Source organism: Nocardia sp. bgisy134, from assembly GCF_057708325.1.
In genome coordinates, this window is sequence record NZ_JBYIRW010000003.1 from 56,263 (window position 1) to 111,828 (window position 55,566).

General features: G+C 68.7%; 58 protein-coding genes and 1 pseudogene (2 of these 59 cut by a window edge). 31 read left to right on the top strand and 28 right to left on the bottom strand.

All coding sequences use genetic code 11. The features are described 5' to 3' along the window. A protein-coding gene (locus AC3ERS_RS06885) for a class II fumarate hydratase (protein ID WP_431964648.1) crosses the window boundary here: on the top strand, positions 1 to 287 show its 3' end. Its footprint begins 1,117 nt before the window's first position; 287 of the gene's 1,404 nt are visible here — the last part of the coding sequence; its start codon lies off the left edge, out of view; the stop codon is at positions 285 to 287. A 63-nt stretch (positions 288 to 350) separates the two neighbouring features. On the opposite strand, the gene AC3ERS_RS06890 is transcribed toward AC3ERS_RS06885, so the two are convergent. From AC3ERS_RS06890 to phoH2, 3 genes are all read right to left on the bottom strand, one after another. Then, positions 351 to 1,220, bottom strand: coding sequence for an acyl-ACP desaturase (locus AC3ERS_RS06890; RefSeq protein ID WP_431964650.1), 870 nt, complete (start codon positions 1,218 to 1,220; stop codon positions 351 to 353). A gap of 105 nt (positions 1,221 to 1,325) precedes the next feature. Then, complete coding sequence (locus AC3ERS_RS06895) at positions 1,326 to 1,904, bottom strand: LGFP repeat-containing protein (protein ID WP_431964652.1); 579 nt, start codon at positions 1,902 to 1,904, stop codon at positions 1,326 to 1,328. A gap of 204 nt (positions 1,905 to 2,108) precedes the next feature. Further along, positions 2,109 to 3,383 (bottom strand): RNA 5'-3' helicase PhoH2, encoded by a 1,275-nt coding sequence (gene phoH2, locus AC3ERS_RS06900; RefSeq protein WP_431965371.1) that lies wholly within the window; start codon positions 3,381 to 3,383, stop codon positions 2,109 to 2,111. Positions 3,384 to 4,026: 643 nt separating this feature from the next. On the opposite strand from phoH2, the gene AC3ERS_RS06905 reads away from it, so the two are divergent. Further along, positions 4,027 to 4,299, top strand: coding sequence for a hypothetical protein (locus AC3ERS_RS06905; RefSeq protein ID WP_357452528.1), 273 nt, complete (start codon positions 4,027 to 4,029; stop codon positions 4,297 to 4,299). Between the two features lie 93 nt (positions 4,300 to 4,392). Here AC3ERS_RS06905 and AC3ERS_RS06910 read toward each other — a convergent pair whose 3' ends face one another. Both AC3ERS_RS06910 and AC3ERS_RS06915 read right to left on the bottom strand, forming a co-directional pair. Then, entirely contained in the window at positions 4,393 to 4,818 is a 426-nt protein-coding gene (locus tag AC3ERS_RS06910) for a limonene-1,2-epoxide hydrolase family protein (protein ID WP_431964654.1), read from the bottom strand. A gap of 78 nt (positions 4,819 to 4,896) precedes the next feature. Further along, a complete protein-coding gene (locus AC3ERS_RS06915; protein WP_431964656.1) occupies positions 4,897 to 5,652 on the bottom strand; it encodes a TetR/AcrR family transcriptional regulator in 756 nt (251 codons plus the stop codon). 112 nt (positions 5,653 to 5,764) lie between these two features. Here AC3ERS_RS06915 and AC3ERS_RS06920 point away from each other — a divergent pair, with 112 nt between their 5' ends. The 3 genes from AC3ERS_RS06920 to AC3ERS_RS06930 all read left to right on the top strand — a co-directional run bounded on the left by AC3ERS_RS06920 (position 5,765) and on the right by AC3ERS_RS06930 (position 9,326). Further along, on the top strand, positions 5,765 to 6,946 hold the full coding sequence (locus AC3ERS_RS06920; protein ID WP_431964659.1) for an FAD-dependent monooxygenase: 1,182 nt from the start codon (positions 5,765 to 5,767) through the stop codon (positions 6,944 to 6,946). Between the two features lie 86 nt (positions 6,947 to 7,032). Then, the gene (locus tag AC3ERS_RS06925) at positions 7,033 to 8,589 is read left to right on the top strand and encodes a hypothetical protein (RefSeq protein WP_431964661.1); all 1,557 of its coding nucleotides are present in this window, start codon (positions 7,033 to 7,035) and stop codon (positions 8,587 to 8,589) included. Continuing rightward, entirely contained in the window at positions 8,589 to 9,326 is a 738-nt protein-coding gene (locus AC3ERS_RS06930; protein WP_431964663.1) for an ESX secretion-associated protein EspG, read from the top strand. The genes AC3ERS_RS06925 and AC3ERS_RS06930 overlap by 1 nt, the downstream gene beginning before the upstream one ends. Positions 9,327 to 9,391: 65 nt before the next feature. Here AC3ERS_RS06930 and AC3ERS_RS06935 read toward each other — a convergent pair whose 3' ends face one another. After that, positions 9,392 to 10,261, bottom strand: a complete 870-nt coding sequence (locus tag AC3ERS_RS06935) for a helix-turn-helix domain-containing protein (RefSeq protein WP_431964665.1) — start codon at positions 10,259 to 10,261, stop codon at positions 9,392 to 9,394. Between the two features lie 102 nt (positions 10,262 to 10,363). Between AC3ERS_RS06935 and AC3ERS_RS06940 the strand changes: the two genes are divergently transcribed. Beyond that, a complete protein-coding gene (locus AC3ERS_RS06940) occupies positions 10,364 to 11,401 on the top strand; it encodes an SDR family oxidoreductase (RefSeq protein WP_431964667.1) in 1,038 nt (345 codons plus the stop codon). 79 nt (positions 11,402 to 11,480) lie between these two features. Then, positions 11,481 to 12,413 carry an alpha/beta hydrolase gene (locus tag AC3ERS_RS06945; RefSeq protein WP_431964669.1) on the top strand — a complete coding sequence of 311 codons (933 nt, stop codon included), beginning with the start codon at positions 11,481 to 11,483 and terminating at the stop codon, positions 12,411 to 12,413. A gap of 89 nt (positions 12,414 to 12,502) precedes the next feature. Here AC3ERS_RS06945 and glyA read toward each other — a convergent pair whose 3' ends face one another. Both glyA and AC3ERS_RS06955 read right to left on the bottom strand, forming a co-directional pair. Continuing rightward, positions 12,503 to 13,798, bottom strand: coding sequence for a serine hydroxymethyltransferase (gene glyA / locus AC3ERS_RS06950; protein WP_431964671.1), 1,296 nt, complete (start codon positions 13,796 to 13,798; stop codon positions 12,503 to 12,505). Positions 13,799 to 13,853: 55 nt separating this feature from the next. Further along, the gene (locus tag AC3ERS_RS06955) at positions 13,854 to 14,411 is read right to left on the bottom strand and encodes a TetR/AcrR family transcriptional regulator (RefSeq protein ID WP_431964673.1); all 558 of its coding nucleotides are present in this window, start codon (positions 14,409 to 14,411) and stop codon (positions 13,854 to 13,856) included. A gap of 94 nt (positions 14,412 to 14,505) precedes the next feature. On the opposite strand from AC3ERS_RS06955, the gene AC3ERS_RS06960 reads away from it, so the two are divergent. Both AC3ERS_RS06960 and AC3ERS_RS06965 read left to right on the top strand, forming a co-directional pair. Further along, positions 14,506 to 14,958: a PaaI family thioesterase gene (locus AC3ERS_RS06960; RefSeq protein ID WP_431964675.1), complete on the top strand. Its 453-nt coding sequence runs from the start codon at positions 14,506 to 14,508 to the stop codon at positions 14,956 to 14,958. Between the two features lie 11 nt (positions 14,959 to 14,969). Next, positions 14,970 to 15,410 carry a nitroreductase family deazaflavin-dependent oxidoreductase gene (locus AC3ERS_RS06965; RefSeq protein ID WP_431964677.1) on the top strand — a complete coding sequence of 147 codons (441 nt, stop codon included), beginning with the start codon at positions 14,970 to 14,972 and terminating at the stop codon, positions 15,408 to 15,410. 248 nt (positions 15,411 to 15,658) lie between these two features. Here AC3ERS_RS06965 and AC3ERS_RS06970 read toward each other — a convergent pair whose 3' ends face one another. Next, the gene (locus AC3ERS_RS06970; RefSeq protein WP_431964679.1) at positions 15,659 to 16,855 is read right to left on the bottom strand and encodes a DUF885 domain-containing protein; all 1,197 of its coding nucleotides are present in this window, start codon (positions 16,853 to 16,855) and stop codon (positions 15,659 to 15,661) included. A 181-nt stretch (positions 16,856 to 17,036) separates the two neighbouring features. Here AC3ERS_RS06970 and coaA point away from each other — a divergent pair, with 181 nt between their 5' ends. Both coaA and AC3ERS_RS06980 read left to right on the top strand, forming a co-directional pair. Then, the gene (gene coaA / locus AC3ERS_RS06975; protein WP_431964681.1) at positions 17,037 to 17,969 is read left to right on the top strand and encodes a type I pantothenate kinase; all 933 of its coding nucleotides are present in this window, start codon (positions 17,037 to 17,039) and stop codon (positions 17,967 to 17,969) included. Positions 17,970 to 18,175: 206 nt separating this feature from the next. Continuing rightward, complete coding sequence (locus AC3ERS_RS06980; protein ID WP_431964683.1) at positions 18,176 to 18,415, top strand: hypothetical protein; 240 nt, start codon at positions 18,176 to 18,178, stop codon at positions 18,413 to 18,415. Positions 18,416 to 18,419: 4 nt separating this feature from the next. Here the strand turns inward: AC3ERS_RS06980 and AC3ERS_RS06985 are convergent, their stop codons facing one another. Continuing rightward, positions 18,420 to 19,031, bottom strand: coding sequence for a hypothetical protein (locus AC3ERS_RS06985; RefSeq protein ID WP_431964685.1), 612 nt, complete (start codon positions 19,029 to 19,031; stop codon positions 18,420 to 18,422). Between the two features lie 29 nt (positions 19,032 to 19,060). Then, positions 19,061 to 19,849, bottom strand: coding sequence for an isoprenyl transferase (locus AC3ERS_RS06990; protein ID WP_431964687.1), 789 nt, complete (start codon positions 19,847 to 19,849; stop codon positions 19,061 to 19,063). A gap of 148 nt (positions 19,850 to 19,997) precedes the next feature. On the opposite strand from AC3ERS_RS06990, the gene trhA reads away from it, so the two are divergent. Both trhA and AC3ERS_RS07000 read left to right on the top strand, forming a co-directional pair. Next, a complete protein-coding gene (gene trhA, locus AC3ERS_RS06995) occupies positions 19,998 to 20,672 on the top strand; it encodes a PAQR family membrane homeostasis protein TrhA (protein WP_431965373.1) in 675 nt (224 codons plus the stop codon). A 227-nt stretch (positions 20,673 to 20,899) separates the two neighbouring features. After that, the gene (locus AC3ERS_RS07000; protein WP_431964689.1) at positions 20,900 to 22,900 is read left to right on the top strand and encodes an adenylate/guanylate cyclase domain-containing protein; all 2,001 of its coding nucleotides are present in this window, start codon (positions 20,900 to 20,902) and stop codon (positions 22,898 to 22,900) included. Positions 22,901 to 22,936: 36 nt separating this feature from the next. Here the strand turns inward: AC3ERS_RS07000 and AC3ERS_RS07005 are convergent, their stop codons facing one another. Further along, on the bottom strand, positions 22,937 to 23,818 hold the full coding sequence (locus AC3ERS_RS07005; RefSeq protein ID WP_431964691.1) for an NAD(P)-dependent oxidoreductase: 882 nt from the start codon (positions 23,816 to 23,818) through the stop codon (positions 22,937 to 22,939). Positions 23,819 to 23,867: 49 nt separating this feature from the next. On the opposite strand from AC3ERS_RS07005, the gene AC3ERS_RS07010 reads away from it, so the two are divergent. Then, entirely contained in the window at positions 23,868 to 24,275 is a 408-nt protein-coding gene (locus AC3ERS_RS07010; protein WP_431964694.1) for a MerR family transcriptional regulator, read from the top strand. A gap of 157 nt (positions 24,276 to 24,432) precedes the next feature. Here AC3ERS_RS07010 and AC3ERS_RS07015 read toward each other — a convergent pair whose 3' ends face one another. After that, positions 24,433 to 26,487 carry a thioredoxin domain-containing protein gene (locus AC3ERS_RS07015; RefSeq protein WP_431964696.1) on the bottom strand — a complete coding sequence of 685 codons (2,055 nt, stop codon included), beginning with the start codon at positions 26,485 to 26,487 and terminating at the stop codon, positions 24,433 to 24,435. A gap of 298 nt (positions 26,488 to 26,785) precedes the next feature. Continuing rightward, positions 26,786 to 27,184 carry a DUF255 domain-containing protein gene (locus tag AC3ERS_RS07020; RefSeq protein WP_431964698.1) on the bottom strand — a complete coding sequence of 133 codons (399 nt, stop codon included), beginning with the start codon at positions 27,182 to 27,184 and terminating at the stop codon, positions 26,786 to 26,788. Here AC3ERS_RS07020 and AC3ERS_RS07025 point away from each other — a divergent pair. Then, on the top strand, positions 27,091 to 29,268 hold the full coding sequence (locus AC3ERS_RS07025) for a HEAT repeat domain-containing protein (protein ID WP_431964700.1): 2,178 nt from the start codon (positions 27,091 to 27,093) through the stop codon (positions 29,266 to 29,268). The two genes, AC3ERS_RS07020 and AC3ERS_RS07025, sit on opposite strands and share 94 nt — an antisense overlap. A gap of 366 nt (positions 29,269 to 29,634) precedes the next feature. Here the strand turns inward: AC3ERS_RS07025 and AC3ERS_RS07030 are convergent, their stop codons facing one another. Continuing rightward, positions 29,635 to 30,057 carry a hypothetical protein gene (locus tag AC3ERS_RS07030; protein ID WP_431964702.1) on the bottom strand — a complete coding sequence of 141 codons (423 nt, stop codon included), beginning with the start codon at positions 30,055 to 30,057 and terminating at the stop codon, positions 29,635 to 29,637. A 198-nt stretch (positions 30,058 to 30,255) separates the two neighbouring features. Then, positions 30,256 to 30,351: pseudogene (locus AC3ERS_RS07035) on the bottom strand (recombinase family protein); the annotation flags it as partial. Positions 30,352 to 30,556: 205 nt separating this feature from the next. On the opposite strand from AC3ERS_RS07035, the gene AC3ERS_RS07040 reads away from it, so the two are divergent. After that, complete coding sequence (locus AC3ERS_RS07040; protein WP_431964704.1) at positions 30,557 to 31,246, top strand: esterase/lipase family protein; 690 nt, start codon at positions 30,557 to 30,559, stop codon at positions 31,244 to 31,246. Between the two features lie 276 nt (positions 31,247 to 31,522). Continuing rightward, positions 31,523 to 32,086 (top strand): GyrI-like domain-containing protein, encoded by a 564-nt coding sequence (locus AC3ERS_RS07045; protein ID WP_431964706.1) that lies wholly within the window; start codon positions 31,523 to 31,525, stop codon positions 32,084 to 32,086. 54 nt (positions 32,087 to 32,140) lie between these two features. Here the strand turns inward: AC3ERS_RS07045 and AC3ERS_RS07050 are convergent, their stop codons facing one another. From AC3ERS_RS07050 to mca, 3 genes are all read right to left on the bottom strand, one after another. Beyond that, positions 32,141 to 32,704, bottom strand: coding sequence for a TIGR03086 family metal-binding protein (locus AC3ERS_RS07050; protein ID WP_431964708.1), 564 nt, complete (start codon positions 32,702 to 32,704; stop codon positions 32,141 to 32,143). A gap of 363 nt (positions 32,705 to 33,067) precedes the next feature. Further along, positions 33,068 to 33,343, bottom strand: a complete 276-nt coding sequence (locus AC3ERS_RS07055) for a hypothetical protein (protein WP_431965375.1) — start codon at positions 33,341 to 33,343, stop codon at positions 33,068 to 33,070. After that, positions 33,343 to 34,209 carry a mycothiol conjugate amidase Mca gene (mca, locus tag AC3ERS_RS07060; RefSeq protein ID WP_431965377.1) on the bottom strand — a complete coding sequence of 289 codons (867 nt, stop codon included), beginning with the start codon at positions 34,207 to 34,209 and terminating at the stop codon, positions 33,343 to 33,345. The genes AC3ERS_RS07055 and mca overlap by 1 nt, the downstream gene beginning before the upstream one ends. Positions 34,210 to 34,327: 118 nt before the next feature. Between mca and AC3ERS_RS07065 the strand changes: the two genes are divergently transcribed. Together AC3ERS_RS07065 and greA are read left to right on the top strand one after the other, a co-directional pair. Continuing rightward, positions 34,328 to 34,792, top strand: coding sequence for a DUF4307 domain-containing protein (locus AC3ERS_RS07065; protein ID WP_431964710.1), 465 nt, complete (start codon positions 34,328 to 34,330; stop codon positions 34,790 to 34,792). Positions 34,793 to 35,184: 392 nt separating this feature from the next. Next, positions 35,185 to 35,682, top strand: coding sequence for a transcription elongation factor GreA (gene greA / locus AC3ERS_RS07070; RefSeq protein WP_355001973.1), 498 nt, complete (start codon positions 35,185 to 35,187; stop codon positions 35,680 to 35,682). A gap of 143 nt (positions 35,683 to 35,825) precedes the next feature. Here the strand turns inward: greA and AC3ERS_RS07075 are convergent, their stop codons facing one another. Next, the gene (locus tag AC3ERS_RS07075) at positions 35,826 to 36,971 is read right to left on the bottom strand and encodes a cystathionine gamma-synthase (RefSeq protein WP_431964713.1); all 1,146 of its coding nucleotides are present in this window, start codon (positions 36,969 to 36,971) and stop codon (positions 35,826 to 35,828) included. Positions 36,972 to 37,124: 153 nt separating this feature from the next. Between AC3ERS_RS07075 and AC3ERS_RS07080 the strand changes: the two genes are divergently transcribed. Both AC3ERS_RS07080 and AC3ERS_RS07085 read left to right on the top strand, forming a co-directional pair. Then, a complete protein-coding gene (locus AC3ERS_RS07080; protein WP_431964715.1) occupies positions 37,125 to 38,303 on the top strand; it encodes an acyl-CoA dehydrogenase family protein in 1,179 nt (392 codons plus the stop codon). 99 nt (positions 38,304 to 38,402) lie between these two features. Beyond that, positions 38,403 to 38,774, top strand: coding sequence for a DUF6401 family natural product biosynthesis protein (locus AC3ERS_RS07085; RefSeq protein WP_431964717.1), 372 nt, complete (start codon positions 38,403 to 38,405; stop codon positions 38,772 to 38,774). Positions 38,775 to 38,826: 52 nt separating this feature from the next. Here AC3ERS_RS07085 and AC3ERS_RS07090 read toward each other — a convergent pair whose 3' ends face one another. Beyond that, positions 38,827 to 39,939, bottom strand: coding sequence for a mechanosensitive ion channel family protein (locus AC3ERS_RS07090; protein ID WP_431964719.1), 1,113 nt, complete (start codon positions 39,937 to 39,939; stop codon positions 38,827 to 38,829). A 412-nt stretch (positions 39,940 to 40,351) separates the two neighbouring features. Continuing rightward, a complete protein-coding gene (locus AC3ERS_RS07095) occupies positions 40,352 to 41,740 on the bottom strand; it encodes a cystathionine beta-synthase (RefSeq protein WP_431964721.1) in 1,389 nt (462 codons plus the stop codon). Positions 41,741 to 41,927: 187 nt separating this feature from the next. Between AC3ERS_RS07095 and AC3ERS_RS07100 the strand changes: the two genes are divergently transcribed. From AC3ERS_RS07100 to AC3ERS_RS07110, 3 genes are all read left to right on the top strand, one after another. Continuing rightward, positions 41,928 to 42,386: a hypothetical protein gene (locus AC3ERS_RS07100; protein WP_431964723.1), complete on the top strand. Its 459-nt coding sequence runs from the start codon at positions 41,928 to 41,930 to the stop codon at positions 42,384 to 42,386. 63 nt (positions 42,387 to 42,449) lie between these two features. Continuing rightward, positions 42,450 to 43,442 (top strand): SGNH/GDSL hydrolase family protein, encoded by a 993-nt coding sequence (locus AC3ERS_RS07105; protein WP_431964725.1) that lies wholly within the window; start codon positions 42,450 to 42,452, stop codon positions 43,440 to 43,442. 43 nt (positions 43,443 to 43,485) lie between these two features. Continuing rightward, the gene (locus AC3ERS_RS07110; RefSeq protein WP_431964727.1) at positions 43,486 to 44,706 is read left to right on the top strand and encodes an acetyl-CoA C-acetyltransferase; all 1,221 of its coding nucleotides are present in this window, start codon (positions 43,486 to 43,488) and stop codon (positions 44,704 to 44,706) included. A gap of 157 nt (positions 44,707 to 44,863) precedes the next feature. On the opposite strand, the gene AC3ERS_RS07115 is transcribed toward AC3ERS_RS07110, so the two are convergent. Then, positions 44,864 to 45,718, bottom strand: coding sequence for a Bax inhibitor-1/YccA family protein (locus tag AC3ERS_RS07115; RefSeq protein ID WP_431964729.1), 855 nt, complete (start codon positions 45,716 to 45,718; stop codon positions 44,864 to 44,866). Positions 45,719 to 45,845: 127 nt separating this feature from the next. After that, complete coding sequence (locus AC3ERS_RS07120) at positions 45,846 to 46,997, bottom strand: class I SAM-dependent methyltransferase (protein ID WP_431964731.1); 1,152 nt, start codon at positions 46,995 to 46,997, stop codon at positions 45,846 to 45,848. 621 nt (positions 46,998 to 47,618) lie between these two features. Between AC3ERS_RS07120 and AC3ERS_RS07125 the strand changes: the two genes are divergently transcribed. The 4 genes from AC3ERS_RS07125 (at position 47,619) to AC3ERS_RS07140 (ending at position 50,451) form a co-directional block, all read left to right on the top strand. After that, positions 47,619 to 48,197, top strand: coding sequence for an AMIN-like domain-containing (lipo)protein (locus tag AC3ERS_RS07125; protein ID WP_431964733.1), 579 nt, complete (start codon positions 47,619 to 47,621; stop codon positions 48,195 to 48,197). Positions 48,198 to 48,363: 166 nt separating this feature from the next. Beyond that, positions 48,364 to 49,026 (top strand): hypothetical protein, encoded by a 663-nt coding sequence (locus AC3ERS_RS07130; protein ID WP_431964735.1) that lies wholly within the window; start codon positions 48,364 to 48,366, stop codon positions 49,024 to 49,026. Between the two features lie 88 nt (positions 49,027 to 49,114). Continuing rightward, a complete protein-coding gene (locus AC3ERS_RS07135) occupies positions 49,115 to 49,729 on the top strand; it encodes a DUF305 domain-containing protein (RefSeq protein WP_431964737.1) in 615 nt (204 codons plus the stop codon). Positions 49,730 to 49,917: 188 nt separating this feature from the next. After that, entirely contained in the window at positions 49,918 to 50,451 is a 534-nt protein-coding gene (locus tag AC3ERS_RS07140; RefSeq protein WP_431964739.1) for a hypothetical protein, read from the top strand. A gap of 40 nt (positions 50,452 to 50,491) precedes the next feature. On the opposite strand, the gene AC3ERS_RS07145 is transcribed toward AC3ERS_RS07140, so the two are convergent. Both AC3ERS_RS07145 and AC3ERS_RS07150 read right to left on the bottom strand, forming a co-directional pair. Further along, complete coding sequence (locus AC3ERS_RS07145) at positions 50,492 to 50,830, bottom strand: hypothetical protein (RefSeq protein ID WP_431964741.1); 339 nt, start codon at positions 50,828 to 50,830, stop codon at positions 50,492 to 50,494. A gap of 157 nt (positions 50,831 to 50,987) precedes the next feature. After that, the gene (locus tag AC3ERS_RS07150; RefSeq protein ID WP_488186838.1) at positions 50,988 to 51,464 is read right to left on the bottom strand and encodes a hypothetical protein; all 477 of its coding nucleotides are present in this window, start codon (positions 51,462 to 51,464) and stop codon (positions 50,988 to 50,990) included. 338 nt (positions 51,465 to 51,802) lie between these two features. Here AC3ERS_RS07150 and AC3ERS_RS07155 point away from each other — a divergent pair, with 338 nt between their 5' ends. From AC3ERS_RS07155 to AC3ERS_RS07165, 3 genes are read left to right on the top strand one after another with little or no spacing between them, the layout of a single operon-like run. Next, the gene (locus AC3ERS_RS07155; RefSeq protein WP_431964744.1) at positions 51,803 to 52,033 is read left to right on the top strand and encodes a DUF6480 family protein; all 231 of its coding nucleotides are present in this window, start codon (positions 51,803 to 51,805) and stop codon (positions 52,031 to 52,033) included. A 55-nt stretch (positions 52,034 to 52,088) separates the two neighbouring features. Then, positions 52,089 to 52,730 carry a GntR family transcriptional regulator gene (locus tag AC3ERS_RS07160; RefSeq protein WP_431964746.1) on the top strand — a complete coding sequence of 214 codons (642 nt, stop codon included), beginning with the start codon at positions 52,089 to 52,091 and terminating at the stop codon, positions 52,728 to 52,730. Beyond that, positions 52,730 to 53,968 carry an MFS transporter gene (locus AC3ERS_RS07165; RefSeq protein ID WP_431964748.1) on the top strand — a complete coding sequence of 413 codons (1,239 nt, stop codon included), beginning with the start codon at positions 52,730 to 52,732 and terminating at the stop codon, positions 53,966 to 53,968. Before AC3ERS_RS07160 ends, AC3ERS_RS07165 begins: the two co-directional genes overlap by 1 nt. 46 nt (positions 53,969 to 54,014) lie before the next feature. Here AC3ERS_RS07165 and AC3ERS_RS07170 read toward each other — a convergent pair whose 3' ends face one another. Together AC3ERS_RS07170 and AC3ERS_RS07175 are read right to left on the bottom strand one after the other, a co-directional pair. After that, the gene (locus AC3ERS_RS07170; protein ID WP_431964750.1) at positions 54,015 to 54,719 is read right to left on the bottom strand and encodes a flavodoxin family protein; all 705 of its coding nucleotides are present in this window, start codon (positions 54,717 to 54,719) and stop codon (positions 54,015 to 54,017) included. Positions 54,720 to 54,863: 144 nt separating this feature from the next. After that, on the bottom strand, positions 54,864 to 55,566 hold the 3' portion of the coding sequence (locus AC3ERS_RS07175) for a DsbA family oxidoreductase (RefSeq protein WP_431964752.1). 11 nt of this gene lie beyond the right edge of the window; only the last 703 of its 714 coding nucleotides appear in the window; its start codon lies off the right edge, out of view — the gene reads right to left on this strand; the stop codon is at positions 54,864 to 54,866.

Consider the following 55,566-nt stretch of genomic DNA (forward strand, 5'->3'; position numbering starts at 1 on the left):
TGGCCAACGTGTCCCGGCTCTTCACCGACAAGTGCGTGCGCGGCTTGACCGCCGACGTGGAGCGGCTGCGGACGCTGGCCGAGTCCTCCCCCTCCATCGTCACACCGCTGAACTCGGCCATCGGCTACGAGGAGGCGGCCGCGGTGGCCAAGGAGGCGTTGAAGGAGAAGAAGACCATCCGGCAGACGGTGATCGATCGCGGTCTGCTCGGCGACCGGCTCACCGAAGCCGAGCTCGACCGCCGCCTGAACGTGCTGTCCATGGCCAAGGTGGAAGACGAGAAGTAGACGCACGGTGCGCCGGGCGGATCGAAACCGCCCGGCGCACTACGTGATTCAGGACCCGCGAAATCAGGCGGGCGAGACCACGCGCAGGTGCTCCAGTTCGGCGCGGGCCTGCTCGCCCTCGAGACCGAGGTCGGTCCGGTCGAAGACGTTCCACCGGCGCAGCAGCGGCGCGAAGACCAGTTCGCCCTCTTTGGCGCGATCGTAGATGCCCGCTTCGGCCAGCACCTCGTCGCTGCCGCGGCCGTCCGGCAGCGCGACGGCGGGCACCTCGAAACCGGCGACCCGGTCGGCGATCGCGCGCATCGTCTGATCGGGCGCGATGGCGAACGCCGCGGCGACCAGGTCGGCGAAGAACTCCGACTGCAGCTCGTCGTCGGCCGCGATGCGCGCGGCGATGGCGGTGACCATCGGGTTCTCGTTCAGCGCGGCGATATTGCGGTGCCGGATCCCGGAGGCGGCCTCCTCGAACGCACAGCTGGCGAGGATGTCGAGCAGATGCAGGGCCGGACGGCGGAATCCCGCCGTCATGTGTGCCATCCGCTGCCGTTCCAGGTCCACCGGGTCCACCGACCTGGTCACCATCAGGTAGTTGCGGATCAGGATCTCGTGCCGGTTCTCCTCGGCGGTCCAGCGACCGACCCAGCGCCACCACGAGCCGGTGCGCAAGTGCTTGCCGATCTCCCGGTGGTAGGAGGGCAGGTTGTCCGCGATGAGCACGCTGACGGTCAACGCCACCTTGGCGAGCTCGCTGAGCTCGGACTGCTCAGGGGTCCAGTCCTCGCCGCCGAGGAAGGCGAAGTTACGGCCGTCGTCCCACGGGACGTAATCGTGCGGCTGCCACCCGTCGGCGACGGCGATGTGGCGCCGCAGATTCAGTTCCACCTCATCCGCGAGCGCCTCGAGCAGCTCACGGTCGGTCAAGAGATTTTGCACGATGACAACCTAGCCGTTCGGCCCGCGCCGCGGGACTCTACCGATGGGAATGGGAACGGCGCCCGAGCCGCGCTGGTGCGCGATCTCGGGCGCCGTGTCGATTCACTATTTCATGGTGACGGTGATCTGCCCATTCACCCAGGTGATGGTCCCCCCGCTGAACTCGGTCTGCTTGCCGCCGGGGATGTCGGTCTCGTCGCTGACCGGGTAGCCGAGCTCACCCGCGGCGCCGCCGTTCTCCTCCCACGCCTTGCGGATCTCGCCCCACACGATGTGCGGCTCGCCGTCCTCGGGCTCGTAGATGGTGCCGCCGACGAAGTCCTGGTACTTGCCGTTGTTCGGGGCGTTCTCCACCGGCTCCAGTGGCGCACCGAGCGGGCCGGTCGGGCCGCCCGCCGCCATGTACTTGTCGTAGATGTCGCCGGAGACGGTCACTTCGGCGCCGCCCGCGGTGGGGATCTTGGTCTCGTCCGGGGTCTCGTCGCGCTCCGGGGTCCCGGTGCCCTGGGTGCCGTGCGCCTCGCTGTGCGTGGTGGCCATCGCACCGGTCGTCGTCATGCCGATGGTGGGGGTGGTCAGGACCGACTTGGAGTCGCTGTCGTTGTCGTCACCGCAACCCGCGACCAGCAGTGCCGCGGCCGCCAGTGCGATGGTGAATCCAGCCGTGCGTCGAGCGTGGTGCATCAATCGTCCCCTCTCGAGTGTGGCTCCGACGGCGCCCTGACACCGGCGCCGCGCGTAGCCTAGGCCGATGTTCGGCAACAGTCCGGCGAATCGCTTCGCGACGCGCCGGACTGCTGCTCAACTGGTAACTCGGCGGATATTACCCACTCGATGTGAGACGAAACACACCCCGAGTATTAGCTCAGGGTGTGTTTGCGCCCCTGCTCATGCGTTCGGGCCGTACTCCTCCAGCATCTCGGTGACCAGCGCCGCGATCGGCGAGCGCTCGCTACGGGTCAGCGTGATGTGCGCGAAAAGCGGGTGTCCCTTGAGCTTTTCGATCACCGCGGCCACGCCGTCGTGCCTGCCGACGCGCAGGTTGTCGCGCTGGGCCACGTCGTGGGTGAGCACGACGCGCGAACCGGTGCCCAGTCGGCTGAGCACCGTGAGCAGCACGTTGCGTTCCAGCGACTGCGCCTCGTCCACGATCACGAAGGAGTCGTGCAGCGAGCGACCGCGAATGTGGGTGAGCGGCAGCACCTCCAGCATGTCGCGGCTGAGCACCTCCTCCATCACCTCGGGCGAGGCGAGGCCGTCGAGGGTGTCGAAGACGGCCTGCGCCCACGGACCCATCTTCTCGCTCTCGCTGCCGGGCAGGTAGCCGAGGTCCTGGCCGCCGACCGCGTAGAGCGGACGGAACACCACGACCTTGCGCTGCGTGCGCCTTTCGAGCACCGCCTCCAGACCGGCGGTCAACGCCAGCGCCGATTTGCCGGTGCCCGCCTTGCCGCCGAGCGAGACGATGCCGACGCTCTCGTCCATCAGCAGATCCAGCGCGATGCGCTGTTCGGCCGAGCGCCCGTGCAGCCCGAAGGCCTCACGCTCGCGCACCAGTTGCACGCGCTTGTCCGGGGTGACCCGGCCCAGCGCGCTCGAGCTCGTGCCGAGCAGCCGGATTCCGGTGTGGCAGGGCAGTTCCCGCGCCTCGTCCAGGTCGATCACCGACTCGGCGTAGAGCTGATCGATCCGAGTGGAGGAGACGTCGATCTCGACCATCCCGGACCAACCGGAGGTCACCACGTCCTGCGCGTGATATCCGTCGGCGTGCAGACCCACCGCGCTCGCCTTGACGCGCAGCGGAATGTCCTTGGACACCATGACGACCTGGCGACCTTCGGCCGCGAGATTCAAGGCGCAGGCCAGGATCCGGGAATCGTTGGTTTCGGTGCGGAAGCCCACCGGCAGAACCGTGGGGTCGGTGTGATTGAGTTCCACCTGCAGCGTTCCGCCCTCGGTGCCGATCGGCACCTGCTCGTCCAGCCTGCCGTGCCGCAGGCGGAGGTCGTCCAGGTTGCGCAGGGCTTCCCTGGCGAACCAGCCCAGTTCGTGGTGGTGCCGTTTGGCCTCGAGTTCGCTGATGACGACCAGCGGGAGGACGACATCGTGCTCGCCGAACCTGGTGAACGCCCAGGGATCGGAGAGCAGGACCGAGGTGTCGATGACGAACGTCTTGGCACCGGGAGTGTGGGAGAGCGAGGGGCGGGCCCCCTTGGTGTCCGAAGAGACAGCGGCGCGCTTTCCTGTGCCAGCGGAACGGGAGGAGTGCGCCGAGGGGGCGGGAACGGAGCGTGCAGCAGTCACGGTGGGCTCCTTTTGTGTCCACACGGCACCCGCGTGGACGATCTCGCTGGACCGGTCCGTCCTTCTGGATCCGACTTGCGTCAGATGCCACGAGGGCCGGGTGCCGGCCCCCTCGTACTGAGTAGCTCAGTCACGGTCAGGACCTCCCGTACGAACCACACCGACGCGGTCCGCATCTCCGAAGTTACCGCCGACTGGCCGGTCTGCGCTCGGGGACCGTGAGGCGTGTCGGTGAAGATCCCGTTAACGCGCGCCTCAGCTCGGCCGCCGGATCTGTTGTCGCCGCAGCTCACCGGAGGCGAACCGTCATCTACGCCCCGGCCATTCGCGGGTTTTCGCCAGAATGCGTCCAGCCCTGCGGACCGCCTCCGTTCCGGCTATGCGCGGGGTCTTCGGCGGACTTCACCCGGCTGCGCCGACCAGGCGCACCTCCGGCTTCAGTTCCGGCAATGCGCGAGATTTTCGACGGACTTCGCCCGCCTGTGCCGACTAAAGTCGAAGCATGGCCGGTAACGAGGAATTCGAGAACCTGTCGTCCAAGGAGCTGCACGACCGGGCGGTGCGGCTGGCCGTGCGCCGCGGTGACATCAAGTACCTGTGGCAGCTGCTCACCCGCATTCCCGCCGCCGAGGCCGCCGCCGGGAACGTCGGCGACAGCGAGGCGGACATCAAGTACGTGCTGCCGCTGCTCGACAATTACATCCACGCGGGCGACGGCGCGGTGGCCGAGCAGCTGCGGCCGTTCTACCTGGACTACCTGATCGCGCATTCGTGACAGCACGGCCGCGGGCAACGCGGCCGCGACCGTCCGGCAATCGGCGCCGAAAGCCGCTGCGCCCCGGGCGAATCGATAACGGCGAGCGTGGATTCAGTGGCGGGCGAACACGGCGCGGAAGAGTCCGACGGCGGTACCGCGCAGGAAATTCTCCCAGCTGAAGTGGTCGTGCCACAGCGCGATTCGGCCGTCGCGCAGTGCGAAGGTGCCGGTCACCCAGAACCCGATCTCCACCCGGCCCAGGCGCAGGTAGTCGGTGCGGTCGGTGAGCACGATGTCACCGTCGCCCGCGATGTGGTGTATGTCGACCCGGAAGCCGAACACCGGCCGGTCGAGCCCGCGCAGCACGCCGCCGACGCGTTGGATGCCGCGCACGTCCGGTAGCGAGGTGTTCTTCCAGACGATGCCCGGGTCGAGCAGTTCCAGCGCCTCGCCGACCGCGCCGAGCTCCAGCGCGGCGAAGAATTCCCGCACGGTGGTGATGGCGTCCTGCTGCAGTTCGGGTTCGTCGTCGGACATGCTTCGACTCTAGGCCCTGTGTCGAGGTCCGGCCGGATGCCTTCGTGAATCGGATCGTCGCCTGGCAAGGCGGAGGACCTATGCCGCCGGGCCGCCCGCTGTGGTGTCGGCGGCCCGGCGCGCCACCAGGACCGCGAGGCCGTCGAGGACGCGCTCGATCCCGAAGGAGAGTGCGTCACCCGGGTCCTGTGTGTAGGGCGGGTGCGCCGCCTCCTCGGCGAAAGCCGCCTTGACCGCGGGATAGCGATCGGCGGCCGCGTCCATCGTCTCGGCGAACTGCCGGACCACCTGCTCGGCGAGATCCGTGTCGCCGACGGCGCCGACCTGCTGGGCGAGGCTGCGCACGTGGCCGTTGAGCAGGACCACGGTGTCCAGCCGCTCGGGCCCGGTGAGCCCCATGCCGTCCATCGCGGTCACGGCGGCCTCCAGCCAGCCCATCTCGTTGGGGCCGATCGGGCGCGCTCCGACCGCGACCTCGATCGTCCACGGGTGCGCGCGGTAGCGCTCGAAGATGGCCAGCGCCCAAGCGCGCAGGGCCGCCCGCCAGCGCTCGGGACCGGAGGCGTTCCCCGGCGGTTCGGGCGGCTCGCCCATCGCGGCGTCGAGCATCAGCGCGATGAGCTGCTCCTTGCCGGGCACGTACCGGTACAGCGACATCTTCGTGTAGCCGAGCCGCTCGGCGAGGCGCTGCATGGACAGGTTGGCCAAGCCCTCGGCATCGGCGAGCGCGATGGCTTCGCCGACGATCCCGCCCAGCGTGAGCGAGGGCTTGGGCCCGCGCCGCGGCGGCTGCCTGGTCCCCCACAGCAGTTCGACGGTGGTCGGTGACGGCATTGGCGAATCCTCCAGGACTGACGGGTTGACCCGGAACTGTGTCTACCATACGCTGATCTGCGTCCGCCGGAAACAGAATACGTCGGACGCAATTCCTATCTCAGGAGAGATCATGCGCAACCTGTCCGTTCTCATCTCCGGCGCCGGGATCGCGGGCCCCTCGCTCGCGTACTGGCTGCGCCGCTACGGCTTCGCCGTCACCGTGGTCGAGCGCGCCGCCGCGCCGCGCCCCGGCGGGCAGGCCATCGATTTCAAGGGCCGCACGCATCGCACCGTGCTGGAGCAGATGGGCGTCTGGGACGAGATCCAGGCGCACCGCACCGGCGCCTCGGACGTCGTGTTCGTCGACGAGCGCGGCACGCGGCTGGCCGTCATGTCCGGCGATTTCACCGGCGGCGACGTCGAGATCCTGCGCGGCGACCTGGCCGAAATCCTGTACCGCCGCAGCGCGAGCGACTGCGAATACGTCTTCGGGGATTCGATCACCGGACTCACCGAGACCGCCGACGGCGTGCAGGTGACCTTCGAGCGCGGACCGGCGCGCACCTTCGATCTCGTCTTCGGCGCCGATGGAATCCATTCCCGGGTCCGGAGTCTGGCGTTCGGGCCGGAGCGCGACTTCGTGCGGCACCTCGGGCACTACTACTGCGTCGCGGGCGCGAGCCCGTGGAGCGACTCGGCGACGCCGCGCGAGCGCGCCGTCGCCTTCGGCTACAACGCGCCCGGGCTGCTCGCGATCAGCGGCGGCTCCAAGGCACAGCAGCTCTATCTGTTCGCCGCACCGGAACTGGAATACGCGCGCGACGACGTCGACGCCCAGCGGCGCATCATCGCCGAGCACTACGCCGGATTGGGCTGGGAGGTGCCGCGGATGCTCGCCGAACTCGCCGAGTTCGACGACGTGTACCTCGATTCGATGGGCCAGGTGCGGATGGACAGCTACACCGCGGGGCGGGTCGCGCTCGTCGGCGACGCGGCGTACGGAAACACGCTGGGCGGCTTCGGAACCGGGCTCGCGGTGGTCGGCGCGTACGTGATCGCGGGCGAACTCGCGCTCGCCGATGGTGACCACGCCGCGGCCTTCGCGCGCTACGACGAGATCATGCGCCGATACGCCAAGATCGCGGGCAACTCCAGCGCAGGCCGGTTCCTCGCGCCGACCACCGCTTTGGGTATCCGGCTGCGCAACTGGTTCCTGGAATCGCGGCTCTTCTCGCTGATGACGAAGTACGGCGACAACGCCGCCAACGACATCGACCTGCGCGACTACCCCGCCCTGCTGGCCGCCCGCTGAACGGATTTCGCGAGTTTCGGTGGAACCGCGCCGGGCTCGGGCGCGTCTATTAGGTTCAAACAGCACTGACGGAAGGGGCCACCGCGATGGCAGTGCATGGCACCGACGGCCGCGCGATCACCAATCCCGAGAACGCGCAGAGCTTTTCCCACGCGGAGATCAAACAAGCCGCGGACCGAATGAATCCCGCCGGGCTGGCGAGCGCCCACGCCTCATGGTCCGCGCTCTCCGCCGCGGTCGGCACGGCGAGCGAACAGTTCGGCTCCGCGCTGCAACGCGCGGTCGAGCAGCGGTGGGAGGGCGCGGCGGCCGATGCGGCGGTGCGCGGCGTCCGCGACTTCGTCGCGCAGCTGGGGGAACTGGGGGCGGCGCTGGGCCGACAATCCGAGCCACTCACGGCGGCGGGGAGCGCCGCCGCCGAATTCAAGGCGGCTATACCGGATGCGGCGGCCGGGAATTCGACGGCGCCCGAGGAGCGCAACGGGCGCGAGGAGCAGGCGCGCGACGACATGCACAGGCTCTACATCCGGCCGTACGGCGCGACGGCGCCGCGCATTCCGACGCTGCCGTCGCCGGTGGGTCCGAGCGGCGGGGGAATGATGGACGGACTGCTCGGCGGAGGTGGGCGTCCGGGGTCCTCGTCCGGGGCGGCGCGGCCGGATGGAGCGCATCCGGTGACCGATTCGGAAGCGGCGGAGGGGGTTTCGGGGTCGCATCGCGACGAGGTGGTCGGCTCGTCGACGTCGTCGGGACAAGGGGCCGACGGGCAGGCATCCACCGGGGTTCAGCCCGGTGCGGGTGCACAGGGTGATCGAACCGGCAACGGAGCCCGACCGGAGGCGGGAGACCCGATCTGGAGCGGTGCGCAACCGGGGAACGGCGCACAGTCCGACCCTGGTGCGCAACCGGAGCCCGGCAAACCGCCCGAGTCCCATGCGCAGCCCGAGGGCGACGCGCCGCCGCCCGATACCGGAAACCGACCCGGTGGTGGAGGCGAGCCCGAGGGCGGACCGCCTTCGGATACCGGAGCGCACGGGTCGGCGGTGACCAAGCCGGAGACCGGCCAGGGAGACGAATCGGAACCGTCACCCGGCGCGAACGCTCAACCGCATGCCGATACGGATTCCGTCGCCGCGCAGTCTGTCTCGTCGCCGACAAGCACCCCATCGGCACCGCCGTCCCCCTCGCCCGCACCTTCCTCGTCACCCACGCCTTCCCCCGCACCTGTCTTCTCGACGCCGACCACTCCCCTCGCACCCACCGCCCCGCTCGGCGCATCCCCCGTCGCGAGTCCGCCGTCTCCCCTCGCTTCCGCCACGCTCCACGAAACCTCCGCCCGACCCGCCGCGCCCGTCCCACTCGGATCCACCAGCGCTCCGGCGACGCCGCCACCCGGGCCCGGCTCCTCGGTACCCGCCCAACCCGCGGCCGCCCCGAACTCCGCACCGCCGTCGGGCGTTCCGGCCCGTCCGGGCGCTCCCGGTGCCACCGGCTACGCGGGCGTGATGCCGTCCGCTCCCCGGACCCGCACCGAGGAGGACGGCGAACACCGGACGGCGCGGTACCTGCGTTCCGAGGAGCACGGCCAAGAACTGATCGGCGAGACGCCCAAGACCGTCCCGCCCGCTTTGGGAGCCGACTGATGGCGCAGTGGACACTCTCGGCCGAACAGTTCGCGGCGGTGTGGTTCGGCACCGGTCTGGATCGGATGCCCTTCCCCTTCCGCTTCACCAGCCGCTACCCCGGCCTCCGCGAGTACCAGGCCTTCCAGCGCGATTTCCGCACCGAGCTGGATCACGACGAGCACATGCCGCTGCGCCGCGCCATCGGTGTGCTGGCCCGACCCGATTGGCGCATCGAGCTTTTCGGCATCGACAACCGGCGGGGCGGCGCCGAGCTGCGCGCCATTGGCTGCGCGCACCGGGGCGGTTCCGGCGTCGTCGCGTTGCAGAACCCGGCGCCCGACGGCGGGAAGATCCGCCTGCGCCGCTGCCGAACCGACCAGCTCGCCACCGAACTCGTCCGGCTGCTTCCCGACCACGAACCGGGGACCGTCGCCGAAAGGACCTATCTCCTGGACGATCTCGCCGACGACCGCCCCGACCCCTTCGGCTCGGCACCGGCCGCCGGGACCCGGGACCGCTACCGCCGCTTCTGGCGGCAGTCGTGCACCACCCGAGGCACCGTCACCGTTCTGCTCGGCCCCCGCAACGCCGACCCACTGCGCACCGGCAAACTCCGCTGGATCGACACCGACGACGGGCGCTACTGCGAGATCCCCGCCAACCGCGCCCTCATGATCCGCCCCGGCTCCAGCGCCGACATCGGCCGCTACCTGGACGAATCGATCATCCGAGCGCGGGCCCGCATGGACGGGTAGCCATTCGTCACCGAGCCCGTCCGCAATCGTGACGACCAGTGCGATGGCCTCGGTCGACAGCCGGGTCAGGTAGCTGCGTCGGCGCTCTTGTCGGTGGCCACGTCACGAGCTGTTGCTGGGGGCAGGGTGGCGGAGGCGAGGATCGCGAGTTTGTCGGCGTCGTCGCTTCCGGTGTCGGCGTGGTACATGACGAGCATCATTCCGTTGGTACTGGTGATGAGGAGCTTCTCGCGGTTGAGAACCAGGCGGCCGACCTGGGGGTGGTCGAAGCGCATGAGCGTGCCCTGTCGCGGTTTGACGTCGTGCCGGGCCCAGAGCCGGAGGAAGCGGGGGCTGGCGAGGGAAAGTTCGCCGACGAGCTCGATGAAGCGGGGATCGTCGATGTCGGTGCCGACCGACTGTCGGAAGCCCGCGATCAGACCCTCGGTGGCGATCTCCCAGTCCGGGAACAGGGAGCGCTCGGCGGGGTCGAGGAACACGTCGCGCAGCCTGTTGGCTCCGACCGTGAGGCGCGGCGACAGCGCCGTGGCCAGGGGATTGGCGGCGAGGACGTCGAGGTAGCGCCCTTCCACGAACGCTGGCAGCGGAAGAGTTCCCAGAAGCTTCACGATGCTGGGCGGCACGGTCTCCTTGACCGGTCGCCGCCGGCGTCGGGGCTTGTCGGCGGCGAGCCCGAGCAGGTAAGCGCTGGTGTCCTCGTCGAGTTGCAGTACGCGGGAGATGGATTCGAGGACCTGGACCGAAGGCTTGCGGTCGCGGCCTTGCTCGAGGCGCAGGTAGTAGTCGGCGCTGATGCCGGCGAGCATGGCGACCTCCTCGCGGCGCAGGCCGGGGACCCGCCGCACACCCAGGACGGGGATCCCGACCTGCTCAGGGGTCACGAGCTCGCGGCGGGCGCGCAGGTAATCGCCCAGCAAGTTCTGTTCACCGGTCACGTCCCCACCGTAATCCGCGAGGCCGGAACGTGACTGGTCCTGACACCCCCAGGAACGCGAAGGCGCTGGCTGTCGGCCTGCCCGACACGGAACATGGCGGTTATGACCCAGCAACTCGTGCTTGTCACCGGCGGATCGGGCTTCATCGCCGGTCACTGCATTCTCCAACTCCTCGAACAGGGCTACCGCGTGCGCACCACGGTCAGGTCCCTGCGCCGCGAGCCCGCTGTGCGATCCGTGCTCACCGACGCGGGCATGGCGAGCGGCGACAACTTGAGCTTCGCCGCCGCCGACCTCACTGACGACGCCGGCTGGGCCGAAGCCGTCGCCGACGTCGACTTCGTACTGCACGTCGCCTCCCCCGTCCAACCCGGACACGTCCACATCGAGGACGACCTGGTCCTCCCCGCCCGCGAAGGCGCCCTGCGAGTCCTGCGCGCCTCCCGCGACGCCGGTGTCGAGCGCGTCGTCCTCACCTCCGCGTTCCACGCCGTCAGCTGGGGCCACCCGCACGACGGCCACGTCTTCACCGAGGCCGACTGGACCCTCCTCAACGGCCCCGGCGTCGACGCGTACGCCAAGAGCAAGACCCTCGCCGAGCGTGCCGCCTGGGACTTCATCGACGCCGAGGGGGGTTCGATGGAACTGTCCACGTTGCTCCCCGTCGCAACGATGGGGCCTGTCATGGGCGCGGACGTCTCGGGTTCGAACCACCTCATCCAGGCGCTACTGGGCGGCGAAATGCCTGGTCTCCCAAACCTTTTCATCCCGATCGTCGATGTACGCGACGTGGCCGCGGCACATATCCTGGCGATGACGACGCCGGAGGCCGCCAGCCAGCGCTTCCTGCTCTCGAACGGGCCGGCGATCCCGATGAAGGAGATCGCCGCCATCATCAGGGCACACCTCGGCGACGCAGCCGACAACGTCCCGACCCGCAACATCCCGAACATCATCGTGCGGATCGGCGCCGTGTTCTCCACACAACTGCGTTCTGTCGCGCCCGACCTCGGCTACGCCAAGAAGACCTCCAACGAGAAGGCCCGCCGCGTACTGGGCTGGCGGACGCGCAACCCCGAGGACGCCATCATCACCGCCGCGCAGAGCATGACAGCGAAAAACCTGGTGAAAAAGCAGTGAAGAGGACCGCCCCGGCGCCCTGGCTGCACACAAATTGCACCGCCGCCACCAGCGCCGGCAACCGACAGGAACGACCCGCATGAGCAAGCAACAACGCGCCCGGCTCGACGCGATGCTCCGACAGCCCCGACCGCAAGGCCCGCAATCGGTCGAGGCGTTCCGAGACCGATTCAAGGCGACGATGGACCAGATGATCATCCCGGGTGGCCTCCGCACCACGCGGACGACGCTCGGTGACCGACCCGCACTGCACGTCGAGCCGGACAACAACCCACGCCCCGCAACGATCCTGTACTTCCATGGCGGCGGCTGGGTGGCCGGTTCCCCCCAGACCGCGCTCTCGTTGACCGGGAACCTCGTGGCCAAGACCGGGTTCAGGTCGTACTCACTGGACTACCGGCTCGCCCCTGAGCACCCGCTCCCAGCCGCGATCGACGACGCACTCAGCGCCTACCGCGCCCTCCTCGACAGCGGGCACGATCCCTCGGCCATCGCGTTCGCCGGAGACTCCGCCGGCGGCGGCCTCACCGTCACCACCTGCCTCGCCGCCCGCGACGCAGGACTCCCGCTACCCGCCGCGATCGTCGCCTTCTCCCCATCCCTCGACGCCACCGGGTCGGGCGAGAGCATGGACACCAAAGCAGGTATCGACCCGATCTTCACCCGTGAGTACCTCGAGGAAACCATCGCCCCCCTCTACCTCGCCGGGCAGGACCCACACCAGCCGATGGCGAGCCCGGCCCTGTGCGCCGACCCGACAGGTCTCCCGCCGATGCTCCTCCAGGCCGGTACCAACGAGGTCCTCCTGGACGACTCGACCCGTATGGCCGCTCGCGCCCGCGACGCCGGCGTGAACGTGATCCTCGACATCACCGCCGACGTGCCCCACGTCTTCCAGTCCTACGCCGGCGTTCTCGACGAAGCCGACCAGGCACTCGAGCGCGCAGCCCTCTTCCTGACCCAACACATCCGCAGCAGCAACACAGCAGCCACGCCACCACGGTCAGCGTGACCCACGGCGATCCCGCGTCAGTTCCGACAGCGCAGCGAAAGGCGAACGCCCCCACGGTGTCCCGTGAGGGCGTTCGCCAAAGGCACGGCTCAGCCGAGCAGGCGCCAGTCCTCCAGGCCCTGGTAGAGCGGCACGCTCTGGGCCAGCTTGGTGACGCGGCCGCGCAGGGTCTCGACGTCGGAGCCGCCGACCAGTGCGGTGGCGATGGTGTCGGCGACCTCGGTGAACTCGGCGTCGCCGAAGCCGCGGGTGGCCAGTGCGGCGGTGCCGATGCGCAGGCCGGAGGTGACCATCGGCGGGCGCGGGTCGAACGGAACGGCGTTGCGGTTCACCGTGATACCGATCTCGTGCAGCAGATCCTCGCCCTGCTGGCCGTCGATCGCGGAGTTGCGCAGGTCGACGAGCACCAGGTGCACGTCGGTGCCGCCGGTGAGCACGCTGATGCCCTTGTCCTTGACGTCGGCGCCGTTGAGGCGCTCGGCCAGGATCTTGGCGCCCGAGAGGGTGCGCTCCTGGCGGTCACGGAACTCGTCGGTGGCGGCGATCTTGAACGCGGCGGCCTTGGCGGCGATGGCGTGCATGAGCGGGCCGCCCTGCTGGCCCGGGAACACCGAGCTGTTCAGCTTCTTGGCGAACTCCTGCTTGGCCAGGATCAGGCCGGAACGCGGACCACCGAGGGTCTTGTGCACGGTGGAGGAGACGACGTCGGCGTAGGGCACCGGGGAGGGGTGCAGACCGGCGGCGACCAGACCGGCGAAGTGTGCCATGTCCACCCACAGGTAGGCGCCCACCTCGTCGGCGATCTCGCGGAATGCGGCGAAGTCCTGGTGACGCGGGTAGGCCGACCAGCCCGCGACGATCACCTTCGGCTGTGCCTCCAGCGCGATCTTGCGGACCTCGTCCATGTCGACGCGGTGGTCTTCCTTGCTCACCCCGTACGAGTGCACCTCGTAGAGCTTGCCGGAGAAGTTCAGCCGCATGCCGTGAGTCAGGTGACCGCCGTGCGCGAGGTCGAGGCCGAGCAGCTTCTCACCCGGGTTCATCAGCGCCATCAGCACCGCGGCGTTGGCCTGCGCACCGGAATGCGGCTGCACGTTCGCGAATTCGGCGCCGAACAGTTCCTTGACGCGGTCGCGGGCGAGGGTCTCGACGACATCGACGTGCTCGCAGCCACCGTAGTAGCGACGGCCCGGGTAGCCCTCGGCGTACTTGTTGGTCAGCACGCTGCCCTGTGCCTGCAGCACGGCGCGCGGCACGAAGTTCTCCGAGGCGATCATTTCCAGGGTGTCGCGCTCGCGGGCGAGCTCGCCTGCCATCGCGGCAGCGAGCTCGGGATCGAGCTCACCGAGGGACTGGGTATTGACAGAGGCGGTCGTCTGCGTCACGGGCCTCAGTCTATTGGGGCCTGGTCGGGCTTCCGGCAGGGGGTTGGCGGTCCGTTCACCCGGCGCGGAGCAAGATCACGAGGTTGTCCCGTACATCGTCGAGCGGGCGGGTCGATTTCGTCGCGCGCGCCTGGACGATCGCACCCTCCACGGCGCTGATCACGAAGCTCGCCAGTGAGCTCGCTCGCGCGGCGTCGACGCCGCGGTTCGTCAGGGCGGCGGCCAGCACTTCGGTCCAGCCCGCGAAGGCGATGCCCGCGGCGGCCTGCACACCGGGCTCGGATTCGGCCAGCGCGGCGCCGACGACCGGACAACCGGCGACGAAGCCGCTGGACTCCAATGCCTGCTTCCACCAGCCGACCAGCGCGCCGACCCAGCCCTCCGGCTCGCCGGTCCGGGTCAGCGCTTCGATGACGGCCGACATCCTGCGGCCCGCCACCTCGGTCGCGGTCGCGACCAGCTCGCTCTTGCCCGAAGGAAAGTGCTGGTAGAGCGAGTTGCGCGAGGTATTGCTCCGGTCGAGCAGCGCGGCCAGCCCTGCGCCGTGCACACCCTGCTCACGCACCAGTTCGATGGCGCCCTCGATCAACCGCGCGCGCGGACCCTGCGTCATGACCTTCCTCTCCGGCAGCTTGCGTGAACCGATCGGTCCATGCTCCAATCATGACAGATGTGGACCGATCGGTTCATCGAAAGGACGGAAATCCATGAATGCGCCCGCGCAGATCGATCCGGCCCGCCTTTCGGGCCTCGAATTGCTGAAGATCGCGATGACGCTGAAGGACCGTCCGCCGTTCATCGGCGACCTGCTCGGCATGGAGGCCGAGACGCTCGAGCACGGCAAGGTGGTGTTCAGCCTGCAGACCCGCCAGGAGTTCGCCAATCCGCTCGGCAGCACGCACGGCGGCATCTGCGCGACGCTGCTCGACTCCGTGATGGGCTGCGCGGTGCACAGCACCCTGGAAGCCGGCGTCGGCTACAGCACGCTGGAGCTCAAGGTCAACTACATCCGCTCGGTGCCCACCGACGGCCGCAAGCTCACCGCCACCGGCACCACCATCCACGTCGGTCGCACCACCGCGACGGCCGAGGGTCGCGTCGTCGACGACCAGGGCCGCCTCGTCGCCCACGCCACCACCACCTGCGTCATCTTCCGCTGAGGAGCATCGCCGTGACCGAACGTGACACCCTGCGAAAGTTCAAGCGGGAGAGGCTGATCGGCCGCTACATCGCGAACCCCGCGGTGGCGGCGCTCGACCGGCTCGGCATCCGCACCGCGCTGGTCTCCGAGCTGGAGACCACCGGCGCGAAAACCGGCCTGCCCCGGCGAGTTCCGGTGACGGCGTCGTTCGACGACGCGGGCGCCTGGATCATCTGCCAGCACGGACCGCGTGCGGGCTGGGCGCGCAACATCACCGCCGACCCCCGGGTCCGGCTGCGCCGCGGCGACCGCTGGTACACGGGAACCGCGGCGTTCGTCCCCGACGACGACGTGGTGGCCAGGGCACGCAGCTTCGCCACCGGCAGGATCGCCCGGCCGGTCCTGGCGTGGACGATCAAGGCGCTGGAGACCGAGCCGATCTCGGTGCGCGTCACCTTCTCGGCGGCCTGAGCTCCCTGCCAACGCTTTTGGGGGCAGCTCGGAGCGTAACGAGGCGGATGGGGCGGACCGGTTTCACAGGTGACGTCGTCCCCGTCGAGTCACCGAGGAGATCACCGTGCTTCATCTCGCCTCCGTCCCCAGCAACCCGATCGAAGCGCTGCTGCGGACGCTGTCCCTGCTGATGTGTTCCCTTTCCTCCGGCGAGGGGTGCGCGGTCATTCAGTGACGAACCGCGCGCCCACGCCGTACCTTGCCGTTCACATTTCGCGCAGTGCGCCGGGGGTGAGCGGCTCGTCGAGCAGTCGCCGGAAACGGTCGGCGCGGTCGTCCGCGTCGACGGCGCGGTCCAGCCAGCCGCCGAGCAGGCGATATCCCTCGACATAGGTGCTGATGTAGGCGCGCCACAGCGGCGAGGAGAGGAACCGCAGCGACTGACGCGCCCGCTCCGGCGTCACCAGATTCCACCGCTGCAAGAACTCCGCGACCTCGGTCTCGTCGCGGCGCCGATCGTGCAGCAGCAGGGCCGCGTCCTGGCGCACGGAGAGCAGCTTGGCCGAGGCCGTCGACAGGCGCTCGGCGCGGTCGCCGTCGAAACGCAGACCGAGGTCGGCGTAGATCTCCTGCGCCCACTTGCCCCAGCCGGGCCCCACGATCGAGCGCAGCGCCTGATCCGCGAGGCCCTCGGCCATCAGACACTGGGGCGTGTTGACCACGAACAAGGTCTGCTCGGCCTGCCCGGCCGCCACCAGACCGGCCTCCTTGCGGCAGTGCTCGGTGTGGTGGCCGGGGTAGGACTCGTGCGCGATCAGGTGCGGCAGGTTCGCCATGTGCTGCTTCAGATCGGAGTTGATCGCGACCGTGGAGCGGTAGTTGCCCAGGTAGTAATTGAATCCGGACCACGGCTTGTCGCCGACCACCTCGTAGGTGACGTGCTCGTGGTCGGGCAGCGGATAGCGTTCGCGCACCAGCTCGCGCAGCGCGCCGGAGAATGCCTCGACACAGTCGCGCAGCCGCTCCGGCGGAATCTCGTCGGCCTTGCGGTGTGCGGCGACCCGCTCGGCCAGCAGTCCGTCGCCCGCGAGCACCTCGTCCATCTGACGGTGCGCGTCGCGATAGGCCTCAGTGTCGCCTGGCGCGATGTCGACGTCGAAGTAGGCGCGCACCTCGTCGACGAAGCCGATGTTCTCGCCGGCGAACTTGCGACCCGAGCACTCCAGCGCGCGCAGGTGCACGTCGAGGAACTCGGTGCGCTCCGGCGCGAGACCCGCGTCGGGCAGCGCCGCGCGCAGGTCGGCGGCGCGCCGGGCCAAGTCGCGGGGCTGGGGTGCGGGGGCGTTGTCCACCTCGCGACGCAGCCGCGGATCGCCGGTGTAGGCGTCGACGAAACCTTCCTCGAGCCGGTCGAAGGCCAGGCCGAGTCGCAGGTACTCGGTGACGAGCGGATGCGCTTCCATGCCAGCCGACACTAGCGGGTACCGCGCACGGTATCGAGGTGGTTACCAGCCGGTAGCGGCACCCCCCGTTTCACACAATGGTGAAGCGGAGGAGAATTCGACCATGCGGCGAGAGCTAGATCGAATCTCACAGGGCCGAACCGGCTTGTGTGCGTGTTTGCCGAAATGGAGCGTCGGGTAAGTGGCACGAATGAGCGAGCCGAGCCCCTATGTGGAATTCGACCGTAAGCAGTGGCGAACGCTGCGCAAATCGACTCCGCTGGTGCTCACCGAGGAAGAACTGATCGGCCTGCGCGGCCTCGGCGAACAGATCGACCTCGAGGAAGTCGCGGAGGTCTATCTGCCGCTCGCTCGTCTCATCCACCTCCAGGTGGCCGCCCGGCAGCGCCTGTTCGCCGCCACCGCCACCTTCCTCGGGGAGAAGCACCCGGATCAGCAGGTGCCGTTCGTGATCGGCGTCGCGGGCAGCGTCGCGGTCGGAAAGTCGACTACTGCGCGTGTGCTGCAGGCGTTGCTGGCCCGCTGGGATCACCATCCGCGTGTGGATTTGGTCACAACCGATGGGTTCCTCTACCCCACCGCCGAACTCACCCGGCGCGGCATCATGCACCGCAAGGGTTTTCCGGAGAGCTACGACCGGCGCAAACTGCTGCGCTTCGTCACCGAGGTGAAATCGGGTGCGCCCGAGGTGTGCGCCCCGGTGTATTCGCACAATTCCTACGACATCGTGCCCGGCAAATTGCACTGCGTGCGTCAGCCGGACATCCTCATCGTCGAGGGACTGAATGTGCTGCAAACCGGTCCGCGCCTGATGGTTTCGGATCTGTTCGATTTCTCCATCTACGTCGACGCGCGTATCGAGGACATCGAAAAGTGGTATGTGCAAAGGTTTCTCACCCTGCGCAAGACCGCCTTCGCCGACCCCAACGCCCACTTCCACCACTACGCGGGCTTCACCGACGACCAGGCGACCGCCACCGCCAAAGAGATCTGGAACTCCACCAACCGCCCCAACCTGGTCGAGAACATCCTCCCCACCCGCCCCCGCGCCACCCTCGTCCTCCGCAAGGACGCCGACCACAGCATCAACCGCCTCCGGCTTCGGAAGTTGTAAATCACCTCCCCACAACGGGTTACGCTGCGAACGGGAGTACCATCCAGCCAGTAGCAAACAGCTGCAATCCCCCAGCCCCTAGTTCCTATCGCCTATCTCCTTGCTGCCCAAGGGTTTCCAGCCTGCACGCGGCAAGCTAGTATCGGGGCGATCGATGCGGGGGCACAACGGGGGGTACTGTGCAATCTCTGACGTGGTGGCGATTCTTGACGATTCCGGCCGCCTTCGCTGCGGCATATCCGTTCATGGGCGTGTACATCGGCACCTTCCCTGACCACGAGCTGATTCCCTACCCGTGGAACTGGCGCACGGTGGCGCTTGCGGCACCGCTGATTTCGGCTGTTGTGTGGTGGAAGTTTCCACGCGCTCGCGACGAAGCCGTCGCATTCGTGGCGGGGGTCTGGGCGTGGACCGCGGTCTTCGCCAGCATCTTCTTGGGTCTGTAAACCCCTACAACCGCCAGGCCTGGTCCAACCGGCTCGCCACATCGATGTCGAGCACCGCCGCGATGTGGGGTTTGCGGATTTCGGTGGCGATGTAGCGGGCGACGAAGCGGCGGATCTCGTGGTCGACGCCGACGAGGACGCGCAGGAGTTGGGCGCGTTTGGTGCCCGCGGCCACGTTGACGTGCACGTCGCGCCGGCGAGGTTCGGCGATGTCGATGAGGACCCGGAGCGGCTCGGCGGTGCGGGCGGTGAGGTGCAGGTGAACCGTGCCGTCCACCTCGAAGCGGTGCCGATCGATGCCGAGGTCGACGAGAATGCCGACGCGCAGCGGGAGGACCAGTTCGAAGGTGATGACCTCGTCGAGGCGGCGGTGCACGCGCGGAATGCCAAGGCGCACATGGGCGACGACCTTGGCCAGCCGCGCCGGGCCGACCCGCAAGGGGCCGACATCGAATGCCGCGCCGGTCAGCTCGCCGAACGCGGCGGCGACGCGTTCCTCGGACACGGCGTACTCGAGGAAGCGGCGGCCGAACTCCTCGTAACCGATCTGCCGACCCGGTCCGTCACCGTTCGGCGCCGGGGCGGGCGCCGGCGGGGTCTGCGTCAGAACATGCACAGACCGGACGGTACTGGAAGGTGGCCGTTTCAGACCCCGAAACGGCGATGTCGAGCCGCGTAATCGCGCAAGGCGCGGAGAAAATCCACCCGGCGGAACTCGGGCCAGTAGACCTCGGTGAACCATATCTCCGAGTATGCGCTCTGCCACAGCAGGAAGCCCGAAAGCCGCTGCTCACCCGAGGTGCGGATGACCAGATCCGGATCCGGCTGACCCGAGGTGTACAGATGCTGACCGATGGCGTTGACGGTGATCGACTGCACCAGATCCTCGCCGGTCTCCCCCGCCGCCATCTCCTGGCGCACCAGCGACCGCACCGCGTCGGTGATCTCCTGACGCCCGCCGTATCCGACCGCCACATTGACGTGCACGCCCTTGCGCCCCTCGGTGCCTTCCGCCGCGGTCCGCAACCGCTTGGCGATCAGCTCGGGAAACCCGTCGAGCGAACCGACGATCCGCACGCTCCAATCCCGTTCGGGCGCCGAGAGCTCCTCGACCACATCGGTGATCACCTCGAACAGCGTTTCCAGCTCGTCGGGGTCACGCTGGAGATTCTCGGTCGAGAGCAGGTAGACGGTGACCATCTCGATGCCCTCGTCCGAACACCAGCCGACCAGCTCCGCGATCTTCAGCGCACCGACGCGGTGGCCGTGACTCACGTCGGTGAAACCGTTCTCCCTGGCCCACCGGCGATTGCCGTCGCACATGACCGCGACGTGGCGTGGGTGTTGTTTATCGGCCAGCTGCTTGGACAGCCGGGCCTCGTAGATGCGGTAGGGCAGACCACGCACCCGGCTCCGAAGCTCCACGGCGTCCAACAGTACGCCTCGAAGGCACGATCACGGCATCGGCCGCGATTCCCCGGTACAGTGACAGCCGGAGTCAACCTACGGTCGCGTAGGTTACTCACCAGTTAACTAGGAGGTCACTCACGTGTCCGAATCTGTCGGCGCCGCCGACGCGGAGCTGGTCGGAACCTCTCCGGCGGAGGCGCTCGTCGCGCTGGTGAAGCCGCGGATGCGCGGCTGGATCCACACCTGGGCGGTCGGCATCGCCGCGATCGCGGGGATCACACTGGTCGCCGAGGCGGCCACCGTGTCCGCGACGGCGGGCTGGTCCACCCTGGTGTATGGCCTCACGGTGTGCGGATTGTTCGGCATCAGCGCCGTCTACCACCGCATCACGTGGCAGACCCCGCGCACCCGCATCAGGATGAAGCGCGCGGACCACTCGATGATCTTCCTGTTCATCGCGGGCAGCTACACCCCGTTCGCGCTGCTCGGCCTGCCGGGAAGCACCGGGCAGACGCTGCTCGCGGTGGTCTGGGCCGGCGCGCTCGCGGGCGTCGCGCTGAAACTCCTGTGGCCGACCGCGCCACGCTGGGTCGGCGTACCGCTGTATCTGCTGCTCGGCTGGGCGATCGTGCCGGTGGCCGGGCAGCTCAACGACCAGATCGGCATCGCGCCGCTGATCCTGCTACTGATCGGCGGGCTGATCTACAGCGGCGGCGCCATCCTCTACGCCACCAAGTGGCCCAATCCGTGGCCGACGGTCTTCGGGCATCACGAGTTCTTCCACGCCGCGACGGTGCTCGCGGCGCTGAGCCACTACATCGCGATCTGGTTGGTGGTGCTGCGCTGAGTTGTCGAAGCTGCGCTTAGTCGTCGGGAGCCGCGCTGAGCGGTCGTCGGCGCTGCGCTGAGCCGTTGGAGCTCGCCGGGTCGTCGAGAGCGCCGCGCTGAGTTGTCGGAGCTGCGTGAGTTTCGCATTGCCGCCCCTCCGCCGAGATTCGGCCGGATAAGCTGCTCTTTCGTGTCACTTCTCGCCGCCTGTACCCGGTCGACGTTCTCGGCGGGTGGTCGCGCGTCGTGATCGCCAAGCTCGTCGTCTGGGCGCTGAAGGCCCGCTGGGGTCTGTCGGCGGTGGTCATCACCGCGAACCTCAGCGGTCTCGCCGTGATCGTCACCGGGCTGTGGCTGAGCGGGTTCTTCGGCAGGCTCGGTGCGGACTGGATGCGCACCATGGCCCTGGTCGCGATCTATCCGCTGATCGGACTCCTGGCCGGTGTCGGGTTGGCGATGCGCGACCGGGGCAAATACTTCGGCTGGCTAGACCAGACCCGCAAGCCGACGCCCGAGGAAGCGAGCAGACTGCTGCGGCTGCCGATCGCGATCACCGTCCGGGCGCTCGCCCTCTGGATACCGGGCGTGATCGTGGTGACGGCCACCTTCACCCACCTGACCGAGATCGACGCACCCGGCGTGACGGCGGCGCTGTTCACCCTCGGCGCGTTGCAGTCGGCGGCGGTGACCTTCCTGATCGTGGACCGGCTGATCCGGCCGACCATTCCGGTGGTGTCCGCCGTGCTGAGCGACACCATGCACTGGAGTTCCTCGGTGCTCATGCGGGTCGTCGTCACGTGGGCGGTCGCGGGGGCCATGCCGCTCGCCATGCTGATCGCGGTACTCGCCGACCCGGCCACGCCCGCGTCGGACCGCATCCGCACCGCCATCTATCTGTCCGCGGTGGGCATCAGCGTCGGCGCGCTGGCCACCGCCATCTTGGCCCGCGCGGTGGCGAGCCCGATGCGGACGCTGCGGCTGGCGCTGGATCTGATCAGCAGGGGCGAGACGAACGTCCGGGTGCCGGTCGGCAGCAGCAGCGAGATCGGGCGGCTCGAGCACACGGTCAACGAGCTGGCCGCGAACCTGCGCGAACGCGAACGGATGCGCGCGGTGTTCGGCAGGCACGTCGGCGCGCAAGTGGCCGAGCGGGCGCTCACCGGAGGCATGGACCTGACCGGTGACGTGCGGATCGTCTCCGCGCTCTTCGTGGACGTGACCGGATCGGTCGCGCTGTCCACCGGCCTGCCGCCGCAGGAGTTCGTCGCCAAGCTGAACCGGCTGCTCTCCATCGTCGTCGCCGCGACCGAGGACAACGACGGACTGGTCAACAAATTCGAGGGCGACGCCGCGCTGTGCATCTTCGGCGCGCCGATCGCGCTGCGGGACAACGCGACTCCGGCGCTCCGCGCCGCCCGCCGGATCCGCGACGAGGTGACCGCGAGCGGCGAGCTGGACATCGGCATCGGCGTCGCGCACGGCCAGGTCTTCGCGGGGGACGTCGGCACCGACACCCGCCTGGAGTTCACCGTCATCGGCGACGCGGTCAACGAGGCCGCCCGCCTGACCACCGAGGCCAAGGAGGCGCCCCGCCGAATCCTGGTGAGCGGCGCGGTGATCGAGGCCGCGGCCCCGCACGAGCGCGAGCAGTGGACCCTGTACGACAACATCCTGCTGCGCGGCATGCAGGAACCGACAGCCTGCTGGACCGACACCGAGCAACCCGCGATCCAGGGCGATGATGCCCCGGAACCCGCGCTCGGCCGCGACGAAAGCCGCGTGCCCAACCGCATCACCCCGGAACGCACACCCGGGAGCGCCGACAGCCGCGCGTCCGACAACACCACGCTCGAACCCGCACTCGACGACGTCGAGGACCGCGTGCCGTCCGATGCCAAGCACCCCACGCCCCTGGGCGACGACGGCCCGGAACCCACACTCGGCCGCGACGAAAGCCGCGTGCCCAACCGCATCACCCCGGAACCCACACCCGGGAGCGCCGACAGCCGCGCGTCCGACAACACTACCCCGCAACCCACGCCCGAAAGCGCCGACGACCGCGCGCTCACCAATGCCACTCCGGAACCTGCACCCGGCGGCGCTGACAGCGGTGCGACTGGCGACTCCGCCCCGGAACCGGTCGCCAACACCGCACCCGAACCCGAGCCCGCCGCCGATAACGCCGACGATCCGGCACCGATCAGCGCCGTTGCCGAAATACGAAGCGCCGCAACGGAAGCTGAGTAGCCGGGCGCGCGCGGCCGATCCCGGCGGCGGTATCGGTCAGGCGCTGCGAGGTTTGCCGAACTCTTCGATCAGCACCGGATACTGCTCACCGCCGTGCCCGGCGGCGATCGCGCGGTCGGCCATCGCCTTGATCAACTTCGGCAGTTCGGCGTTGACACCCACCGCCTCGCTCTCCTCTATCAAGTGCGCCATCGCCCGCGCGTCGGTCTCCAGCGCGGACACTTCGGCCGGGAAAGACCCGTTGTCGATCTGCTCGGCATACCCGGGCAGCCACTCGGCCACACCGGCGGCGATCTGCCGCGCGAACGGCGCGTAGGTCGCCGCGTCGACACCGACCGTCCTGAGCAGCGCGGTGCCCTGGAGCCAAGCGTTCAAGACGCTCCACATCATGGCCAGGCCCGCCACGTCGTACAGGGACGCCAGCCCGTGATCCGCACCGAGATAGGCAACGGTGCCGAGCGCGTCGAGTGTCGGCTTGTGCGCGTCGAAGTCCGGCTGCGGCCCGCTGTGCAGAATCACCGCCTCGGCGGTGCCGATCGCGGGCGGGATGGCCATGATGGCGCCGTCCAGGTAGTTGGCGCCGCGCTCCCCGGCCCATCGGGCGGCTTCCCTGGCCTGGGCCGAGCTGCCCGAGGTCAGGTTGATCACTGTCGTTCCGTCCAGGTCGATTTCGCTGCCGCCGAGCAGTTCGTACACCGCCTGGTAGTCGGTGACGCAGAGGATCGTCAAGGAGCTCGCCGCGAGCGCGTCGGCGACCGTCGGCGCCAGCCGTGCACCCTCGGCCACCAGCCGGTCGGCCTTCGAGGTCGTGCGGTTCCACACGGTTGTGGGATGCCCGGCTTTCAGGAACGCGCCCGCGAGCGCCTGCCCCATCAGTCCGAGTCCGATGACTGTCACGGGTGTTTCGGTGTTGTTCATGGCAGCATCGTCATCGTTGATACCGGTGTGAAGGTCAAGCGAGGATTCGATGCGAATCGGGGAACTGAGTCGTCGGACGGGCGTCAACGCTCACCAGTTGCGCTACTACGAGGCGCAGGGTCTGCTGGAGGCCGATCGCGGCGCGAACGGTTACCGCGAGTTCGACGAGAGCGCCGTGCTGCGGGTGAAGCAGATCCGGCACCTGCTCCGTGCGGGTCTGTCGTCCGAGGACATCGCGTATCTGCTGCCCTGCGCGGTCGGCGAGGCCCCCGAGCTGCCCGGGTGTCCCGAGCTGCTGGCCGCGATGCGTTCCCGGCTGAAGCGACTGAACGATCAGATGGACCGGCTCGCTCGATCCCGCGACGCGCTCACCGGCTACATCGACGCGGCCGAGCGCATGGGCGGCGACAACTATCCGCCCTTCGACGATGCCGCCGTGCAGCGCGTCCCCGCCTGAGCAGCTTGCGCGCCGGAACATTCACCACCGCACCGAACTTCACCTTCGAGCGCACCGCGGTCTGCCGAAGCCGGGCGCGTTCGCGCCGACGGCATCCGGCAGCCACCGCGCCGGGCGATGGTGAGCGGCACAGTGATTCGGAGTCGCCCGTACGAATTCAGCTGCGGGCCAGCGACTCCCGCAGATCCTCTGCCGTGGTGACCGGCAGGTCGCAGACCGACCCGCGGCAGACATAGGCCGCCGCTGCGCCCGCCACCAACGGCCGATCGACGAGCAGCGGTGCGGAATCCGGCGCTCCGGCCAGAACGACCGAGCCGCCAGGCGCGAGCTCGCGCGCCACGGCGAGCAATTCCGTTGCGGTGTCGGCATTCTCTGCCACCGCGGCGACGGCGATCTGGACCGGACCGCGCAGGGCGGCTTCCGCCACGGTGAGCCACTGGCCCGCCGAGCGCGGCGCGCGAGCGAGCACGACCGCGCCGCGCCGGAGCGTCGTTTCCGCGAGTTCCCGGTAGCGCGCCGCCCGCTCGACATCGCTGACCGCGGCGGCGGTGAGCAGCGCCTCGGCGAGTGCCGACGCACCGGCCGGGGTGGCGCCGTCGATCGGGTCGCGCGGACGGGCGACGAGGGTTTCGGCGTCGTCGGCGGTGTCGAACCAGCTGCCGGGCGCCTCGGCATCGGCGAAGCGTTCGACGGCGGTGTCCAGCAGCCGCTGCGCCTGATCGAGCCGCTCCGGATCGCCGGTGGCCTGATACAGCGCGAGCAGGCCGGTGACCAGCCAGCCGTAGTCCTCGAGCACGCCCGCCGAAGCGCCGACCGCACCGCCCAGCGAGGCCCGCCGCACCCGCCAGTCGACCACGTGCTCGGCGAGCAGGAACCGCGCGCAGCGATCAGCGGCCGCCACCCAATCCGGCCGTCCGAGTGCCGAACCCGCCTCGGCGAGCGCGGTGATCGCCATGCCGTTCCACGCGGTGACCACCTTGTCGTCGCGGGCGGGCTGCGGGCGACGGCCGCGTTCGGTGCGCAACGTCTCCCTGATCCGGTCGAACCGCTCCTGCTCGGCCGCGTCCCGCGGATCGCGGTAGCGGGTGAGCACCGAGGTGCCCTGTTCGAAGTTCCCCGCCGTCGTCACGCCGAAAACGTCTGCGGCCCAAGCGCCGTCGATGGGACCGAGCGCGCCGACCAGTTCCGCGGGCGTCCACACGTAGGTCGCGCCCTCGACGCCGGGGCCGCCCGGTTCGAGATGGGTGTCGGCGTCGAGCGCGGAGGCGAACCCGCCGTGCTCGGTCCCGAGATCGTCGAGGATGAAGTGCGCGGTCTCGCAGGTGATACGCAGCGCGAGCGAGTCTTGCGCGTGCGGCGTGCGACGCGCCAGATGCGCGTAGCCGCGCAGCAATTGCGCGTTGTCGTACAGCATCTTCTCGAAATGCGGTATGAGCCAGCGATTGTCGACCGAGTAGCGGGCGAAACCGCCGCGCAGCTGGTCGTAGATGCCGCCGCGCGCCATCGCGTCGGCCGCGCGCTGCACGACATCGCGCACGGCCTGGTCGCCCGTGCGCTCCCAGCTGCGCAGCAGCCCCTCGAGCAGCGCGGACGGCGGAAACTTCGGCGCCCTCCCGAACCCGCCGTGCTCGGCGTCCTCGTCGCGCAGCACCGCCGCCACCGCGTGGTCGAGCAGCGCGGCGGAGAGGGTCAGATCGGCGTCGGGCAGACCGGCGGCCTGCGCCCGCAGGGCCTCGGCGACCTGCGCCGACGCCTTGTCGACATCCTCGCGCCGGTTGCGCCAGGTGTCGCCGACGGCGGTGAGCACCTCGGCGAACGAGGGCATCCCGCCGCGCCGATGCTTCGGGTAGTAGGTGCCGCAGTAGAACGGCTCGCCGTCGGGGGTGAGGAAGCTGGTCATCGGCCAGCCGCCCTGACCGGTCATGGCGACGGTGGCGTTCATATAGACCGCGTCGAGGTCGGGCCGCTCCTCGCGGTCCACCTTCACGCAGACGAAGTGGTCGTTCATCAGCGCGGCGGTCGCCTCGTCCTCGAACGACTCGTGCGCCATCACGTGGCACCAGTGACAGGAGGCGTAGCCGATCGAGAGCAGGATCGGCACGTCGCGCCGCCGCGCTTCCGCGAGCGCCTCGGCATCCCATTGCCGCCAATCAACCGGGTTATCGGCGTGCTGACGCAAATAAGGGGACGTCGCGCTGGCCAACTGGTTCACGACTCCAGCCTGCCACACCGGCGGGCATACGAACCGGTCCACACACAGCCCCGCGCAACCGATGTTCCCCGTCCCTCTCGCCACCGTTTCTGGTGGAGCTCGCCATGCGGGTGGCGCTGTGGCTGCTCACCACCGGGCGCGGGGCGGCGAGCGAACCGTCCGGCCGCAGCCCCAGCTCCTGAAGGCGGGCCGGTGCGGAGCGTCTCCGCCCCGGGCTCGCTCGGGTGCCTGGAGGTCGGGCGACGGACCGCACCGCGCTGCCGGTGGCGCGACGGGCTTCCGGGCCGGACGATCCCCATCACGGACAACGACGGCCGACCGAACAGCGGCACATGCCGCACAAGTGGCAGCTCGCGTCGCCGATGGACAGCGGGATCGGCATGTCGCGGCACCCTGCCTCGGCCAAGGCATCGGCATCCCACGACCTCCAGTCCACCAGGTTGTCCACGTGCTGACGCAGAATCGCGCGGTCACGCTGGCCGATCGGTTCACCATGCCACCCGGTACGGAGTCGGCCCTGTGATCGAAAGTTGTTGTCACCGTGCGGCTCTACAGTGACGGCAAACATCTCGGGTCCGGGAAGTACACGCATGGAGGTGCTGGGTGTCCGCCGAATTGGATGATGTCGACTGGGAGTCGGTGGATGTTCGTTACGGATCGGATACCGGCATTCCCGAGTTGTTGCGCGAGGTCGCATCGGGAGATGACTTCGAGCGCACGGAGGCGCTGCGGGAGCTCGAGGATCAGCTGCATCCGGACGGCAAGGTCTACGACGACGACTACGGCTATCAGTACGACTACGACCACGACTTCGAACGGTCGCCCGTCGATGAATCCCGCGCTGCGCGATTGGCGGCGTTGTGTACGCCGTTTCTGCTCGAATTGGCAGCACGGCCCTTTGGACCCGACCGGCTCAGGATGCTACGGCTCATCGCCGCGCTCGCGCTCGTGGGCGAGGACGAGGACGAGGACGAGGAACAGCCGTTCCGACTCTGGTCCGATACCGAACTGTCAGCCAGTGTCGCGTTGCGGAACCGGCAGGAAGTCCGCCGGGCCATCGGCCGCGCACTGCGGGAGTTGCTCGATCTCCTCGACGATACCGACGCGGACATCCGCGTGGCCGTCGTTCGGGTACTCACTGTCTGCGAAGAGCAGTGGGCAACGGTGGTCCCGGCACTACAGGCGCGACTCGGCTTCGAACCCGATTCGAAGATCAGAGTCGCGATGATCGGGGTCATCGGCGCGATCGCGCTGTACCGGCCGGAACAGGCGGCTCGTCTGGGAATTCCGCAATGGTTCGCCGAATTGCTCTGCGCAAGCGAAGATCCGATAGATCACCTGACGGCGTTGGACCACCTTCTGGCCGCGGACCCGCAGGCACTCCCCGGCCGCGTGGTACCGATCGTGATGGGTGCCGCACATCGGATTCTGGAGCCTTCAGGAGATCATGCCGAGACCCTTCACACGCGAAGGGATGTGTGGCCGATCAGAACTGTCTACACACGGATGGCCTCGCGGCCCGAGGAACAATTCGACCTCGTCCGGGGCCTGATCGGCAGCGAACTGCCGACCGCCCGGGGTTTCGCATGCGAGCTGGCCGAGGACCTGATCCGCACCTGGCGCACGGATCACGTGGAGTTGCTCGAAGCCATCACCGACCAGTTGGCGGACTCGGGAACCTGGTTCGCCGCCGCACAGGTGCTCGCTCGTCTCGGAACGGCAGCCGCACCCGTGATCGACCGCATTCTCGAACAACTCGAGCGCTATGAGCGGGTCACCGAATGGCACGGGCAGGCGACGAGATTCCCACAGCCGCTGGAACTTCCGTGGCTGTCACTGCATACCGAGCTCCCCATGCTGAACCAGCCCGGTCCGCTGCTGCGGGCCGCCGCCAACACCGGCGACGCACGCGCGGTGCCCGCGGTGCGCTGGGCATTGGAACTCGACGAGACACCGGATCGGCTCGAGGAAATCCTGGCGCCTCTCGGCACGCATGCGATCGAGCTGGTGCCGCTCATCCGAGACCGTATGGTCCATACGCATACTCATCCAGCGGACCCCTACCTGGACATGCGGGCTTACCGGTTGGCGCGCGCACTCGGGGCGATCGGCGAACCGGCCGCGGCGGCCGCCCCGGACATCGCGGGCATGCTGTCGGACAGGAAAGCGGAGTTGGTCGAGGTGCTGGGCCAACTCGGCGTGGGCGCGCGGTCGACCGTCGAGACGGTACGCCGGTTCCTGGATCACGACCGCCCCAGAGTTCGTTTGGACGCCGCGGTCGCGCTGTGGCGGTTCACCGGCGATCCCGAACCAGCGCTGGCGCAATTGCACGCGGTGCTGGCGGATGACGATGACGCCGTGCGCGCGGTGAAGCTTCGCGCTCATGCCATCGAGGTCGCCGGGACCTTGGGGTTCGCGGCAGGCGACTGTGCCCCGGCGTTGCGTCGGCTCATCGACCTCGACACGGACCGGTGGGCGACGACCGCCGCCGCCATCGCGTTGTGGCGGGTCACCGCAGACCCCGAACCAACGCTGACTCTGCTGCTCGATCTGAGCGCCGGAGAGCCCGCCGATCCCGACACTTCCGGCACCGAGCCACGGCCGCATTGGCTGACGGTCGCGGCGGAGTGCTTCGCCGAGATCGGACCCGCCGCGCGGGCCGCCGCACCCCTGCTGGCCGCCGAACTGGCTCGACCTCGCCGCCGTCCGGGCAGCGTGCCCGCCGACATCGAGCTCTGCCACGCCTGTCGACGCGCACTCGACGCGATCTTCGCCGCCTGAGGCGCTCGGCCACCGCCGGGACCTCCTCCGGTCGAAACCGATCGAGACCGAATCAGCGCGCGCACGACGATGGGCGGTCGGTGTCCCCGCAAGTCGTCAGGTCCTGACTGAGGTCTGGGGATCGCTGGTTCTCGCTCAGGTTCGTGGGGCGGTGCTGTCGATGACGATGCGGTGGATGGTGGAGCGGGCCGTCCCCGGCACTGTAGTGTTCGCCGCTGAGGGACCGGCGCGTCGAGCGGCCGGGATGGAGGAGATCCCAGTGGACTTGGGCAAGTACCACGACGCGACGAACGGTGGCCGCGAAAGTTCTCGACTGGATCGGCCCAGAATGAAGTTCGATCACGAACGGCGAGCCGCCATACTGCGTCAGCGACCGAAGGTGAAATTCTCTGTGGGGATGAACAATGCGGGGGCGGAATCGAAATGCACACGCACGCCTTCAGGTTGCCAGTCGACGACGCTGATGACGAGTCGATGGTCGCTCGGGACGTCCACGAAGTGGCCGTATCCCATGTTCGGGTAACGACCGGCGTAGATCTCGTACGGCAGCCGCCGGTGGAACAGCGCACTGCGAACCTCGATCAGGCCGATGTAGTGGGTCGACCCGTCGGCGTAACGGACATCGGCAGGCTGCTCGAAGCGCTGCAGCTGCTCGGTATCGTGCATCAGGGTATCGGCGAAAACCAGAGCACCAGCCACTGCCAGCACCAGGCAGACCGCTAACGCGACAAACCGGCGACGCGAAGACGGCCCGACATCAGGTTGTTTCTCCGGTACCGGGCCGTTCACGGGGCAAATGTATCAGAAGTTGATCATATGGCTGGACGGACCGGTGTCGCCCCAATTGTGCTGTAGGAGCGTTCTTTTCCGAGCTCGGGCAGGTACTTGGACACGATGCTGCGGGAGACCAGCCGAGCCGGGCGCCCGAGGAGACGGTCTCCTCCGGTCGAGTCAGGATGGCGCGGGCTTGGCGGATCTGTTCGGCGGTCATGGCCGGCGCTTGCGGAGTCCGGCCACGATCGAGATCAGGTCCTGCGGCGAGCGGCCGAGGCGGTCCAGCGACGGCACGACGAGGGTATCCCCGGGGCCGAGCGCGACACTTGCCCCCTGCTGTCAGCACGGCGGCACGGCGCAGCTTCGCCCGCGATCTCCGCACGGAATGCCGCGAGAGATCCCCCTGATCCGGCGGCAAGTTGAAATAGTCAAGTTTCACAGTGCGCGAGATTAAACTTGCGACGCTAGTTTTCTGTCTGCCCGCAATGAAGCGAGCAGATCGGAGTCAACACACATGCACATCACATCGACCATGCGCCGCCTCGGGATGGCCGCGATCACCCTGGTCGCGACGGCCACCGCTGCACTCGGCATAGCCACGCCACAGGCCACCGCGGCGCCGGCACGGGATCCGATCCTTTTCGTCCACGGATGGCAGGGAGGGGCGTGGAACTGGGATTACATGTGGGGCCGATTCCTGGGCGCCGGGTACTCCCCGGGGGAGATGGCACGATTCAGCTACGACAGCTCACAGTCGAACAAGGACATCGCACTGGAGGTGAAAGCGCAGGTCGATGCGCTACGCGCGAAAACCGGTGCGGCCAAGGTCGACATCATCACCCACTCGATGGGCGGTCTCAACAGTCGCTGGTACCTGAAGAACCTCGACGGCCTGGGTTTCGTCGACGACTGGGTCTCCATCGGCGGCCCCAACCACGGCACCGAGGTCGCCAACGGATGCGCCGACGCCTCCTGTGTGGAGATGCGGCCCGGCTCAGCCTTCCTGGCCGAACTCAACAGCGGCGACGAAACCCCCGGCCAGGTGAACTACGGCACCTGGTGGTCACCGTGCGACGAGATCATCAACCCCGATCAGAGCACCATTCTCAGCGGTGCCACCAACACCCAGACGCTGTGCCCCGGACATCTCACGCTGCTGTCCTCGTCGACGGTTTTCGAGGGCGTGCGCGACTTCGTGAAGTAGTCGGCTGAATCCTGCCGACGGAGTGGTGGACCAGATCGTCGCCATGCTCCGGAGCTGATGAACAGCATGTTCCCGGGCATGCCGATGACGAGGTCATCACGCACCGCTGAAAGCCCGATGCCGTCGACTGCACTGCCTTCGGCGGCATCGGCCTGCTCTGACATTCGACGTAGTCGCCGGTAAGGCCCGACCATCGGCGGCCGGAAACCCGTTTCGCTTGACTCTCCCGCCACTGGAGACCGGAGGCTCGATCCGAGTCCGACAGGAGGAGACATCGTGAAACTCGATCTGGCCAAGAGCGACAAGCAGTACTACACCGCACCGGCCGACCCGGTCTTACGCGCGTTCGACGGCTACGACTACGCCATGATCACCGGCTCCGGCGCGCCCACCGGCCCGGCGTACACCGACGCCGTCAAGCTGCTCTATCAGGCCGCCTACCGCGCCAAGAAAGCCGCGAAGGCGGACGGGCGGGATTTCGTGGTGCCGAAGCTCGAGGGTCTGTGGTGGGTCGAGTCGGACGAACCGCCGCTCTCGGTACCGCGCGAGCAGTGGCACTGGACCATGATGATCCGCATGCCGGACGTGGTCACCGCGGGGATGATCGGCGAGGGGCCCGTGCGGTTCGAGCGCCTGGTCGAGGGCGAGTCGGTGCAGGCGCTGCACGCCGGGCCGTACGCGACGGAGCCGGAGACGCTGGCGCGGATGGAGGCGTTCATGGCGGCCGAAGGACTCACCGCCCACGGACGCCACCACGAGATCTATCTGACCGATCCGAGCAAGAGCCCGGACAGCAAGACCAGGACGATTCTTCGCCAGCCGGTTCGGCGGCCGAGCTGATCGACCGCGCCGCCGTTATCGTCCGGCCCGCGGCCTATCGACCGCGCGCCGGATTCACCACTTACGGCCGGTGTAGGCCAGCAGTTTGCGGTGCGGCGGGGCGTCGTCCGGAATCGGCACCTCGGCCTCGTAGATCCCCGGTGTGCGGAAGATATCGATGCCGCCCATGCTCCGCATGGTCGCGAGCAGCTCGGCACACAGCGCGTCGTCGGCCAGGTCGGGCCGGTCGAGCGCCAGGGCGATGTCGACGCCGTGCACCACCACCTCGGTGAGGTGGATCATCGCGGCGGCCGGGCCTGGCATGGGGCCGAGGCCGATCTGCACCGTCGCCGTCGGCACGTCGGGTCTGCGCCAGGCGGCGCGATCCACTTCGGCCGCGGCCGCGTAGGCGCCCTGCGGGTCCCCGCCCAGCCAGTCGTCGCCGCGCGCGCCGCGCGGATCGTTCCCACTCAGCGCGGCCGCGAAGGTGTGCATGCCACCCACCGTGTGGTTCAGCACGGCCCGCACATCCCAGTCGCTGCACGGCGTCGGCGCGGCGAGCAGGTCGTCGTCGACTGCGGCGACGATTGCGCCGGTCATGTCGAGAGCGCGGTCGATCTGGCCGATGAGAGTGTCCATGGGCATCCTTCGGTCGAGCGGAGTTGGAGCATTGATAGCACGACCGGGTGACAGGCGTCGGCCGACGCACGAAGCGATGCGTCCAGCCCGAACGGCGGCGAAAACGATTGCGCCCCGCCGAATGTCGCGAATCAGCAACCGCGCCGTAGCTCGCCTACCTCAGCAAAAGCGTTGTGCGACAACAGAACTGAATATCGACGTAGCGATTGCCGGAACCGCGGTTCGGAAACCTGTTCTCGCGCGATCTGTGACGAACTCGGCACCCGATCGGGCGTCAGCCCACTCGACAACGCATTTTCCCGAGCCCGGAAATCCCGGCTCGGCGGGCGAATTCGCGCTACCGCGCCGACGATCGCGCTGGGCTCAGCTGGTTTGCGGTCGCCCCTCGGCGCCGGCGTCGTCGGGTCCGTCGGGACGGTGCACGGCGCCGTGATCGGTCCCCTCGTCGGCTTCCTGATCCGGTTCCGGATGCTCCGGCTCGAAGGTCGGCGGCAGGTTCTTCAGGTGCCGGTTCATCGAGCGGACCAGCAGGAAGGTGCCTGCGAGCAGCAGCAGGATGACGGCCAGGCCCAGCGGCGAGGCCTTGCCGAATTCGGGGCCGGTCGGCGTCCCCGGGGTTTGCGCGAGCAGTACCAACATCACCGGGTCGCGTCCTCGATGCCCGCGAACAGGTCGGTCTCCGGGATGGCGGTGCGGACCCGGGTCTTGGCCAGCTCGAACTCCTCGGTCGGCCACAGCCGCTGCTGCATCTCCAGCGGGATCGCGAAGAAGGCGCCGTTCGGGTCGATCTGGGTGGCGTGCGCGCGCAGCGCGTCGTCACGCTGCGGGAAGTACTTGCCGCATTCGATCTGCGTGGTCACCCTGGACATCACGTCGCCGCGCTCCACCGCGTAGGCGCGGATGCGATCCAGCCACTCCTGCAGCGGGAAGGGCTCGCCGATCCGCTCGTACTCGGCGGCGAACAGTTCCAGCCGCTTCATGCTGAAGCCGTGGTCGTAGTAGAGCTTGAGCGGGGTCCACGGCTCGCCCGCGTCGGGGAAGCGCTCCGGATCGCCCGCCGCCTCGAACGCGGCCACCGACACCTGGTGGCAGCGGATGTGGTCGGGGTGCGGATAGCCGCCGGTCTCGTCGTAGGTGGTGATCACGTGCGGCCGGAACTCGCGAACCACGCGCACCAGCGCCTCGGTCGCCTCCTCCAGCGGCACCAGCGCGAAGCAGCCCTCCGGCAGCGGGGGCAGCGGGTCGCCCTCGGGCAGGCCGGAGTCGACGAAACCCAGCCAGGTCTGCCGCACGCCGAGCGCACGCGCCGCGGCCGCCATCTCCTCGCGCCGGATCTCATCGATGCGCTCCAGCACCCCGGGTGTGTCCATCGCGGGGTTGAGGATGCTGCCGCGTTCGCCGCCGGTCAACGTCACGACGAGGACCTCATGGCCCTCGTCGGCGTATCGGGCGGTCGACGCGGCACCCTTGCTGGATTCGTCGTCTGGGTGGGCGTGCACCGCCATGAGGCGAAGGCCACTCACGTCTCGTTCACCATCGCTCTCGGTCGCGGGTGTCGGGTCTTCGTTCCCTATAGTTCCATTCGACCGACTTTTGTTCCGACGTACCCCCCGGGAGCGAGCAGTGACGAGCGATCCCACGCCCGAGCGCAGCGGCGACTCGGCCGCCGAGCAGGCGCGGCGACACGCCGACCGCTACGGGACGACACCGCGGACGCCACGGCGCAAGCTGGCCGTCGCGCTCGGCGTAGTGGTGGTGGCCGCCGGATTTGGCGTCGCTTACCTCGGGTTCCAGAAGTTCGGTCCGGAGGACATCGACGCCGAGCAGCTCGGCTACACGATCGTCGACGAGTCCACCATGACCATCCGGTTGAAGGTCACCCGCGACGAGCCCGGTGAGCCGGTGGTCTGCTTCGTGCGCGCGATGGACCGCGACGGGGCCGAGGTAGGCCGCCGCGAGGTGCTGATCGGCCCGTCGACGAGCGGAACGATCGAACTCACCACCAGGGTCCGCTCGTCCGCCCGACCCGCCGCGGGCAACGTCTACGGGTGCAGCGACAAGGTTCCCGAATACCTCCGGGCGGGGTGATTCAGCACCGCCGCACGGGGTAGTTCAGTATCGCCGGACGGGGTGACTCAACGCCTACGGGCGGGGCGATCGCCCGCTCAGATCGGCGCCTCGCGGGGTGAATCGACGGCCCGACGCCGACAAAATCAACTCCGACCTGCATGTTTGTGATTCATGCTAAAATGGCGTGATACACGGTTCCGCACCCCGGAGCCGTGTTTGCTGCATTGGCGGCCAGCGCTGCGCGTTCCGGGTTTTCGGGTTTGCCCGGAACCGGGCCTGTCGGGGTTCGTAGAACCACCCCCCAGGATCGCTCTAGCCGTCGGCTGGTGCATGCCCTCCGCCAGGTGGGTAATGCGGCAGTGCTCAGGGAATCCCGGCCCGCCGGGAACAACTACTAGGGAGTGATCGAGATGACTGAGACGAACGTGACCTGGCTGACCCAGGAGTCGCACGACAGGCTCAAGGGCGAACTCGACGCGCTCATCGCCAACCGTCCGGTCATCGCCGCGGAGATCAACGAACGTCGGGAAGAGGGCGACCTCAAGGAGAACGGCGGATACCACGCCGCGCGTGAGGAGCAGGGCCAGCAGGAGGCTCGCATCCGCCAGCTCCAGGAGTTGCTGAACACCGCCAAGGTCGGCGTCGCGCCGACCAAGTCCGGCGTCGCGCTGCCGGGCTCGGTCGTGAAGGTCTACTACGACGGCGACGAGTCCGACACCGAGACCTTCCTCATCGCCACCCGCGAAGAGGGTCTGCGCGGCAACTCCAACCTGGAGACGTACTCGCCGAACTCCCCGCTCGGCGGCGCGCTCATCGACGCGAAGGTCGGCGAGACCCGCGAATACACGCTGCCGAACGGCAACACCATGAAGGTGACGCTGGTCAGCGCCGAGCCGTACCACAGCTGATCCCGCCGCGCGCCCCTCGTCTGCGCGCGGGCGCCGATCCGGTCGCCGACCGGATCCGGGCCGAGAAAACCCGACCGATACGCGAGCGGCCGCACTCGATCCCGAGTGCGGCCGCTTCGTCGTATCCATTCCTGTCTCTGTCCTTATTTCGCGAGCGCCTGCTCGACGTCGGCCAGCAGGTCGCTGATGTCCTCGATGCCCACCGAGAGCCGCACCAGATCGGCGGGCACCTCCAGCAGCGACCCCTCGGTGGACGCGTGTGTCATGGCGCCGGGGTGCTCGATCAGCGATTCGACGCCGCCCAGCGATTCGGCGAGGGTGAAGATCTCGGTCCGCGCGCAGAAGTCGTGCGCGGCTTCCTTGCCGCCGTGCAGGCGCACCGAGATCATGCCGCCGAACCGGCGCATCTGCTTGTCGGCCACCACATGTCCGGGGTGCTCGGGCAGGCCGGGGTAGATGACCTGGGAGATGGCCGGATGCTTGCTGAGGAAGTCGGCGAGGGTCTCCGCGTTGTCGCAGTGGCGCTCCATGCGCACCGCCAGCGTCTTGGTGCCGCGCATGGTGAGGAACGCGTCGAACGGGCCCGGCACCGCGCCCGCGCCGTTCTGTAGGAAGGCGAACGCCGCGTCCAGCTCCGCGTCGTCGGTGATCAGCGCGCCACCCACCACGTCGGAGTGTCCGCCCAGGTACTTGGTGGTCGAGTGCACCACGATGTCGGCGCCGAGCAGCAGCGGCTGCTGCAGGTACGGGGTGGCGAAGGTGTTGTCCACCACCAACTTCGCGCCCGCGGCGTGCGCGATGTCGGCGAGCGCGGGGATGTCGCCGATGCTGAGCAGCGGGTTGGTCGGGGTCTCGACCCAGATCAGCTTGGTGTTCGGGCGGATCGCGGCGCGCATCTCGTCGGTGTTGAACACGTGCGCGGGCGAATGCTCGATGCCCCACTGGCTGAACACCTTGTCGATCAGCCGGAAGGTGCCGCCGTAGGCGTCGTCCGGGATGACGATGTGATCGCCGGGGCGCAGCGTGGCGCGCAGCGCGCAGTCGGTGGCGGCCATACCGGAGGCGAAAGCCCGTCCGTAGCGGCCGGATTCGAGCGCAGCCAGATTCGCTTCGAGGGCGGTCCGCGTCGGGTTGCCGGTGCGCCCGTACTCGTAGCCGCCGCGCAGACCACCGACGCCGTCCTGGGCGAAGGTCGAGCTCGCGTAGATAGGCACGTTGACCGCGCCGGTCTGGGGGTCGGGATCGAATCCGGCATGCACGGCGCGTGTGGAGAATCCCAGCTCACTCATGGGGACACTGTAGAGGGAGCCATTTTCGGGCTATCCGGCCGGGGCGCGTCGTGACGCCCGTCTCAGCCCCGGTCCCGGCCGATCCGCGGGCGTGCGGCCGTGGCCGCTTCCATCCGGCGGACTTCCTTCGGCGGCGCAACTTACGCTGAATGCATGGTGACTGTCGAGGAACTGTTCGCGATCGATGCGCTGCTCTCCAGGGAGGAGCGGGAGATCAGGGATACCGTCGCGGCCTTCGGCGCGCAGCGGCTGCGCCCGCACATCGCGGACTGGTTCGAGGCGGGCACGTTCCCGGCCCGTGAGATCGCGCCGGAGCTGGGCAAGCTGGGTCTGCTCGGCATGCACTTGGAGGGTTACGGCTGCGCGGGGATGTCCGCGACGGCTTACGGCCTGGCCTGCCAGGAGCTGGAGGCGGTCGATTCGGGCGTGCGCAGCATGGTGTCGGTGCAGGGCTCGCTGGCGATGACCGCGATCCACAAGTTCGGCTCCGAGGAGCAGAAGCAGCGCTGGCTGCCGGAGATGGCCGCGGGCGCCGCGCTGGGTTGTTTCGGACTGACCGAGCCCGACTTCGGCTCCAATCCCGGCGGAATGCGCACCAGGGCCAAGCGCGACGGCGACGGGTGGGTGCTCAACGGGTCGAAGATGTGGATCACTAACGGCTCGGTGGCCGATGTCGCGGTGGTGTGGGCCTACGCCGAGGACGGCGACGCCAAGCCCGTGGTGCGCGGTTTCCTGGTGCCCGCGGGGACGCCGGGCTTCACCGCGCGGGAAATGCACCGCAAGCTCTCGCTGCGGGCATCGATCACGGCCGAACTCGATTTCGACGACGTCCGGTTGCCCGCCGACGCGGTGCTGCCGGAATCGCGCGGGCTGAGCTCCCCGCTGGCCTGCCTGAGCGAGGCGCGCTTCGGCATCATCTTCGGCGCGCTCGGCGCTGCCCGCGATTGCCTGAGCGCCACCATCGAATACGCCAGGACCCGCGAGGTGTTCGACAAGCCACTGGCCGCCTATCAGCTCACCCAGGGCAAGCTCGCCGACATGGCGCTGGAGCTCGGCAAGGGACAGCTGCTCGCGGTGCACCTCGGCCGGCTGAAGGATCGCGGCGAGATCAGCGCCGAACAGATCAGCGCGGGCAAGCTGAACAGCACCAGGGAGGCCATCGCCATCGCCCGCGAGTGCCGCACCATCCTCGGCGCCAACGGCATCACCCTCGACTACCCGGTGTTGCGGCACGCCAACAATCTGGAATCGGTGCTCACCTACGAGGGCACCGCGGAGGTGCACCAGCTCGTGCTCGGCAAGGCCCTCACCGACGCGAACGCGTTCCGCTGAGGTAGAGCCAGTAATTTGCTGGAAAATTCGGCGATACGCTCGGGCAATTAGTCGAACATCACAGTTTTATGGATTCTGGCCGATTGCTAGCATGGATGAGTGTTTTCGCTCGGCCCCGCGTTGCTCGAAGTATCGGCGCGAAGAATGTTGAACCGCCTGCACACGACGCACGGGGCCGGGGCACTCATGGCGGCTGCGGAATTCCCGTCGGTATCGGCGGCGCTCGATCAGCACGCGGCCGCCGTACGCGACATTCTCGACATGGGCATCGAAGGCGCGAGCTCGGTGCCCGCGACGGTGCTGCTCGCCGGATATGTCAGAGGGTTGCTCGACCACCCCTGCCCCGCGGACTCCGGCACGGTCCCGTTCGTCAGCGCCGCACCCGAGAACGCTCTCGGCTGGCTGAACGCCGACTGGCTACAGCTGCGTCTCGCCGGGGTCTGCCGCTACGCCGCAGGGCAACAGGACTGACAGAACGTCCGCCCCGGGTACGCACCCGAGGCGGACGTTTCGATCACCGGTCCTACCGCGTGTCGCGCGGCTCGTCGTACTCCGCGTACTCGCCGCCGCCCTGGGTGTAACCGCCCTGCGGGTAGTTTCCGCCCTGCGTGTAGCCGCCTTGCTGGTAGGCGGCGCCCTGCGAATAGCCATGCTGCCCGCCCTCGGGATAACCACCGCTCTCGGGATACCCGGCGCCCTCGGCGTAACCACCGCCCTGGCCGCCCAGCGCATGGGCGCCGCCCTGGCCGCTCTGCGGGTAGCCGCTGCCCTGCGGGTAGCTACCGCTCTGCCCCTGGGTCATGCCCGCCCGCTGCTGCGAGTAGCCGCTCTGCGAACGTCCACCCGTCATGGCCGCTTCCTGGACCCACTGCTGAGCGGGCACGGGCCTGCGCGCCCACTGCTGCTCGCGGGAAACGTCCTCGCGGCCGCGCTGGTAGGCGTCAGCGTGGCCTTTGACCACGGGCATCTCCGCCTCGAGATTGCGCAGCCACGTGTCCCAGCGCCGCTGCATCGGCCGGATCAGGCCGCCGCCGACGCCGACCACCAGGATGCCGCCGACGGTGGCGAGCACGGCGATCAGGATGGGGATGGTCACCGAGGTGGCGACACCGATCTGGTTCAGCGCCCCGATGATGCCGACACCCCAGACGAACACCGCCGCCACCCTGCCGAGCACGGCGCCGTAGGACAGGCCGCCGAGCATGCTGGTGATCATCTCGCGCACCGCGTGGGCGATCGCGCCCGCGACGACCACGATGATGATCGCGACCGCGGCCTGCGGCAACCAGGAGACGATGCCGTCGAGCATGTCGCTGACCGCATTCGGACCGAACACGCCGAAGCCGAGTTGCAGCGCGATCAGCAGGATCGCGTAGTAGGCGAGCTTGGCGATCAGGTTCGAGGCGTCGTATTTGCTGCGTTCGAGCATCTGCCTGATCCCGCCGCGCTCGACGAGCCGGTCGAAGCCGACTCGCTCGAGCACCTTGCCGACGATCGTCGCCACCACCTTGGCAACGATCCAGCCGATGAGGAGGATGACCGAGAAACCGGCGAGCTTGGGCACGAACGTCGCGATCGAACTCCACGCGTCCGAAAGTCCTTGCTGGAAATCGATAGCCAAACTGGAGGTGTACACCGCGCCTTCCCTTCGCTATCCGATTAAGCCAGGGCGATTGCCGTGGCGATGTCCAGGCCCGGTTATACCTCCGCGAGGCACTGAACTCCGGTTATTTGCGAAGAATTTGCCGTTCGCGCCATGGCGCCCTAATTCGGGGCCGAAGTCCATTCGACGCCTATCAGGAACGAAGCCGCCGCGCGGTCGAAGCGCCGAGAACCCCTCCAGCCGAACCGGATCCCGTTGCCATCACACGGCGCGACGACGCTCGCCACTCATGCACTACCTGCATGAAATGTGATCTAGAGCACACTCACCACGAACATGCCGGCCCTACCGGCCTACGGCGAAGCCGAACCAGAGCCTCTCGACGCCGCGCAGCCCGTGCAGGCACGGTGCGTCGAAAGACCTGCAGTGACGAGCTGCGCGGCGGTCAGTGACCGATGCGGCCGGTGCTCAGGAAGCCGAGCAGGTCGTGGCGGGTGATGACGCCGACCGGCTTGCCGTCCTCGACGACCATCAGCGCGTCGGTGTCCGACAGCGCCTTGGTGGCCGCGGAGATGGGCTCGCCGGAACCGATCAGCGGGAACGACGGGCTCATGTGCTCGGCCACCGAGTCGGTGAGCTGCGCGCGGCCTTCGAAGACCGCGGAGAGCAGGTCGCGCTCGGTGACGCTGCCCGCCACCTCGCCCGCCATCACCGGCGGCTCGGCGCCGACGACCGGCATCTGCGAGACGCCGTATTCGCGGAGGATCTCGATGGCGTCGCGCAGCGTCTCCGACGGGTGGGTGTGCACCAGGTCGGGCAGCTCGCCGGACTTGCCGCGCAGCACGTCGCCGACCAGCGGCTCCGGGCTGCCGTCGAGGCGGCTGCGCAGGAAGCCGTAGGAGCTCATCCACTCGTCGTTGAAGATCTTGGAGAGGTAGCCGCGACCGCCGTCCGGCAGCAGCACCACGACGACCGCGTCCGGGTCGCGGCGCGCCACCTCGATGGCGGCGACCACGGCCATACCGCAGGAACCGCCGACGAGCAGCCCTTCCTCACGGGCCAGCCTGCGGGTCATGTCGAAGGAGTCGGCGTCGGAGACCGCGATGATCTCGTCCGGCACGGCCGGGTCGTAGGCCGAGGGCCAGAAGTCCTCGCCGACGCCCTCCACCAGGTACGGGCGGCCGGTGCCGCCGGAATACACCGACCCCTCGGGGTCGGCGCCGATGATCTTGACCTTGCCGCCCGACACTTCCTTCAGGTAGCGGCCGGTGCCGGTGATGGTGCCGCCGGTGCCGACGCCCGCGACGAAGTGGGTGATCTTGCCTTCGGTGTCGCGCCAGATCTCCGGGCCGGTGGTCTCGTAGTGGCTCTGGGGGCCGCCGGGGTTGGAGTACTGGTCCGGCTTCCACGCGCCTTCGATCTCGCGGACCAGGCGATCGGAGACGCTGTAGTAGCTGTCCGGGTGGTCCGGCGGCACAGCGGTCGGGCAGACGACCACTTCGGCGCCGTAGGCGCGCAGCACGTTGCGCTTGTCCTCGGAGACCTTGTCCGGGCAGACGAACACGCACTGGTAGCCGCGCTGCTGCGCGACGAGCGCCAGCCCGACGCCGGTGTTGCCCGAGGTCGGCTCGACGATGGTGCCGCCCGGCTTCAGCAGTCCGGCCTTCTCGGCGGCGTCGATCATCTTCACCGCGATCCGGTCCTTGGCACTGCCGCCCGGATTCAGGTATTCGATCTTGGCCGCGACGAGTCCGTCGGTCGGCCCCACCACACTGTTCAACCGGACCAAGGGCGTGTTGCCGATGAGGTCCACGACATGATCCGCGATGCGCATAGCCCTATCGTTGCAGAAGGCTCCCTGTGACATGACCGACGGTCCCGGGGCAGGCAGCGGCGGCGTAACCATGCGGCGACCTGGGAACACCGCCGAGGGCGGCCTTGTGAGTTCGCGCACGTCCGTCCGGAGCGTCCGGTCGGCGACACGCCACGGAGCGGGCCTGCCGCCCTTAGGATCGGGAAACATGAGGCAGCCCACTATCACTCGCGCCGCCACCGTCCTCGCCGCGACGGCGACGGCCGCGCTGATCGGGACCGGAGCGCAGGCCAACGCAGGCACCGTGTCGTTCCCGCAAGTGCCGACCATGGCCCACGGCGGACTCTGCTGGACCACCATTCAGACCTGGGCCGACACCAGCCCCGATTGGCCGGGCCGCGCCATTCTGAACGTCCGCGCGCTGCCGGTCGCGGGCATCGGCCCCGGCCGGTACCCGCTGGCGCCGCTGTGCGAGGTGCGCACCACCGTCGCGTGGCGCAATCTGAACACCGGGGCGACCGGCGTTTACGAGAACACGGTGGTCACCGGCATCTACGGCAGCATCCAGTACGCGCTGTTCCAGGACACCGGGCCGGGCCGCATCGAGGTCACCGTCACCACCGACGCACTGAGCATTCCCGCGCGCGGCACCTTCGACGTCGCCTGACGGTTCCGTTCCTCGGGATTCGCTCGCGCCGAGCCCTCGGATCAGCCCGTAAAATTCCGGAACGTGGGAGCATCTCGGATCAGCCTGCGCACGGCCGCCGTCACCGGGGCTGCGACGTTGCTCGCCGGTTCCGGGGCGGGTACCGCATCGTGGGCCGCCTATCGGCTGCTCATGGCGCAGGCGGGCGTGGCGCGCGGCGTGATCGGCCGCGACACCTCGAAACCGCCGGTGGCGGACGGCGTCTACACCGCGGGCTGCGGCGCGCCCGAGCCGTGGCGCACCGGTAAGCACGCCGATCTGCACCTGATGATCTTCGGCGACTCCACCGCGGCCGGCGTCGGCTGCCTGACCGCCGACGGGGTGCCGGGCGTGCGCATCGCCCGCGCACTCGCCGAGGCCAGCGGGAAGCGAATCCGGTTGAGCACCAAGGCGATTTCCGGTGCCACCTCCAAGGGCCTCGCCGGCCAGGTGGACGCCATGTTCGTCGCGGGACCGCCGCCCGACGCGGCGGTGATCTTCATCGGCGCCAACGACATCACCAAGAAGCACTCCGTCAGCGCCTCGGCGCGCAGGCTCGGCGCCGCGGTGGCCAGGCTGCACCTGGCGGGCAGTGTCGTGGTGGTGGGCACCTGCCCCGATCTGGGCTCGGTGTCAGCGATCCCGCAGCCGCTGCGCACCATCGTGCGCAATTGGAGCGTGCGACTGGGCAGGGCGCAGTTCGCGGTCACCGCCGCCGCGGGCGGGCACCCGGTAGCACTGGGCGAGCTGGGTCCGGAATTCCGCACCGACCCCGAGCAGATGTTCTCCGCCGACGGCTTCCACCCCTCGGCGGCCGGTTACGAACTGGCCGCGGCGCGAGTGCTTCCCGCGCTGCTCGCCGCCCTGGAACAGCGCGGACTGCGCACCGACCGCGACGCGCACGGCCCGCGCCGTGGGCTCGCGGCCCGGCTGCGCGGGCTGGTTGCCCAGAAATCCGGCGTGATCGCAGCGGACGACGCCGAAGCGCGCAATGGCCGGGGTGGCGTTCCCGGCGCTCGACAGGTTCGGTACACATAGAAGTGCCAGTACAAAACTGAGCAGCAAGTACGAAGGAGCCCTCATGCCAGAGGCAGTTATCGTTTCGACCGCCCGCTCCCCCATCGGCCGGGCCCGCAAGGGCTCGCTGGTCGACATGCGGCCCGACGACCTGACCACCCAGATCGTGCGCGCGGCGCTCGACAAGGTTCCTGCGCTCGACCCCACCCAGATCGATGACCTGATCCTCGGCTGCGGCTCCCCCGGCGGCGAGCAGGGCTTCAACATCGCCCGGATCGTCGCGGTGCAGCTGGGCTACGACTTCGTTCCCGGCACCACCGTGCACCGGTACTGTGCCTCCTCGCTGCAGTCCACCCGGATGGCGTTCCACGCGATCAAGGCCGGCGAGGGCGACGTGTTCATCTCCGCGGGTGTCGAGACCGTCTCGCGCTACGTCAGCGGCTCGGCCGACAGCTGGCCGAACACCCAGAACCCGCTGTTCGACGAGGCCCAGGCCCGGACCGCGAAGACCGCCGAGGGCGGCGCGGGCATCTGGCACGACCCGCGCGAGGACGGCCTGATCCCGGACGCCTACATCGCGATGGGGCAGACCGCGGAGAACGTCGCCAGCCTTACCGGCATCACCCGCGAGGACCAGGACCGCTGGGGCGTGCGCTCGCAGAACCGCGCGGAGGAGGCCATCAAGAACGGCTTCTTCGAGCGCGAGATCACCCCGATCACCCTGCCGGACGGCACCGTGGTCTCCACCGACGACGGCCCGCGCGCCGGCGTCACCTACGAGGCCGTCTCCCAGCTGAAGCCGGTCTTCCGCCCGGACGGCAGCATCACCGCCGGTAACTGCTGCCCGCTCAACGACGGCGCGGCCGCGCTGGTCATCATGAGCGACACCAAGGCCAAGGAACTCGGCCTGACCCCGCTGGCGCGCATCGTGTCCACCGGTGTCTCCGGCCTGTCGCCGGAGATCATGGGTCTCGGCCCGATCGAGGCCGTGAAGCGCGCGCTGGCGCTGGCGGGCAAGACGGTCGACGACATCGACCTGTTCGAGATCAACGAGGCCTTCGCCGTGCAGGTGCTCGGCTCGGCCCGCGAGCTGAAGATCGACGAGGACAAGCTGAACGTCTCCGGCGGCGCCATCGCGCTCGGCCACCCGTTCGGCATGACCGGCGCCCGCATCACCACCACGCTCATCAACAACCTCCAGACCTACGACAAGCAGTTCGGTGTGGAGACCATGTGCGTCGGCGGCGGCCAGGGCATGGCCATGGTCATCGAGCGACTGAGCTGACGCTTTCGCTCCCGATGCGGCTCTCGATCCTCCGGGATCGGGAGCCGTTCTTCGTTCCGCCGCTGCCCGGCTGGTAATCGACTCCGCCGACGAACAAGGCGGCCGCCGGGAATCCCGGCGGCCGCCTCCGTCATATCGCGGCATCAGCCGCGCCTCACTAGTCGTTCTGGAAGTAGCTCAGCAGTCGCAGAATCTCGACGTAGAGCCAGACCAGCGTGACGGTCAGGCCGAGGGCGACGCCCCAGGCCGCCTTCTCGGGAGCCTGCGCCCGGATCAGCTGATCGGCGGCGTCGAAGTCGAGCAGGAAGCTGAACGCGGCGATCGCGATGCAGACCAGGCTGAACACGATGGCGAGCGGGCCGCCGTCGCGCAGGCCGAAGCCGCCGTCGGTGAAGAAGCTCGCGATCAGGTTGCCCAGCATGAGCACCACGACGCCGATGACGGCGCCGATGATCATGCGGGTGAACCGCGGCGTCACGCGGATCGCGCCCGTCTTGTAGACGACCAGCATGCCCGCGAACACACCGAACGTGCCGAGCACCGCCTGCCCGATCAGCGCGGCACCGCCCGCGCCGCCGAAGGTGATGTCGGTGAACATGAACGACAGCGCGCCGAGGAACAGGCCCTCCGCGACCGCGTAGCCCAGCACGAGCGCCGGGTTGTCCATCTTGTTGGCGAAGCTGGCGATCAGCACGAGCACTAGGCCGACCAGACCGCCGACGATGACGAACAGCGGCGCGAGGCTCGTGTTGGCCGCGGTGAGGCCGAAGGCGACGAGCGCCGAGAGCGTCAGCACGCCGAGCGTGATGCCGGTCTTGGTCACCACGTCGTCGATGGTCATCGCCCGGGTGGTGGGCGGGGCCTGCTGGTACGGCTGGTACTGGTTGGGGTACTGGTTACCGAACTGCTGTCCGAACTGCCCGGCACCCGCTACACCCGAACCGAAGTTGGCGTAGCCGCCGCCCTCTTGCTTGGGCAAATTTTTGAAGACCGGATTGCTTGTAGTGCGCACCGTGAGTGCCTTTCTGGAGTCGTTGCCGCTGTCTGCCGAGCTGGTGCTCGATATCCAACTGCCTGGTCCAACGTCCGGCACTCGTGCCGAGTTCCCGAGACGTTCGCCAAGGCGGACAATTCGGACTCTACCGTTGCCTGACGTCGTGCAGGCCACGCACCGATCGTGTCACGGTGAACTTCCGGTTCCGGCCGATCACCTCGGTGCGCCCGACCATCCGCTCCACCACGCCGCGATAGTTGAGATGGGTGTTGTACACGGTCCACAGTTCGCCGCCGGGGCGAAGCACACGGCCGGTCTCGGCGAACATCTTGATGGCCGACCCGGTGTGCACCGCCGCGCCGACGTGGAACGGCGGATTGCACAGCACCAGATCGGCGCTGTTGTCGGCGGCCGAGGACATCGCGTCGTCGCGCACCACCGTTACCCGGTCGGCCACGTCGTTGGCGGCCGCCGTGGCCCGCGCCGAGGCCACCGCGGCGGCCGATTGATCGGTGCCGACCACCCGCAGCGCCGGGCGCGCTTTCGCCAGTGCCACGGCCAGAATGCCGGTGCCACAGCCGAGGTCGATGGCGTCGCGGGCGTCCGGCTTCATCCACTTCAGGTGCTGCAACAGGAATCTGGTGCCGATGTCCAGGCGCGGACCCGAGAACGCGGCCCCGTGCGCGACGACCTCGATGCCCACCTCGTCCAGGGATTCGCGCACCGGGAACCTGGGATCGCCAACCGGTTTCGGCCCCTCGATGAAGAGCGTGCGCGACTTCTGCCTGCCCCGGCTGGCATTGACCGTCGAAAACGACTCGCTCAGCACGTCGTTCATCGACTTGGTCAGATATTTGTCGCGTCCGCCCGCGATCACGATCACCCCTGGGTCGGCGTACCGCGCGATGGCATCGGCCACCTCCGCCAAACCCGCCAGCACCCTCGGCAACCGAAGCAGCACGACCTCGACGCCGCTGAGCAGATCCGCGCCGAGCGCATGCGCGGTGTAGCGGTCCGCGAGCCCGAGCGTGCGAGCGTTGTTGGCCAGCGCCAGTTCGCCGGTGAGCAGATCCTGGTGCACGCGAACGTCGCGCAAGTCGTGCCGCGCGACCGCGCCGAGCGTCAGCGCACCGTAGCTGTCACCGATAACGGCAATCTTCCCGTTACCCGCCGACTCGATCGCATCGACGGCCACGTCGAGGATCAGCCGGTCGGCGGCATCGACGGCATAGAGGTTCAGCGCCTCCACATCCGGATACCGCCGCAGTCGGCCAAGCACATCCTCGACATCGTCCACACGTCAAGTGTGCTAGATCGTTGCCGAATAGTCGCGCCCGCCCCGGCAAATCGCGTACCCACACTTTGCGACCTCGGCGTATTCACTCTGAAACATTCTGCCACAGGAACACTCGCGACTTCCGGGGCCGCTCCGCCGGCCCCGGCGGCGGTGCGGCGGCGTGTCCGGTCGATCGATCCGAGCCCGCTCGGTCGTCGATTCGGTTTTGCGCGTACGACATCTCACGTTCACTCGAAGGCCGGTCGGTCCGTGTCCACGTCTCGGCGGCCGAACGGAGGAATTCGAACCGGAGAACCGCCGCTTCACATCCGGACTTCCGCGAGCGGCGCGGCTCAGGCGATCGGTGGGCGAGCTGGGGCGCCACCGAATCAACTGCCCAGCAATCGATCACCGGATCGTGTGTCGCCCCGCGTCCGAGTGGGTCGATGGCGGACTGGCCACCTCCCACGGCAACAACTCACCGCTCGAGGCGCGGGCGGCCGGATTCTCCCTGTGAGTTGGGTGCGTCGATCGGACGGCGGGCGTCCGGCCGCGTCGCGCGAAAGGGGTGATCGCGAATTCGCACACACCGAGTCCCGCATTGTCCCCTGTCAGGCCCACGTGCTGAGTAACATCAGCCCCATGCGCAACAGGATGGTGCTGACGGTCGCGGTCGCGGTAGCCCTGATCGCAGGCTGCGACAAAGCCGAAACCGACTCGGCCACGACGACAACCCCGCCGACCACCACGGGCTCGCTCGTGGAAGCGCCCGCCCAGGCGCCGGGTGACGCGGCCCCCAAGCGCGGCACGCCATCGAGCGGCGCCGGGCTGACCGTCACGGACCTGCGCATCGGCCACCATTCCGGTTTCGATCGCGTCGTCTACGACCTGGGCGGCACCGGAACTCCCGGCTGGATCGTGCAATACACCGATCGCGCCGTCCAGGATGGCAGCGGCAAGGAGATCGACGTAGCCGGACAGTCCGTCCTCGAAGTGCAGATCACCGGCTCGGCCTATCCCTTCGACAGCGGCGTCACCCCCTACTCCGGCCCCGATCCGGCCACCGACCCGAGCGCACCTGCCGTCGCAGGCGTCTACCGGACCGCGGTCTTCGAAGGCACCACCCAATCCTTCATCGGCGTCAACGCCGACCGCCCCGGCTTCTCGGTCACCACCATGTCCAACCCGACCCGCCTGGTCATCGACATCGCATCTCCCTGACCCTCCGAGGCGACCCTTCGACACGCTTCGCAGCGGCCACAACCTCTGCGAGGTGTGTGAACAATCTGCGACAACAGCCGAGCCGGACGCACGTGAGCAGGGACGGATCGCCGATACATACAGGGGGTATAGGTAGCCGCACGCGGCACCCGCTACCCTGATCGACGTGGCCGCACCGCACGCTTCCCAGCACGCATCCGGGTTCACCCGGCTGCTGGGCGTGCTCGCCTTGATCGCGGGCATCGCGGCCATGCACGTCGGCATCTTCACCACGCCCGCGACCGCCGCACACCACACGACTGCCGCGGCAGACGCGTTCACCGCGGTCACGTCGCACCATGCCGCCGCCACCTCGGGCACCAGTGCCGACCGCACACCGATCCCGGACCGCCCGGCCGACGGAGACCGAGCCGGCGACATTCCCGCGACGGCCGTCGATCCGACGGCCGTCGGTACCGCGTCCGCACCACACCGTCCCTGGCCGGGCCAGCAGCCCGAGTCGGGGCGGCATCCGATGACGGCCGCGGCCGGCAGCGTTTTGACCGAGGCTCCGGCGGACCACCCACTCACACAATCCGAATTCCTGGCGAGCCCCTCCGCGGAACCCGGGTGCACCGAGTGCGGCGACGGCCACGCGGGTCTGCATGCCTGCGTCTTCATCCTGACCGCGCTCGCCCTGGCGGTCTTGCTCGTGGCGCTGTACCGAATTCCGGGTGATCAGCCCGGTGACAGCGGCGGCCCGAAGGCTCGCCACTGGCGACCTCGACGCGAACGTCCACCGCCTTGGACCGTGTTGTCCCTGGCCGAATTGTCGATTCTGCGGATCTGACAGGTCCACCACGTCCGTGCTGCCAAACGGTCGCGGTATCCGCCTGCCCTTTTCACCGTGCTTTTCGCAATTCCCAAGGAGTTCAACCATGTTCATCACCCGTACCCGCATCGCCGTCGCCACCGTCGCGGCGGGCGCCCTGCTGTTCGCCGCCGGGTGTGGCGACGATTCCGATTCGACGTCCGGCACGGACCACGGCACGTCGTCGACCACCGCCGGGGCCACCTCCGCCGCTCGGACCGACTTCGACAACGCCGATGTCACCTTCCTGCAGATGATGTACCCGCATCACGCCCAGGCCGTCGAGATGGCGAAGCTGGTGCCCAGCCACAGCCAGAACCCGCAGCTGCTCGCGCTCGCGGCGGAGGTCGAGAAGGCGCAGGCGCCCGAGATGGAGCAAATCAGTTCCCTGTTGCAGAGTTTCGGCAAGCCCGCGCCGACGGCCGGTGGCGGACACGAGGGTCACGGCATGCCCGGCATGATGTCGGCCGAGCAGATGTCCGCGTTGCAGGCGGCGTCCGGCGCCGAGTTCGACCGCATGTGGCTGGAGATGATGATCCAGCACCACGCGGGCGCGATCGACATGGCCGAGACCGAACTGGCCGACGGCGTCAATCCCGATACGCAGGCGCTGGCCCGCTCGGTGATCGCCGCACAGGAGGCGGAGATCGCCACCATGCGCACCATGCTCGGCCAGAACTGAGCGCGCGACCGGTCCGCATCCGCCCTGATCCGGGGTTCGATGCGGACCGGTCGGACCGGTCCACGCCCGGCGGTATCGGTTGGCCATCGATATAGGCACGCCGAGCTGACGGGGCACGGCGCGCGAAGTAACGTCGTAAGGTCCGGTCTCCTCCGCGCCGGACGCACAGAGGGGAAAGGCGAACGGACATGCGACGACTGGAACGCGCAGGCCTGACCGCCGCCGCGGCGGCGACCGCGACCGGCATCATTTTCATCGGCGCCTGCTCCACGCAGGTCACCGGTAATCCCCAGGTCGATCAGACCGAGCTGGCCGCCTACACCTCCGAAGTCGCCGCATCCTCGGCCGCGGCGTCCTCGTCGCGAGCGGCGGCCGTCGAACGCGCGGCGGGCGCCGCCTGCGACGCTTTCGCGGCGGCGAACGAGAGCTCGGTGGATTCGTTCAACGCCTACATCGACGCCAGCAACAACAACGCGCCGGACGCGAACGCCAAGGCCACCGCCGCCGTCAGCACGTTGCGCGCCAATGCCCGCAACGTGGATCAGAAGCTGACCAGGGACGTCCCGACCGAGGTCGCGAACAGTTTGCGCGCCTACCGTGACGACACCAACGCCCTCGCCGATCTACTCGACCGCCGCGTGGACGTGGACACGCTCAACACCGCCATCGACAAGTTCAACGCGACCAAGAACACCGCGCGCGAGGCCTGCCGAAGCCACTGATCCGAGCCATCTCGCTGCCACCCCCGAAACCGCACAGGGCTCAGGACGGCGGGACGCTCGCTTGCCACGCCGCGTACGGCTCGTCCGCGCTCGAACGCTGCTGTCGCGCACGCTGATTCCTCCACTGGAAGACGAGCAGCGCGGCGCCGGTCGACAACGCGACGCAGGCGATGACGGCCACGAGCAGCGCCCACCCCTGGACACCGAGCGCCACGAGTGCGACCGCCGGGATCACCGTGAGCAATCCGATTCCGACCAGCACGAAACCGGCCCAATTCCGGGTGTCGGCCATAGTCGCCCCGGGTTGGGGTCCGGTCGTGCGGGCGATGTCCGGTGCGTCGTCGAGTGGGGGGATCTCCCACATGCCGTCGGATGCCATGGTGCGACCACCTCGTTCAGCGGATTGTGCGCGATACTCTCGGCAGCTGTATATCCCGAGTCACCGCGGCGAAACCGTCCGCGCGAACACACTGTGCCCCAAGGTAGTCGGTGTCACGTCGCCGTCGGATCACCCCGGCGGACTCGACCTATACCGCTCATCCGGCGAGTGCGCGACCGCGCAGGTCGCCGCGATGGACGAATCTGTGTACCGCGCCGAGCAATTCGGCGACGAACGGACCGGGTTGCGGCAGTTCGTAACCCGGCGGCCAGAGCCAGCGGCGTTCGTCGGACGTCGGCTTGCCGGATTCGCTGAGCAGCGGCAGCGCGACGTGTTCACCCCATTCCGCGATCCGTACGTCGGCCTCGGAGAGCAGGGCGCGGTGCGGTGATTCGCAGGTCGGGATGCCCGCGGTCAGGAAGACCCACCGACCGGTGTCCGGGTCGACGAATACGGGACCTGCCTGCTGCGCGGGCTGCAACAAGGACTGTAGGCGCGCACCGAGCGGGTCGGGCATGGAAACGACCCCCACGACGCCCACCCGGAGGACCACCTGGGTGCCCATGATCGCGACGGGGAATCGGTACATCTCCCGATAGGTCACGAGGTTCTGCCGCAATGTCATCGTCGCCATCCACCTTCCACGGGTCGGCAGGCTTGTGGAATCGACCGCGAGGCAGCGGCATCGATCCGCCGCGTCGCGTTCTCTTTCGATCGTCCAGCCGCGCAGCACGCCCGGCAACGCGATCGGCAATCGCTGGGGAAATCACCAGTTCGGCGCGCGCCGACCTGGAGATCCCACAACGCGCCGCCCCTGATTGGCCGGAACGATCGCGGGTAACCGGCGGATATGGAGCTACTGGTGGTCATCGGGATCGCCGTGCTCGTCGGCGCGGTGGTCCTGTCTCGCAAGATGTCCGGACGGCGACCGCACGCGCCCGAGTCTCCGGGCAACGACGGGGAGTGATTCTCATGGCGGCAATGGATCCCGATCCCGCACGCACCCCGGATCTGGAACCGGGCGGTGGCGTCGCCCCGGGTGCGACTCCGCCGGAAACGGCGCAGACCTCCGGCCTGTCCGCGCCGGAGCCGCGCACCAGGCACGGGTTCCCTGGAACCGGCGTCGCCGCGATGGTCGTGACGATCGCCTTGGTGGTCGCCTTCACGGTGGTCGCGATTGCGATAATCGTGTCGCTGATCTGACCGGGTGGTCGATCACACACGCCGGTGAGCCGGGTGCGCACCTAAGATACAACTTGTGTCTAAGACGTACTCATCGGCCGAGCACGCCTATCGCGAGGTCAAGGAGCGCATCCTCTCGGGCGCGCTGCCCGGCGGAGAGCTGATCAGCGAGGGCGAGATCGCCGCCGCGCTCGGCACCTCGCGCACACCCGTGCGCGAGGCATTTCTCCGGCTGGAGACCGAGGGCTGGATGCGGCTCTACCCGAAGCGCGGCGCGCTCGTCGTGCCGATCCCGCCCGGGGAAGCCGAGCACGTCGCGCACGCCAGGTACGTCGTCGAGACCGCGGCCGTCCGCGCACTGGTCACCGCCGACCCCGGCGCGGTCGCACCTCCCTTGCGCGCTTCCCTCGACCGCCAGCGTGCGCTGGCCGCGACCGAGGACCTGGACACCTTCGCCGTCGAGGACACCGACTTCCACCGCAGCTATGTCGTCGCGGCGGGCAATCCGCTGCTCAGCGGCTTCTACGATTCGCTGCGCGAACGGCAGCGCCGGATGAACAGCGTCGCCCTGCGGCGCGGTCCGCTGGACATCGACCGGATCATCGACCAGCACGCCCGGCTGGCGGAGCTGATCACCGGCGGCGACGTCGACGGTTTCGCGGCGGCGCTGATCGAACACCTCGCCGGGGTGCACCAGCTGGAACTACGGGGCCTGTGATGACGACCCTGACAGCCCTACGCCCCGCCGAATCCCCCGCAAGCACCAAGCACTGGTGGGGCCTCGCCGCCGCGGTATTCGCCATCGCCTGGGGCGGAAACGAATTCACTCCGCTGCTGGTCATGTACAAGAGCCACGGGCTGCCACCGACCACGGTGGATCTACTGCTCTTCTATTACGTGCTCGGCATCGTCCCCGCGCTGCTGATCGGCGGCCCGCTCTCGGACCGCTACGGCCGCCGCAGGCTCCTGCTGCCCGCGCCGATGATCGCCGCGAGCGGATCGCTGCTGCTCGCCTTCGGCTCCGGCTCGGTGCCCGCGCTCGCGGCGGGCCGGGTGCTGTGCGGCGTCGCGCTCGGCCTGGCGATGGCGGTGGGCAGCAGCTGGCTGAAGGAACTCTCGCAACCCCCGCACGGCCCCGCGCTGCCCGCGGGCACCGGCGCGCGCCGCTCCGCGATGAGCCTCACCGGTGGGTTCGCCATCGGGGCAGGAACCGCCGGGGTTCTCGCGCAGTGGGCGCCGCTGCCGAACACGCTCGCCTACCTGCTCAACGCCGCCCTCTGCCTCGCGGCGGCGGCATGGATGTCCCGGGCTCCGGAAACCGTTCCACCGCAGGAGAACCCACGCCGCCTCATCGACGACCTGAAGATCCCCGCCGCGGGCCACCGCCGCTTCCGCTGCGTCGCCCTGCCCGCGGCACTGTGGTTGTTCACCTCCGCCGCAACGGCTTACGCGGTGATGCCGACGCTCATGCTGCCGCGCGTGCACGGCGCGCCCATCGCGTTCTCGGCACTGATCACCGTGATCACCCTCGGCTGCGGGTTCGCCATCCAGTCGGTGGCCCGCCGCATCGACCGGCCGGGCACCGCCCGCGCCGCCGCCGTCGGCCTCACCCTCGTCACCTGCGGAATGCTCGCCGCGACTTGGGCTTCCGGCGCGCTCACCCTCGGCGCGACCATCCTCACCGCCGTCATCCTCGGTGCGGGGTACGGCATCGGGCTCGTCGCCGGTCTACAGGAAATCGAACGCATCGCCCGACCCGACGACCTCGCCGGGCTGACGGCGGTGTTCTACTCGGTCAGCTATTTGGGATTCGGTGTCCCCGCCGGATTGTCGTTTCTGCATCAGAATGCGGGGTTCGGTTACCCGGTGATGTACACCGGGCTGGCCGTGGCCGCGGCGGGCTGCTTGACGCTCGTGCTTCGGAATTATCGGGTGGCGCCGGAGGTTCGCCGCTAGGTCGCAGCCGAGACGCCACTGTGCGGGGCGCTGAAACGGGACATCGTCAGCGGTAGTCCGGGTTCTCGAAGTCGAAGCGGCAGCCCGCGTCCCATTCGGAGCGCTGGTTGCCGTGCGCGGGGATGCCGCCGTTGTCCTTCAGCATTCTGGCGAGGTGCAGGAGGTTCCAGGTCATGAAGGTGGTGTTGCGGTTGGTGAAATCGTTGTCCGGGCCGCCGGATCCCGGATCGAGGTAGGAGGGGCCGGGGCCCGCCTCGCCGATCCAACCCGCGTCGGCTTGCGGCGGGATCGTGTATCCGAGGTGCTGGAGGCTGTAGAGAACGTTCATGGCGCAGTGTTTGACGCCGTCCTCGTTGCCGGTGATCAGACAGCCGCCGACCCTGCCGTAGTAGGCGTACTGTCCGTGCTCGTTCAGGATCGAGGAGTTGCCGTAGAGACGCTCGATGACCTTCTTGGTGACGGAGCTGTTGTCGCCCAACCAGATCGGGCCCGCCAGCACCAGGATGTCGGCGTCCATCACCTGGCGCTGTAGTGCGGGCCATTCGTCGGTGACCCACCCGTGCTCGGCCATGTCGGGCCAGACGCCGGTGGCGATGTCGTGATCGACGGCACGCAGCTGGGAGACCCGAACCCCCTGCTCGGTCATGATGTGGGCGCTGCGGTCGATGAGCCCCTGGGTGTTGCTGATCTCTGGAGAACGCTTCAAAGTGCAGTTGACGAACAGTGCCTTCAGATCCCCGTAGCTCGCCATGGTTCGTCTCCTTCGTCCGCTGGAGGCTGTGTTCGCGGGAGATTTGGGAACCATAGCGAGAACAGCCCGCCGCCGGACCGGATCGGGCAACTCGAGGCCGATGCTCGACCCGGCTCGATGGGACTCGCGAGCCGAGCCGGACGGTCAGTCGCGGCTGGGGACCGCGCAGCCCTCGGGACCGCACGCGTCCGCGTCGCCCACGATTTGCAACGCTGGCTCGCGGTCGGCCCAGGCTCGCTCCAGCGCCTGCGTGAAGAGAGCCGGAGGCTGCGCGCCGGACACGCCGTACTTGTTGTCGAACACGAAGAACGGCACCCCGTTCGCACCGAGCCGCGCCGCCTCCCGTTCGTCGGCGCGTACCGCGTCGGCGTAGGCGGTGGGATCGGCCAGCACCGCACGGACCTCGGCTTCCTCGAAACCTGTCGCGACGGCGATCTCGACCAACCGCTCCGCATCGCCGAACAGGGACGTCTCCTCGGCGAAATTCGCGTGGTAGAGCGCGTCGAGAAGTTCGTCTTGGCGGCCCTTCGCCAGCGCGAAATGCAGGAGGCGATGCATGTCGAAGGAACTGCCGTAGTCACGTCCCTCGGTCAGGTAGGGCAGGCCGAGCTCCCCCGCCTGCGCGCCGATGCCGCGCTCATTGGCTGCTGCCTGCGCCTCGCTGATTCCGTACTTGCGGGCGATCTTCGCGACGACGGGACCGGACTCGTCCGCGGGCAGCGTCGGATCCAATTCGAACGAGCGGTGCACCACCTCGACCTCCGCACGCTGCGGAAACTCCGCCAACGCCTGCTCGAACCTGGCCTTGCCCAGGTAGCAGAACGGGCAGTTGATATCGGTCCAGATC

Bases quoted from the DNA above. Each gene is read 5' to 3' on its own strand.
- AC3ERS_RS06895 (WP_431964652.1), bottom strand. From the start codon at position 1,904: ATGCACCACGCTCGACGCACGGCTGGATTCACCATCGCACTGGCGGCC.
- AC3ERS_RS06905 (WP_357452528.1), top strand. From the start codon at position 4,027: ATGGCCGGTAACGAGGAATTCGAGAACCTGTCGTCCAAGGAGCTGCAC.
- AC3ERS_RS06910 (WP_431964654.1), bottom strand. From the start codon at position 4,818: ATGTCCGACGACGAACCCGAACTGCAGCAGGACGCCATCACCACCGTG.
- AC3ERS_RS06915 (WP_431964656.1), bottom strand. From the start codon at position 5,652: ATGCCGTCACCGACCACCGTCGAACTGCTGTGGGGGACCAGGCAGCCG.
- AC3ERS_RS06920 (WP_431964659.1), top strand. From the start codon at position 5,765: ATGCGCAACCTGTCCGTTCTCATCTCCGGCGCCGGGATCGCGGGCCCC.
- AC3ERS_RS06925 (WP_431964661.1), top strand. From the start codon at position 7,033: ATGGCAGTGCATGGCACCGACGGCCGCGCGATCACCAATCCCGAGAAC.
- AC3ERS_RS06930 (WP_431964663.1), top strand. From the start codon at position 8,589: ATGGCGCAGTGGACACTCTCGGCCGAACAGTTCGCGGCGGTGTGGTTC.
- AC3ERS_RS06940 (WP_431964667.1), top strand. From the start codon at position 10,364: ATGACCCAGCAACTCGTGCTTGTCACCGGCGGATCGGGCTTCATCGCC.
- AC3ERS_RS06945 (WP_431964669.1), top strand. From the start codon at position 11,481: ATGAGCAAGCAACAACGCGCCCGGCTCGACGCGATGCTCCGACAGCCC.
- AC3ERS_RS06955 (WP_431964673.1), bottom strand. From the start codon at position 14,411: ATGACGCAGGGTCCGCGCGCGCGGTTGATCGAGGGCGCCATCGAACTG.
- AC3ERS_RS06960 (WP_431964675.1), top strand. From the start codon at position 14,506: ATGAATGCGCCCGCGCAGATCGATCCGGCCCGCCTTTCGGGCCTCGAA.
- AC3ERS_RS06970 (WP_431964679.1), bottom strand. From the start codon at position 16,855: ATGGAAGCGCATCCGCTCGTCACCGAGTACCTGCGACTCGGCCTGGCC.
- AC3ERS_RS07005 (WP_431964691.1), bottom strand. From the start codon at position 23,818: ATGAACAACACCGAAACACCCGTGACAGTCATCGGACTCGGACTGATG.
- AC3ERS_RS07010 (WP_431964694.1), top strand. From the start codon at position 23,868: ATGCGAATCGGGGAACTGAGTCGTCGGACGGGCGTCAACGCTCACCAG.
- AC3ERS_RS07020 (WP_431964698.1), bottom strand. From the start codon at position 27,184: ATGCGACCTCGCGCAACAACTCGGGAATGCCGGTATCCGATCCGTAAC.
- AC3ERS_RS07040 (WP_431964704.1), top strand. From the start codon at position 30,557: ATGCACATCACATCGACCATGCGCCGCCTCGGGATGGCCGCGATCACC.
- AC3ERS_RS07050 (WP_431964708.1), bottom strand. From the start codon at position 32,704: ATGGACACTCTCATCGGCCAGATCGACCGCGCTCTCGACATGACCGGC.
- AC3ERS_RS07055 (WP_431965375.1), bottom strand. From the start codon at position 33,343: ATGTTGGTACTGCTCGCGCAAACCCCGGGGACGCCGACCGGCCCCGAA.
- mca (WP_431965377.1), bottom strand. From the start codon at position 34,209: ATGGCGGTGCACGCCCACCCAGACGACGAATCCAGCAAGGGTGCCGCG.
- greA (WP_355001973.1), top strand. From the start codon at position 35,185: ATGACTGAGACGAACGTGACCTGGCTGACCCAGGAGTCGCACGACAGG.
- AC3ERS_RS07075 (WP_431964713.1), bottom strand. From the start codon at position 36,971: ATGAGTGAGCTGGGATTCTCCACACGCGCCGTGCATGCCGGATTCGAT.
- AC3ERS_RS07080 (WP_431964715.1), top strand. From the start codon at position 37,125: ATGGTGACTGTCGAGGAACTGTTCGCGATCGATGCGCTGCTCTCCAGG.
- AC3ERS_RS07095 (WP_431964721.1), bottom strand. From the start codon at position 41,740: ATGCGCATCGCGGATCATGTCGTGGACCTCATCGGCAACACGCCCTTG.
- AC3ERS_RS07100 (WP_431964723.1), top strand. From the start codon at position 41,928: ATGAGGCAGCCCACTATCACTCGCGCCGCCACCGTCCTCGCCGCGACG.
- AC3ERS_RS07110 (WP_431964727.1), top strand. From the start codon at position 43,486: ATGCCAGAGGCAGTTATCGTTTCGACCGCCCGCTCCCCCATCGGCCGG.
- AC3ERS_RS07125 (WP_431964733.1), top strand. From the start codon at position 47,619: ATGCGCAACAGGATGGTGCTGACGGTCGCGGTCGCGGTAGCCCTGATC.
- AC3ERS_RS07135 (WP_431964737.1), top strand. From the start codon at position 49,115: ATGTTCATCACCCGTACCCGCATCGCCGTCGCCACCGTCGCGGCGGGC.
- AC3ERS_RS07140 (WP_431964739.1), top strand. From the start codon at position 49,918: ATGCGACGACTGGAACGCGCAGGCCTGACCGCCGCCGCGGCGGCGACC.
- AC3ERS_RS07145 (WP_431964741.1), bottom strand. From the start codon at position 50,830: ATGGCATCCGACGGCATGTGGGAGATCCCCCCACTCGACGACGCACCG.
- AC3ERS_RS07150 (WP_488186838.1), bottom strand. From the start codon at position 51,464: ATGGCGACGATGACATTGCGGCAGAACCTCGTGACCTATCGGGAGATG.
- AC3ERS_RS07155 (WP_431964744.1), top strand. From the start codon at position 51,803: ATGGCGGCAATGGATCCCGATCCCGCACGCACCCCGGATCTGGAACCG.
- AC3ERS_RS07165 (WP_431964748.1), top strand. From the start codon at position 52,730: ATGACGACCCTGACAGCCCTACGCCCCGCCGAATCCCCCGCAAGCACC.
- AC3ERS_RS07170 (WP_431964750.1), bottom strand. From the start codon at position 54,719: ATGGCGAGCTACGGGGATCTGAAGGCACTGTTCGTCAACTGCACTTTG.